Origin of the sequence: Aminobacterium sp. EBM-42, from assembly GCF_001896635.1 — a bacterium.
Taxonomy (GTDB): Bacteria; Synergistota; Synergistia; order Synergistales; family Aminobacteriaceae; genus Aminobacterium; species Aminobacterium colombiense.
The window spans coordinates 1-57671 of the sequence record NZ_MPPC01000006.1; the positions used below are offsets into that span (position 1 = coordinate 1).

Here is a 57671-nt window from a genome sequence, read left to right on the forward strand (position 1 = left end):
ATGCCGAACCCGGACGTTAAGCCCTCCAGCGCCCATGGTACTGCAGAGGCTATCTGTGGGAGAGTAGGTCGCCGCCAGGGATCTTTTTTTATGCCTTCATCTGTTTTCCTTTCTTTGAAGAACCCCTTTAAACTAATACAAACCCTCCTTTCCCCTTCTTTTCTTAGCAAATGCAAGCTTACATGACGTTAGAAGATAAAAAATAGCACTAAATGTTAACTTTTCTATCCTATTCTTTGAGATCGCTTTTTTTGCATCTGAAAGACACAAATATCTATGGTATGGTCATTGTGACATTTTTGACTATAAAACATATTTGTGGTGATGCTTATTGGTTGTTCTAAATTCAGAGAATATATGGCAAAAGTTTTATGCTCTTCTTTTGCAACATAAGGAATTTAAATTTTTTATTGAGAAAAGAAGTACTTTTGAGATTAATATAAAAAAGCCTTTTCCACTTGCTCGCCTACTATTGCAACACTTTCCTGATAAAGAAGATGAAATCTTGTCTTGCATAAAAGCAGCGACGCAGATTCCGCAAGCTTATCTTCCCTTGTTTCCTATATTTATAAAAGGTACACAGTTTTTTTCTTTAAAAGAAATGAGTGCCTTAGGAATCATTCCCATTGCCTTTTCTGAGAAGGAGAAACTTTTGGCTATCGCTCTTTTTGACCCTTTCTTCTCCAGTGACTTGAAAAAAGGATTCAAAAAAACAGGAGTAAGGATAGTTCCCTTTTTGTCACCACTTACGAGTATTCGCTCTTGCATTGACATGCTTCATCTTACCAATGCAGATGCTTATGACGCAGCCTTTCCCGCAAAGGATATTGTAGATTTTGTAGATCGTATAATTAATGAGGCCGCAAAAAATGGCGCTTCTGACATTCATATAGAGGGGTTGTCGGCATGGAGCAGGGTAAGGTTTCGCATCGATGGATATTGTCGTGCTGTTTACTCCTTTTCATTGGATTTTCATCCTGCTATAATTTCGCGAATTAAGATAATGGCATCTATGGATATTTCTGATAAAAGGCGTCCTCAAGATGGCCAATTTAACATAAAGACTGGTTCACAAGATTTTTTAGACGTACGTGTATCATCACTTCCTACCGTAGATGGCGAAAAAATTGCTTTGCGCCTCCTCGATTCTTCCAAAATTCCCGATAACATTTACCAATTAGGATTTGAGCAAAGAGACTTGGAACTTCTTGAAAAGCTTCTTTCTCAAAAGGAAGGGCTTATATTGGTGACTGGCCCCACAGGGAGTGGAAAGTCTACCACACTGCATGCGCTGATAAAGAAAGTAAACGCCCTTACTCTTAATGTGACGACCATTGAAGATCCGGTAGAGAGATTCCACGAAGGTATAAATCAGGTTGAGGTCGATGAAAGGGCAGGTCGAACTTTTGAAGTGGTCTTGCGCTCGTTACTTCGCCAGGATCCAGATATTATCCTTGTTGGAGAAATTCGAGATTCTGAAACTGCCCATCTTGTAATGCGGGCAGCACTTACTGGTCACCTGGTCCTTTCAACTTTGCACACTGACGATGCGGCTAATGCTCCTTTAAGGCTCATAGAGATGGGAGTTCCGCCTTTCTTAATTGTCTCTTCACTTAAAGCAGTTGTTTCCCAGCGACTTATTCGATTATTATGTCCTCTCTGTAAAAAACCGGATTCAAACAGTCCTGTGGGGTGCTCTTATTGTGGGGGGAGGGGATTTCACGGAAGGGTGGGGGTGTTTGAATATCTCCCTATAACTGAGAGAGTGCAAGAGCTTTTGCTTCACAAAGCCCCAGTTCAAAAGATACGTACTCAAGCACGCAAAGAAGGGATGAGAACTCTCGTAGAAAATGGCATGCTTAAAGTTGAAAGGGGACTTACTACCTATGAAGAGATTTTAAGCATTTCTTCTGGAAGGACGGGGATTTAACGAGGTGGTTAAATAAATGCTTTATTCCTATTCTGCTCGTACAGCTAGGGGGGAAAAGATAAAAGGGAGTTTAGAGGCTGGTTCTCAATATGAGGCCCTTTCTATGCTTTTTGAAAGGGGACTTATTGTTGTATCTCTACAAGGAAAGAAAAAAAATGAAAACATGAGGTTCTTCCCATCGGGAAGAAAAAATCTTTCGCTAGAAGAGCTATGTTTATTCTTCACCCATTTATCGGCGATGATTTCCATGGGAGGAACTTTGTCTGACTCCCTTTACATAATGGAAAGTGAATTGCCCCAGGCAACTTTGCGTTCCATTTTGCAAAAAATCCAAGATGAATTGAGAGGAGGAAAATCCTTTAGCGAAAGTCTTGGGCTGAGCGGAGACTGGCCTCCGGGAGTTTTAGCTATGGTGAGCGCAGGAGAAGAAAGCGGAGAGCTCTTAAAGATGTTGCGTTATCTTTCTTCTTACTTCATGCAAAGGAGGGTTTTTAGAAAGAAACTTATTGGCGCGTTGGTTTATCCTGCTTTTGTTGCGATTGTTAGTGTGGTTGTGCTGAACATTCTGTTCTTTAAGGTTTTTCCACAAATAGAAGCGGTTTTAGCCGATTTGGGCATAGCTCTTCCTGCCTCGACTCGTTTGTTTCTTTCTTTCTCGAAGTTCTTTCTTACCGTTGGGATAGGGATCATATGCGGCGTTTTGGGAATGCTTTCTTTTACAAATTGTTTTTTAAAAAAGTCTCTGTGGGATAAGATAATTTCTAAAAATAAGCTTTGGAAAGAAGTCTTTCTCTCAAGGAGTTTTCAAACACTCGCTGCTCTCCTGAATTCTGGCGTGCCTCTTCTTGAAGCTATAAAGCTTTCGGGATCTGTGACAGGGAATAAAAAAGTAGAAAGAAGCTTTTTTACTGTAGCAGAGAATGTTGAAAAAGGCCTGTCCTTAGGGGAATCTTTGCGTTTCCAGGAAGATTTTTTTAGTCCTCTTATAGTGCGTATTTTGTCTCTTTCTGAAAAATCAGGAACACTAAGACAAACTTTGCCACTTGTCAGTGATCGCCTTAAAGAGGAGGCGCAAGACAGAATGAAGAGAATTGAGGTACTCGCCGAGCCCATAATGATTTTTTCCCTTGGCGGTATTGTTCTTATCTTCGTGGGTATGTTGTTTTTCCCGTTATTAAATGCTTTTCAAAGAATCTCATTATTTTAGAAAGGAGCTGTAAGAGTGAAATTGAGCACTCGAAAAGAAAAAGGATTTTCTTTGATTGAACTGCTTGTTGTGCTTATGGTTATCGGCCTTCTTTCTGGAGGAGTGGTTATCGCAGCCACTAGAACCATTGCTTCGGCAAAAGCTGTCCGTGTCCTTTCCGATCTAAACTCAATAAGGTTTGCTTATATTATGTATTCCGTTGATGAAGAAGACCTAGACGGAGTCCTTTCAGATATAACTCTTCTCGATCCTTTTCTTGATTCTAGTCTCTTGAATGGGAAATATTCAATTTGTGAAGAAGAAGATTCAATTTATGTGGGGACAGGCCCCCTTGATAAAAAGGTACTCCTTCGACTTGCTAAACATTCATCAGAGAGCGGACTTTACAGTTCTCTAACAGCTGCTCCGCCAATAACCTCTTATGACAGCGAAACTGGGAAATGGGTATGGTTAAAGGTTCAATGATAAAAAAGTCAAAAGGTGTATCTTTGCCAGAAATCCTTACAAGCGTAATGATCGCCTTATTTTTATTGACAGGAGTATGGCGATTTTTATATGTATTGGGAGTAACCCTCACAACAGGCAATAGATATTTCATGGCAAGTCTCGCAGCTCACTATCGAGCGGAGAGCAATTTGCCAATAGAGCTTTGTAACGGCCTAAAATTAAAAGAAGAAAGCACACTGGAAGAGAACATAAAAACAGTTCATGTCATGGCATTGGATCCGTGTCTTCCCAATGGGGATAAGCCTATCTATGAGATTACTCTTTGGCGTGAGTAACCAGAAGGGCAAGATCGTCTTCTCGCCTGGCCGAACTCTTATAGAAGTAATAATAGCCCTTTGTGTTTCGCTTATCCTTGGAGGGATTTTTTTTCAGGGGGTACAAAGGGTAGTATTGTTAAGGTCTTACATATCCCGTGGCCATAATATGGAAGTAAAAGTTTCTCATGTCTTTTCTATAATGATGCCTCAAATTCTCAATGCAGGGCAAGGCATTCCAGCTTCTCTCGACTTCGAAAAGCTCTTTGAGGAAGTCACCTCTATTGCTCATTGGGGGAGGGCGTTGAATGTGGTTCCGAATTTTGATGCAGAGATCATGAATAAAGATTGGGGAAATGAATTGAGATGTGTTTATACCCTTCCATCTCTTTTAAAAGTGATATCAATTGCTCCCTCTCTACAGGAAGTAACCCTCTCAGGTGTGCCAAAGTCAAGCAAAGTGGAGCCTACGTATGGTGGTAAAGCGAGGAAGACTCTCAATTGGGTTGTTTTTCCAGGAGCAACGCGACCCTTTAGGGTGGCGTATATTTCAGGGACAAAGGTAAAACTTGCAGAGTCCGCACAAGACGTTGAATCAATTCCTATTGGCTCCTTTCTGCACTTTTTACGTGCATCGAGGTTCTATGTGAAAAGAGGTCCCCGGGAAGGAATGGATGCCCTTTATTTTCATGATGTTACTAAGCAGAGTGCACAGCCGGTGGTTAACGGAATTTCTCGTATGGAATTCACTTATCATAAGCAGGAAGGAGTTTTAGAAGTGTGCATAGAGATAGAAAGCAGAGGTAAAAGATCAAAGGTGGTAACGGCATTTCACGCTCGAAACATATAAGGACAAGAAGGGGTTTTGTGTTAATTTTTGTGCTTATTTTCATGTCTGTTCTACTTGCGTGTCTTCCATGTTTTTATACTTTAATGACAGAGAAAATATCAGTAATCCAAAACCTCGAAAGAACAATCAGACTTCATCACGCAGCAGTTTCTGGAATAACGGCAGTTTCCAGCTGGCTAGAAAAAAATTTTCCGGAATTAGAAGGTGTAAATGAAGCAGTTGTCAATGAGCAAATGCCATCTTATATCAAAGCATTCCAGATAAATGATGTTGATGTCATAACTAATATTTCTTTCTTAATATCCTCGCAAAAAGACAGAATAATATACCTTATCAGTTCAAAAGCTTCTCTAAAAAACATCAGTTACTCGGTGGGATGCGTTATTGATTGTTTTTCAAATGCTGATAAAGAGTGGTCATTTTATTTGATCAACGAATAATAAAGGTGGGAAAGAAAAGCAATGCATAAAATTTTTTCTCAGCATTCAAAAAAGAAAATTCCCTTAGCAGGTCTGTCTGTTGAAAAATCGTGGGTCCGGTGTGTGGTTCTAGGTTGGGAGAAAGGGCATTTGAGTGTTAAAAAAAAGATAGAGTATCCGGTCCCTGAAGAAACGAGTCTATTTGAATCTTTTTTTGATTGGGTGAAGCTTTTAAAAAACCTAGTGGAAGAAGCTTCCTTTCCCAAAAATGTATTGATTAACTGTACTCTTCCCATTACCCATATATTTCTTGAAACGCTACACTTTCCAGAATTGCCACAAAGAGAGCTGGAGAAAGCATTAGAATGGGAGGTTAAACGACGTTTTAAAGTGGCATGGGACAAAATATGTTGTGATAGTTTCCGTTACGAAAGCAACGAGAGATCTTCTGCCCCAAAAGTAAGCCTTCTCGTTTCAGCGGCCCTAAACCTGGTTATTAAGCGCTTTTTAAGGATATTGCATCATTCTCGCATAGGTGCTGCATGTATAGAGCCTCCCCAAGTTAGTCTTTTAAGAGGTGTAGGGGGGGCCTATGGATCAGATTACAGGCCGGTTACTCTTTTTTACGCAGACGGTACAATTCTCCACAGGCTAATGGTTTCTGAGGAAGAGTATATTTTTACAGACACAGTTTCGTCAGTTCTGAGTATGGACGATGAGAGTATTGGAATAGATAGTCTTTTACTCAAAGACAACCATTGGTTTTGGGCAGGAGGGGAGAGCGGAACTGCATTGGAAATAAGAAAAAGAATGGCTCCGGAAATGAAAGAACTGCCCCCTCTCAATCATATGTGGAATATAAAAGGCCATGCCTTGTCGCTTAAAGGGTGGGAAATCCCCTTTGGCCTGGCATTGAGAGAGTTGCAATGGACATTAAATTAGATTTGCTACGCTCTTATTATAAAGGTGGTCATGCTTCATTACTCTTCCGTATAAATAAATGGGGTTTTACAGCTTTATTGGCATGTTTCTTGCTGACAGGAGGGGGGGCTATTTATTGTTGCCATCAGAAGGCAATAGAACTTGACAGTCAAATAGCGGCGAAAAGGCAAAATATAAATAAGGTTTTGTCTGTTAAAAAGAACTTGGCAATGAAACAGAAAGATCTCATTAAAACATGTTCTTTACGTCTTGAGGCATCAAGTTGCCACAAAAATAACCATTCAGAAGTGTTGCGGTTTTTGATAAATTCCATTCCAGATAGTGTTGTGTTAGACCAAATACAATTTAAAAGAGAAGAAATGCTCCTCAGTGGGGAAGGCGAGGGTAGGGAGATTTTTATTTGGGGAGAAGAGTTGTATAAAAATCTTTACCTTCAGGACATAAACTATCCGCATTTTTCTAAAAATGGAGAACGATCCAATTTTAAATTAAGATTGCTTTTCGTTAAATTGGAGGAATAGTTATGAAAAGACAGAGAATTATTTTTCTGTCCTTCTATAGTGCAGGTATCCTAGCCGTACTTTGTATAGTTATAGGGCTATGTTTTTTGTGTAACGATCTGCGTTTCATGAAAAATAAAATTACCAGGCTTTTAGAAAAAGAACAGCATATACAAAATGACGCTTCCCTTTTGCTTAAAGACAACAACCTTTTTAAGGAAGTTCTGGCCCGCCATGAAAAAGAAATAACACAGTCTTGTTTAGGAGAGAGAAAATCCTCTCTAGAGTGGCTATCTGATATCACCGATAAATGTAGCCTGATTCTTTTAGATCTGCGACAAGATTCTTCTGCAGGTGAAGTTGTTATTTTAAGTGCAGAAGGCCCTTATCGCGAGTGTGTTTCCTTTATAGAGGAACTTGAGGCTTCCAGTTCACCATTCCTCATTCATTCAGGAGAGCTCTCCAAAGGTGAAAACGGAGATCGTCTAAAACTTTATTTAGAGTGCAAAAAGAAGGACGAGAAGAATGTCTAAAAAACATTTTTTTATAAAAATTGCCATTTCAGCTTTTTTTCTAGCAGGAATTTGTTGTTTTATTTGCTGCATAAGTGTATGGTTGCCCTCTTTATCTCTTGCTCCTTACAGCGAAACACATACTTTATCTATGGACGAGACCACTTTAGCGCAGCATGAATATAATATAAAACTTGCCAGAAACCTGCAGGCAGCTCTTGAGGGAACCCAGGTGCCTAAAAAAGATGAGGATTCTTCTTTGCTCTTTGCTGTCCCCCGCAGGAGTACTCCATTTTTTCATGATGCAAAAGAAACAGACGCCATAGAAGAAGACTTAGAGACACCTTTGATTCTTAAAGGGGTTATAGTAGGTCAAACGGGTAGATTTTCCCTTCTTGACGAGGAAGGCGGAGAAAAAGGACTTCTCGTGAAAGAAGGGGATGTTCTATATGACGGAAAAGTAAAAGTGATACATATTTCACTAGATGTTATGAATTTAGAAATAGAACAAAAATGTACCCAGAAATTGAAAATAGGAGGAACGTCTAATGAATAGAAATCGCCTCCTTCTTCGTATTTGGGGAACGTTCATATTGATAGTGCTTTTGTGCGTTGTAAAGAACAGTCAGCTTTATGGAACGGAGAAGGGAACTATGACAGGTGTATCTGTAGAGCAAGCTCAGCATGATAAGGTCACCGTTTATGTTGGGGGACAAAATTTGCCTAAACCAGAAATAGTGGAGATAAATAAACAAAAAACAATTTTGAAGTGGAGAAATGTTGTTCTTCCCTCTACCACATGGAATCGTGATTATGAAGGGCCACTTCTGTTAAGCATCAATGTCATGCAGAAAGAAGGATACATAGAAATGAGCGTCTTGCACAAAACAGGATTAAAACTTAATCTCCATAAAGCCGATGGGGAAAAGCGGTCCTCCAGTTGGTGTTTTACATTGCAAAGAGAGGGGGCAGAGGAGCAAGGCTCTTATAGGGGGAAAAGACAATATCATGAGTTGCAATCAGGGGAAGGAGCATTTTTGCCTATATCCGAAAAAATGGCCTCTGAGTCTGTCTCTCTTTCTCTTCGCGATGTTTTGCTGCCTGACGCTTTTCGCCTCTTTGCCGAATATTGGGATATGAACCTTATCTTGGATGATTCCGTCCCCGAGAGAAAAACCACAATAATTTTAAAAGAAATTTCAGCCAGCCAGGCTTTTTTTTATCTCCTCCGTTCGAATGACCTCCGATTTGTTGCTTTGGGCGACAAAACTCTTTGGGTTGGAAAAAAAGAAAATTTAGGGGAAATATTAGGTTTGACAGAAACAAAATCTTTCAGGCTGGCCTACAGCGATATCGCTAGCACCGCAAAAATGGTCAAACAGGCTACTGGGGTTCAAAAAATTGTGGAAGATGAAAGATTAAACACTCTTTATGTAACTGCTGATAGAGAGCAACTTCTGAAAGTGGAGCGATACGTTGAACTTATAGACCGTCCAGGGAAGCAGGTTATGATCGAGGCCAGGATTGTTGAGATAGCAGACCGCGCCTCACATGAGGTTGCGTCGTGCCTGGAATCAATTTATAAACACTGGATGCTGGAATATAAAGGCAGAGGGACTCCTGGTCGAATAGGGTACAGTGATTCTTACAGCGAAGGGATGTTTGGTGAAGACATAACTTCCCTTTCTGGTACAGTAAAAAAATTGGACGCCTTAATATCAACCCTTGAAAAGGAAGAAAAGGGGCACATTCTTGCAGAGCCGTCAGTTATAACTATCGAGGGAACGAAGGCAAGAATACAGCTTGTTCAAAAGTATCCATACGTATCGACACGTGATGAGGCGGGCAATCCTACATATGTTTCAGAGGAAGTAGGGCCTCAACTTGAAATAACTCCTTTTGTAGGAAGGGATGAGATCATAACTATTAAGCTTGTTATAAAAACGGGTGAGGTTGTTTCATGGAGGGAGGGAGCCAGAGGCGAAACATATCCGGAGACAAGTACAAGGCAAGTGGAAACCCAGGTGCGAGTTCGAGATGGGGAGCCTTTCGTCATAGGAGGATTATTTAAAGAACTAAAAAGGGAAAACCAATATAAGTTTCCCATTCTTGGGGATATTCCCATTTTAGGTTCGTTGTTTTCGACTCAGTATACAGAAAAAGAAAAGAACGAAGTGATTATAATTGTTATACCCCATATACTGTCTATACAGACATGATTACATGGGCCGCTTACAACGACATGTAGTCAATCCCTTGACAGAACTTAAAGAGCTCCTTATAATGTCTGAGTGCTGGCCGGGCTGGCGGAATAGGTAGACGCACGGGACTTAAAATCCTGGGGACAGAAAAGTCCGTGCGGGTTCGAGTCCCGCGTCCGGCACCACAATGTACTTAATTTGGGTTTTAGTTATGTCTATATAGATCGCGGGGTGGAGCAGTCAGGAAGCTCGTCGGGCTCATAACCCGAAGGTCGCAGGTTCAAATCCTGCCCCCGCAACCAATTTGGCGGTGTAGCTCAGATGGCTAGAGCATGCGGTTCATACCCGCAGTGTCACTGGTTCGATTCCAGTCACCGCCACCAAATATGAATTCATAGGCGGGGGACCCATCTCCCGCCATTTTTGTTTCACCTCTTTTCTGGGAGGTGGCTGAATGGTTGAAATGAAAGGTTTAGAAAAACAACTTCCATATGAATTATCACTTCCATATTTGAGGGATCAATTCTGGGCTGTAGCCAGAAAACAGGGCTGGGCAGAAAAGATAGGACCAGCTGTAGTTGCCGTTTCTGGTGGCAGTGACTCTGTTGCTCTGCTCTGGTTCTTTGTGCAATTCTGGCCTGGAAAGGTTATCGTGGCTCATTTGGAGCATGGCATTAGAGAAAGAAGTTCAATAGAAGACGCGGCTTTCGTAAAAAAGCTTGCAGAGGCATGGGGTTGCGAATTCGAGATAGAGCATGTTGTTGTCCCACGCCTTTTACGCAAGGGTGAGAGTCTAGAAGAAGGAGCGCGAAGGGTTCGCTACGATTTTTTTGAGCAGATAGCGGCTTCAGAAGGAGCAACAGTTGTTGCGCTTGGCCATACAGCTGATGATATAGCAGAAACACTGTTATTCAATCTTTGCCGTGGGTCAGGTCCCTTCGGACTTGTAGGCATACCCGAGGTCCGGGGACAATTTATACGCCCCCTCTCTGGATGGTGGCGAGAAGACTTAAGGCGTCTTTTGCAGGCTCGCGGAATTTGTTGGAGAGAAGACCCTACAAACCTTGACACAACCTACGTCAGGAACCGCATCCGTCATGAAATTATTCCATTGCTTGAAAGAACAATAAATTCCTCTACGCGTCAACATTTTGTCGATTTCGCTCAGGATATGCAGGAATTCCGCCGACGTGAAGAGGAGCAGGGAGAGTTGCTTGTTCAATGGGGCAAAGAAAATGTTCCTTTCTCTATGTATGGGACCACACTTTCATTTGTTCGTTCCCTCTCAGAGCAGGAACAGGCTTGGTTTATTCGGGCTATTGGAAGAAATTTGAGTCTTAAAACATTGACAAGGAATCGCCTTACATCCCTGATTGCAACTTTAAAAACTTCTGGTCGGTGGTTATTTCAATGGGAAAATAAAGCTTTTATTTGTTGTGGTTCAGGTTTTATGGTATGGATAAACCCAAAACTCTTGTATAATACTCACGCTATATCTAAAGAGATTGTTTTTAAAGGAGACAGGGGTGTGTTTTTATGGGGCTACTGGAAGGTGCATTGGGAAAAGAAACAGCACTTTTCAGGATCCTTGACGTCTTCTACAGGAAGGTTTCAAGAGGCTTTCCCTTTGGAGTTGGGGAGCAGCCTCATTGTTTCACCTGCAGATAGTGAGTCTTCTAGCCTGAAAAATAGGAAAATGAAAAAAATACCCTGGTGGTTACAGAAAATATGGCCGGTTTTTTCAAAAAGTGAAAAATGGCAGTGGATACCTTTTGAAGGCACTTTTTCTGACAAAGCATATCATGGAGGAGCACAGATAATTTTGAGGCTTGAGCCTGTGGCATCGGCGCTGGAGGGAGTACAATAGAATGGAATATGTTGTTTCAGACATACTTCTGTCAGATGAAGTTATACATCGTAGGGTAAAGGAACTTGCTAAACAGATAAGCAAAGATTATGCTGGGAAAGAGCTTGTTACAATAGGCATATTGAAAGGTGCGGTTATTTTCCTTTCAGATCTTATCCGTTACATAGATCAAGATGTAGACGTAGTCATGGACTTTATGGCAGTTTCTTCCTATGGTGATTCCACCAAAACGAGTGGTATTGTTAAAATAACGAAGGATATTGATATAAACATAAGGGGAAAAAACGTGTTGATCGTAGAGGATATTGTGGATAGTGGTTTAACCTTGTCTTATCTCATTCGTATGATGGGAGAGCGAGAACCGGAAAGTATACGGGTGTGTGTATTGCTTGACAAAGAGGAACGGCGCAAGGTACCGGTCAATGTAGATTATAAAGGATTTGATATCCCTGATAAGTTCGTAGTGGGGTATGGTCTGGACTATGCAGGGAAATGGCGGAACTTGCCATCGATCCATATGGTTGATATATATATGAATAGCCCCGAAGAGGGAAAATCAATGAGAGGCGGCGATATTTAGTGGGCCGATTGATCAAGAATCTCGGGTTGTACCTGATTCTCGTAGTACTTGTAGTAAGCCTTGTAAACGTTTTCTTATCACCAGCTCAACGTCCACAGCAGGCGGAAGTAATCACGTACTCCGAGTTCCTGACTGCAGTAGATACAGGACAAATTAAAAGCGTTACGATAAAAGAAAACACCGTATCCGGCCGCTTTATTGACGGCAGAAGTTTTCAGGCTGAGGTTGTAGGGACAGGAGATCTTGCTAAAGAAATAGCAGGGAAAAATGTTAATGTCCAGGTAGAACCACCACAGAAAACCCCATGGTGGGCGACAATGATTTCTTCTTTCTTCCCTACGTTGCTGTTAATAGGAGTGTGGATATTCTTCCTCTACAACATGCAGGGTGGCGGGGGGAAGGTCATGAATTTCGCAAAAAGCAAGGCGAAGCTTTTCCTTGATAACCGTCCTAAAGTCACCTTTGACGACGTGGCTGGATGCGATGAGTCTAAAGAAGAACTGAGTGAGGTCATCCAGTTTCTTCGAGATCCGGGAAAATTCAGGGCCTTAGGGGCGAAAGTGCCTAAGGGAGTGCTTCTTCTCGGACCTCCTGGTACGGGGAAAACATTGTTGGCTCGCGCTGCCGCAGGAGAGGCCGATGTTCCTTTCTTCAGTGTGAGCGGCTCGGACTTTGTAGAAATGTTCGTAGGTGTTGGCGCAGCCCGAGTTCGGGATCTTTTCGAGCAGGCACGGAAATATCAGCCATGTATTATTTTTATAGACGAAATGGATGCTGTGGGCCGTCATCGTGGGGCTGGTCTTGGTGGCGGTCACGATGAAAGGGAGCAGACGCTGAACCAGCTTTTGGTTGAACTGGATGGATTTGATGAGTCTACGGGGATTATTCTCATCGCAGCCACAAACAGGCCGGATATCCTTGATCCTGCGCTTTTACGGCCGGGACGTTTCGATCGTCACATTGTCGTGGATCGCCCAGATGTAAAAGGAAGAGAAGAAATATTGGCTGTCCATGTGAGGAACAAGAAGATAGCCGATGATGTGGATCTGGGGGTAGTGGCTCGTAGAACCCCTGGTTTTGTGGGAGCGGATCTTGCGAACCTCGTCAATGAAGCGGCCCTTTTGGCAGCTAGAGCTGGCAAAAGCCTCATTACCATGGCTGAGTTTGAAGAAGGGATAGATCGTGTAATCGCTGGACCTGAGCGTAAGAGTCGCCTTGTTAGCGACAAAGAGCGAAGGATCATCGCGTTTCATGAAACAGGGCACGCTTTGGTGGCGAAGTATTTGCCCAATTGTGATCCCGTACATAAGATATCGATTATACCGCGAGGTCATATGGCTTTAGGGTATACGCTTCAGCTGCCTGATGAGGATCGTTTCCTAATGTCCAAGACGGAACTGACAAATCAGATTACAGTACTTCTGGGAGGCCGTGTGGCAGAAGAGCTCACTTTTGGTGACGTGACTACTGGTGCTGGGAACGATCTTGACAGAGCTACTCAAATTGCAAGAAGGATGGTAACGGAATTTGGTATGAGCGATGCTCTTGGTCTCGTGAAGTTAGGACATAAACATCAGGAAGTCTTTTTGGGGCGGGACATCGCGGACGATAAAAACTATAGTGATAATGTTGCATACATGATAGACCAAGAAGTAAAGGCCATTATTGACGGCTGCTACGAAAAGGCCAAGCAGATTCTGACAGAAAAGAAAGAGCAGGTCGAAATGGTCGCTGAGACCCTTCTAGAAAAAGAAGTCATTGAAGGGAAAGAACTTGATGAACTTCTGGGTTTCGTTACAGAGGAAGAGACCGAAGAGCAGGAAGAAAGATTGCTCCATGGCGACGTTAAAGAGAGCAAAAAAGAAGAGTTGAGACGAAAGGGAAGTACGAAGCCTGAAGTGGCAAGTAATCTTGCATAACAGTACCATCTGATAATCTCTAAGCGTGCCCGCTTTTGTGGGCACGCTTTTTTACTTTTCTAACGAATGATAGACTAGAGGGGTAACAAGAGGAGTTGAAACGTCATGTCTGGAATTTTTAATTTGAAAGCAGATTGGGGACCTTCTGGAGATCAGCCTGAAGCTATAGAAAAACTTGTTGAATCCCTTAAAAATGGAACACGTTTCCAAACTCTCTTAGGAGTTACGGGGAGTGGAAAAACCTTTACTGTGGCAAATGTACTGGCCCAGTTTGATCGTCCCGTTCTTGTTCTGGCTCATAATAAAACATTGGCAGCACAACTTTATACTGAGTTTAAAACATTTTTCCCCCACAATGCTGTCCATTATTTTGTAAGTTATTATGATTATTACCAGCCGGAAGCCTATATTCCCTCGAGTGACACTTATATAGAAAAAGATGCCTCTATCAATGACCGTATAGAGAAATTGCGTCTTGCAGCAACGAAAGCTCTTGTTGAACGAAGGGATGTTATTGTTGTAGCTAGCGTATCTTGTATCTATGGCCTTGGAAAAAAGGAAATGTACGAAGAAGTTATATTTCCCTTTGCTGTGGGGGAAAAATGGGATCGTAGAGGTTTTATGGAGCGGCTAATAGATAATTATTACGCTCGGAATGACATGCTTCTTGAAGCAGGAAAGTTCAGGGCACGAGGAGATGTTCTTGAAATCTATCCATCCTATAGTGAAACGGCACTCAGAGTCGCTTTTTTTGACGATGAAATTGAACGCATTGATGAAATTGATCCCGTGAGTGGCCATACACTGAAACAGCTTCCTAAAGCTTCTATTTTCCCTGCCCAGCATTATGTTACAAGTCGAGATGCCATAGATAAAGCTATGGGGCAAATACAGCAGGAACTTGATGAGCAGCTTCACCTATTGAAAAAACAGGGGAAACTTCTCGAGGCACAACGTTTAGAGATGAGGACCCGATATGATATGGAGATGCTTGCAGAAGTGGGCTACTGCTCAGGCATAGAGAATTACTCGCGATATCTTGATGGCCGCAATCCTGGAGAACCCCCTGGAACTCTTCTTGATTTCTTCCCCGATGATTTTATTATGGTAATAGATGAGTCTCACATTACCCTTCCTCAGGTGAGGGGCATGTATAACGGAGATAGGGCCAGGAAGACTACCCTCGTGGAAAATGGTTTTCGCCTCCCTTCATGTCTTGACAATAGACCTCTCAACTGGAGGGAGTTTAAAAAATATCTTCGTCAAGTTATTTTTATCTCAGCTACTCCTGGGGATTGGGAACGAGAAGTTTCCACCTGTGTAGCGGAACAGATAATTCGGCCCACTGGAGTGGTGGATCCTGAGGTAGTGGTGAGCCCTGCAACTGGACAGGTTGATGATCTCGTTGATAGACTGCGAGGTATCACAGCAAGGGGAGAACGGGCACTTGTAACGACATTAACAAAAAAATCATCAGAAGATCTAGCTGAGTACTTGGCAGATCTGCAGTTCAAAGTAAAATATATCCATTCGGAATTAAATGCTTTTGAGCGAGCAGAACTCATACGTGATCTTCGAAGCGGAGAAGTTTCTATTCTTGTTGGTATTAACCTGCTGAGAGAGGGGATGGATCTTCCTGAGGTGTCGCTGGTGGCTATCCTTGATGCTGACAGAGAAGGCTTTCTCCGTTCTCATCGGTCGCTTATACAGATCATGGGGCGAGCGGCGAGAAACACGCGGGGGCAAGTTGTACTTTATGCCGATGTGGAAACAGAGAGTATTAGGACTTCTGTACAAGAGACTCGCAGGCGAAGAGAAATACAGATGCTTTTCAATGAAAAGCATGGCATTATACCTCAAACTATTAGTAAAACAGTACAAAACCTTCTTCCAGAAGAACTTACTTCCGATGCTGTAAAATTAGAGAGCCGCAGGGGGAAAAGAACAAAAGAAGTTCAGGAATACACCCATAGTGATCTAGAACGCCTCATGTGGGAAGCAGTAGAAAAACTTGATTTTGAAAAAGCCGCGCAAATTCGTGATATATTGACAGACTCAAAAGGGAAGGAGTGGCAGCGTGTTGCATCTTATCAGCATAAGAGGAGCAAGAGAGCACAATCTCAAAAATATAAACGTAACACTTCCAAAAAATAAACTTGTGGTTATTACAGGGCCATCAGGTTCCGGGAAGTCATCCCTGGCTTTTGATACACTATATGCAGAGGGTCAGCGCCGGTATGTAGAATCCCTTTCTGCCTATGCACGACAATTTTTAGGTATACAAAAAAAACCTGATGTGGATGACATTTCAGGATTATCTCCAGCTATTTCAATAGAACAGAAAGGTACATCCCATAACCCTCGCTCAACAGTGGGTACCGTAACGGAGATTTATGACTATCTGAGACTTTTGTATGGTAGGCTAGGAGTTCCATACTGCCCATCGTGCGGGAAGGCCGTCATTCGTTATTCCCTTGATGAAATTGTAGACGTTATATTCAGGAACTACCCGGACCAGCGGCTTGAAATTCTTTCCCCCCAGGTTCGAGGGAAAAAAGGGGAGTTTAAAAATCTTTTTGCCCAAAATAGGGAGAAGGGATTCATGCGCGTAAGGGTGGATGGAACTATTTACTGGTTAGAAGAAGAGATTGCCCTTGATAAGAATAAAAGACACACTATTGAAGTGGTAATTGATCGACTGAAAGTCCTGGACGACCGGAAAGGGCGTATTAGCGAAGCTGTAGAGGCAGCCTTGAGCCTCTCTGGAGGGTATGTGCTCCTTGTCACAGAGGGGGGAAAGGAGCAGCTTCTCACAGAAAACTATGCCTGTCCTGACTGTGGCATCTCCCTTCCGGAAATAGAGCCACGGTTATTTTCCTTTAATAACCCTTACGGAGCCTGTCCTGATTGTTCTGGTCTTGGCAGCCACGAACACTTTTCTGAAGAGCATGCCATAGACCCCGTCCGCTCAGTGGAAGAGGGCGCTCTTCTTCCCTGGAAAAAAAAGCACTACATGCTGAGAAAGCTGTACACTTTCTCTCAGTCGAAAGAATGGGATTTGACTCAGCCATATGGAACGCTGCCAAAGAATGTGCAGAACTTTATCCTTTATGGGAGCGATGAAAGACTTCCCATGTTCTTCTCTGACCGCGGAGAACGGCATCAGTATATGGGGCGATATGAGGGGCTCCTTCCATGGCTGGAAGGGAGATGGAATGAAACGGAATCTGAGAACGTCCTAGAAGAGTTAGCCGGATATCGTGTGGAAGATATATGTCAAACATGTCATGGTTACCGTCTACGTCCTGAAGCTCTTATGGTTCAATTAAACCACCACACTATTGATGAGCTGGTGGAAATGCCTGTGGATAGACTGTTACCCGTGCTTAAAGAAATGGAATTCACTGAAAATGAACAAAAAATTATGGGTCAAGTGATGATAGAGCTTGAAAAGAGACTCTCTTTTCTTGTCGATGTGGGCGTTGGATATCTGTCCCTTATGCGTCGCGCAGATACTTTAAGTGGCGGTGAGAGTCAGCGTATTCGTTTGGCTACTCAGATAGGTTCAAAGCTCAGCGGGGTTCTCTACGTTCTTGATGAACCGACCATTGGCCTTCATTCCAGAGATACCGATCGTCTTTTGCGTACCCTTCGCTCCATTCGAGATCTTGGCAACACTGTAGTAGTCGTGGAACATGATCGTGAAACAATGCTTGCAGCTGACGCTATTGTAGAAATGGGGCCTGGTGCAGGAGAGCAGGGAGGAGAAATTGTTAATGCAGGAACAGCTGAAGAGGTGCTCAATACCAATGCTTTAACTGGTCCCTATTTGCGAGGGGAAGTTTCAGGATGTGTTAGAAGAAGAGATGTGCGTAATACTTCTCATTGGCTCACATTACGGAAGGTTGCCCATCACAACCTTAAGGAAATTGATGTAGCAATACCTTCACGTGTTTTCTCCTGCATCAGCGGAGTCTCGGGATCTGGAAAGAGCAGCCTCTTGTATGATGTGCTATATAAGGGTATGAAACGTATTCTGGACAAAGATTTCAGAGAGAGAGCCGGGAAACATCTAAGCATTGATGGGGCAGAGCAATTTAGAAATGTGGTGCTTGTGGATCAAAGTCCAATTGGTAGAACTCCAAGGTCAAATCCAGCAACATACACAGGTCTCTTTACTCTCATCCGCGAACTTTTTGCAGAGCTTCCAGAATCAAAAATACGTGGATATGCACCTGGCAGGTTTAGTTTCAACGTAAGGGGTGGACGATGTGAAGCTTGCAGCGGAGCTGGATCTGTTAAAGTTTCCATGCTTTTTTTGCCCGATGTTTACGTGGACTGTGAGGTTTGCGGAGGAACAAGGTATAACAGAGAAACTCTTGAAGTTCGTTATAAAGGGAGAAACATTGCTGATGTTTTGAATATGACAGTAGATGATGCTTTTGAGTTTTTTAAGGAAATTCCCCGCATTGCATCAAAACTGGCCTTAATTCAAGAAGCAGGTCTCGGATATATTCGTCTTGGTCAATCGGCCCTCACCTTGAGCGGGGGAGAAGCACAACGGGTTAAACTTGCAAAAGAGCTGAGTAAACGCTTCACCGGTCCTACTCTGTATCTTCTCGACGAACCAACAACAGGTTTATTTTATACAGATGTGAAGAAGTTGCTTCACATTCTCCATCGCATCGTGGATCAGGGAAATACTGTGGTGACCATCGAGCATAATCTGGATGTACTTCTATCGTCAGATTATATTATCGATCTAGGCCCCGAGGGAGGAATGGAGGGCGGTTCTATAGTAACCCAGGGAACGCCAGAAGAAATAATCAAAAGCAGACAAGGGTATACTTCTGCCTATCTTCAGGAATATGCCAGGCAGCTTGAAAGGGAGGACCACTATGAGCGCAAAACAGCGTCGTGATAATAGTAAGCCAGATAGCAAAAAACCATATAGTAGAAAAATGGAGAATAAAAAGAGAGAGAATCAGAAACCATATGGCAAGAAACCTTATATCAAAATGCCAGATGTGAGGAAACAAATTGATGAAGATCTTATATGGGGACGCCAGCCAGTTTTAGATCTTCTCCAATACTCACCACAGAAATGTTTAAAAGTCTGGATCTCAGAAAGGGCCCATCCTTCCTTTTCAGGAGAAGTAATGACCCTTGCCCGTTCTACTAAGGTCCCTTTTCAAAAAGTGGCGTCAACTTTGGTTGATGAAATGTGCCCCGGAGAGAACCACCAGGGGGCAGTGGCAAAAATAACAATGGTGGAACAACTGGATATGGAAGATTTTCTACCCACCTTAAAAACAAAGGAAGGGCCGATTCTTCTTGTAGTTCTTGATCACATACTTGACCCTCACAACTTGGGAGCTATTATACGTACGGCAGAGGCTGCTGGAGCTACGGCTGTTGTTTATTCAAAACGCCGCTCGGCCTTACCTGGCGGAACGGTAGTGAAAGTGAGTGCTGGGGCAGCGTTGCGAGTGCCCATGATATCCGTAACGAATATTGCACAGACGATAACCCGGCTTCAGGAGGAAGGCTTCTGGGTGGTGGGACTTGACCATAATGCGCCCCAATCCCTTTGGGGGGCAACATACCCAGACAAGTCCTCACTTGTTGTTGGAGCAGAAGGTGAGGGTTTGTCCCGTCTCGTTGCCCAGCGGTGCGACATGTTGCTTCGCATCCCTATAACAGGGAAAACAGGTTCGCTCAATGCAGGTGTCGCTGCTGCCTTAGGAATGTTTGAGTGGGCCAGGGCAAAAGGAGTAGATGTTCATGGTGAATAAAAAAAGATGTACCATTGCTGTTATCGGAGCGGGAATGCTTGGCAGTTCTGTGGCCAGGGGATGGGTGAAGGAAAATTGCACAGTCATAGCCTACGACAAAGATAGACAAAAGGTGGAATCCCTCGAAGAACTGGGTATTTGTTATGAGGAAAGCAACGAAGCTATAGCAAGGGCAGACGTGGTGGTTTTTGCGCTGAAGCCTCATATTCAACTTCCCGTGGTGGCTTCTCTGGCGCAAAATCTGACAAACAAGCTATGTTTTTCTATGGCAGCGGGTATTCGGTTAGAGCAGCTTGCAGAAGCAGCCCCCCATGCAAGATGGATTCGGGGAATGACAAATATATGTGCCGCTGTTAATGCTGCTTTTACGGCCTATACGCCTTCTGAAAATGTGACAGAAGAAGATATGAAAAAAACCAAACTTCTTTTCGGCCTTCTTGGAGAAAGAGAAGAAACAGCAGAGCCAAATCTTGACGCCATAACGGGCATTTCAGGATCAGGGCCCGCCTATATGTTTACAGTGCTTGAGGCATTGACCTACGGGGGCCTCCGAGTTGGAATTCCGAAAGATTTGGCACTAAAGGCCTCTGCCGCGACGATGATCGGGGCAGCAAAACTTGTTTTGGAAACAGGAAAACATCCAGCGGAACTGAAAGATGGTGTGGTTACCCCTGGTGGTACCACTATCGAAGGGCTTTATGAATTGGAGGAAGGAGCGGTCCGTGCGTCCTTTATCCGGGCTATTGCAGAGGCAACCCGACGCGGTAAGGAATTAGGGGAGCAAAAGACCAACAAAAAGAAGTAGGGGTTTTGATTGTCTTGCAGTTATTGACATTTCGCACTTAGACCTGTAGAATACCGAGTCGTTGGGTGGTTAGTTCAGGGGGAGAACGCTTCCTTGACGCGGAAGAGGTCAGAGGTTCAATTCCTCTACCACCCACCATTGAGAATACAAGGGTCCCGGCATAATGCCGGGACCCTTTTTTGTCCAGACTCCACATGTACTCATATCGGTTTGCCGTGGCAACACTTAGAAAGTATTAAAGAAGCTATAGACTTTGTACATTACCTTGTATTTTTCCCCAGAGGACACCTGACCCTATCTTTAAGTGTCTCTACATCGTAAGAATAGATCCATCCAGTAATTACAGCGGTAATAGGTGCAATCAAAACTAAGCCTATACTCCCAGCCACAGTTCTCAATATTTCTGCCGCAATCATTCTATAATTTATAATCCGTACAAAATCTGTATTCTGTCTTGCAAACAACATAAGCAACGTTAAATATCCACCAGAGTAGGCCAGCAAAAAAGTAGTCGTCATAGTTCTGATAACAGCACGCGAGAGAGATCTTTCAGAAGCCGTCTACTCCTTCCTTCTGGCAGGTGCCATTACGTACTTCCAAAGAAATACTATAAAAGATTCAGGAGCACCAACATGATACAGAGGCTCAACGAGGAGATCCGTCTAAGAGAAAAAGCTGTTCGACGATGTATCCGTTATGAGACTTATAGGCTTGTTATTCCTTGAAAAGGACGAAGAAGAACGTTCCGGAAGAACGTATCCGGACATAAAGGAATGCAGGAAGACCATTCGCTCCTGTAGAAAACTCAACGAAACAGCAGTAAAACCAGAGGCGAAGATACCCTGACGATTCAAGTTGAATAAAATTATATTTATCGAAAATGAAATTACAGTAGCCTTGAGACTTGTGTCGCTGATCAATTCTGTGAAATTTGACAAAAAAATAAATTATAGTAGTCTTACTTTAGAATCTTGATTTACTCGCAATATTAAATATTTCGACTCGAATGATGTGTTTCTATCCCTGCCTCTCATCATGATGGAGTTGTTGGCGAAAATTGTATAGAGCCGTTGATGCGACTCCGTAATAATACAAGTAAAGAGACCCCCTTGCGAAAAGAGTGATTTCCAATTGCTCAAATAGAGAGTAGGTTATACTTAACGATTTGCTAACTATCACATAAACGTGGCGTGTCACGCTGACGATGATTAATTTCGTCACCGTTATGCTTGTTGATGCGCCAATAAAGGAAGGTATTGGCATGATAAGATATATTTTAAAAAGATTCATATTTGTTATCCCCGTTTTACTCGGAGCTACATTCCTTGTGTTTGCTATTATGAATTTCACACCTGGTGATCCGGCAAGAATAATTGCGGGAAATGACGCTACGGAAATTGATCTTCAAAATATTAGAGAAAAAATGGGCCTTAATGACCCTTTTTTGGTTAGGTATGGCAGATTCATTGTTAATGCGATTCGAGGGGATCTCGGCACATCATATAGAAATAATTTGGAAATCTCCTCTCAAATAATTATAAGGTTGAAAAACACCATGATACTAGCAGCCTCAGCAGTTTTTATAGCTATAATAATAGGAATACCGGTGGGGATCATCTCAGCAATAAAACAATATTCCACCTTTGATAATATCGTGATGGTAGTAACGTTATTTTTGGCCGCCTCCCCGGTTTTTTGGATGGGGTTAATCTTAGTTCTTGTTTTTTCGTTAATGCTCGGAATTCTTCCAGCCGCTGGGATGCAGACTGGTTTTCCTGGCATGTTGAAAAGCCTTATACTTCCGGCATTTACCCTTTCTACCAATACCTTAGCGGTAATAGCACGAACAACCCGAGCGTCAATGTTAGAAGTTGTGCGTCAAGATTATATTGATACTGCAAGAGCAAAGGGATTAAAAGAAACGGCCATAACTATCAAACACATGCTTCCGAATGCGTTAATCCCCATACTCACAATCATCGGAATTAATTTCGGTAGTTTACTCGGGGGATCGGTCGTTACGGAGTCAATTTTTGCGTGGCCTGGAGTTGGCAGATTTATTGTTGAGTCGATTAGTTTTCTGGATACACCTTCTATATTAGCTTCAGTCGTTATGTTGTCGGTTTTTTCCACGTTCATTAATTTATTTGTAGATTTACTTTATGCGTATGTCGATCCACGGATCAAATCACAATACAAAGCCAAGAGGTAATAGTAATGAATGCTAATATCACATTAACTAAACCACATCAATCCGAACGAGACAGAACTTTGCTTCAGCAGGCCTGGCGCCAGTTTAAGTACAATAAAAGGGCCATGGTTGGTTTATTTATTATCGCCACACTACTTTTGATAGTCGCCGCAGTCGTTGCAATAGATTTCTTTACTGACAACTCTATTTATAATGAGTACATTATTAAGCAAAATTTGAGAAATAAATTAGCGAAACCAAGCTTGCATCATATATTTGGATGTGATGAGTTTGGTAGGGATGTGTTTTTAAGGATCCTATGGGGCACAAAGTATTCGTTAATGCTTGGATTCAGTGCTGTAACATTATCATTTTTGATGGGTGGTCCGCTGGGGATAGTGGCTGGATTCTATGGCGGGAAAATAGATAACATTATCATGCGCATAATGGATATTTTTATGGCATGTCCGTTCATTTTACTTGCTATGGCAATTGTGGCAGCACTTGGCGCAAACACAGTTAACTTGTTAATAGCACTTGGCGTTTCGCGTATGGCCGCTTTTTCGCGTATTTCCAGAGCAGCTATTATGTCTGTTAAAGAAAAAGAATTTATTGAGGCAGCGCGGGCTGTAGGGGCTAACGATTTTACTATAATTCTGCAGTACATACTTCCTAATGCCATGGCTCCTATTCTTGTTCAGTTTACACTTCAGATTGGTACGTCCATATTACTTGTGGCGGGGTTGTCATATATAGGGTTAGGAATTCAACCGCCAACTCCCGAGTGGGGAGCCATTCTTACATCAGCTAAGGTTTATATGCGTCATGCATGGCACATCTCTGTTTTCCCTGGGCTTTTTTTAGTAATTACGGTAGTTGCTTTCAATTTATTTGGTGATGGACTACGCGATGCTTTAGACCCCAAAATGAAAAAATAAACTATCATAAGGTAAGGAATGAGCATTATGGGAAAAATACTTGAAATAAGGAACCTAAGAGTGAGTTATGAAACTGAAGATGGTACTGTTGAAGCTCTTAATGGGATTGATCTTGATTTAGATGAAGGTGTGACTTTAGGGATTGTTGGGGAAACAGGAGCAGGCAAAACAACGTTAGCTAAAAGCATTATGAGAATTATACCTACCCCTCCCGGTCATATTGAGTCAGGAACGATACTTTATAAAAATAAAGATATTTTAGGTATGACGAGTTCTGAAATCAGAAAAGTTCGTGGTGAACAAGTCTCTATGATTTTTCAAGACCCGATGACATCCTTAAACCCCATTATGATAGTGGGAGATCAAATAGCGGAAGCCATCAAAACGCACATGCATGTTTCATCAGCAAAGGCAACAAAGAAAGCATCAGAAATGATGGAGTTAGTCGGTATTGATCCAGTTCGAATGAGCGATTACCCACACCAATTTTCTGGAGGAATGAAACAGCGCGTTGTTATTGCTATGGCACTGGCATGTAATCCCAAGGTGCTTATTGCAGATGAACCTACTACCGCTTTAGACGTCACTATACAGGCTCAAGTTCTGGAAATGATGAATGAGTTAAAAAAGAAATTTAATATGGCTACGATACTCATAACTCATGATTTAGGGATAGTTGCGCAGACTTGCGAAAAAGCAGCCGTGATTTATGCTGGTGAAATAGTAGAGTACGGAACAGTTCATGAAATATTCAAAAACATGAGACATCCATATACCATAGGGTTAATGAATTCAATACCTAAGATTGGTATTGAAGAGAATCGTCTAAATCCAATTGATGGATTGATGCCTGATCCCATGAACTTACCTAAGGGATGCAACTTTTGGCCTAGATGTAAGTTGGCGACAGAAAAATGCAAGCATGAATCCCCTGCTGTGACTCATATTGACGGTGAGCATTTTGTTAGATGTTGGTATAGTTAGCGCATAGAATACTAAGGTTTCAAAGGTCCCAAGATAGACAATCACGGTTAATGAGATCGATGAAATAAAGGCTAGGATGTGGTTTTATGAGTAATGACACTCTTTTAAAAGTAGATCATCTAAAAAAACATTTTTACACTCCTTACGGAACATTGTTTGCTGTTGACGATGTCTCGTTTTCTATTAAAGAAGGCGAGACGCTTGGAGTAGTAGGAGAGTCAGGATGTGGAAAATCAACACTTGGTCGCGCGGTTTTAAGGCTTTGCGAGCCGACATCTGGAACAGTCTTCTTTGACGGAGAAGATGTATTAAAATTCAACAAAGCTAAGATGAAAAAAATGAGATCCCAAATGCAAATAATTTTTCAGGACCCCTATGCATCGTTAAATCCAAGGATGACGGTTAGTCAATCTATTGCGGCGCCATTAATTATACAAGGTGTCTATAAATCCAGTGAAAAGGATAAGATACAGAAAAAAGTTGACCAAACGATGGATTTAGTCGGTCTTGCCAAAAGATTTGCGAATTCTTACCCTCATGAATTAGATGGTGGAAGACGTCAACGGATTGGTATTGCACGTGCTTTGACTTTGAATCCTAAATTTATTGTTTGTGATGAGCCAGTGTCTGCTTTAGACGTTTCTATACAAGCTCAGATTTTAAATCTGATACAGGATCTCCAAGTCCAGTTTGGATTAACATATTTATTTATAACTCATGATCTCAGTGTTGTTAAGCATTTGTCCACAAATATCATGGTGATGTATTTGGGACAGGTAGTAGAGTTAGCTGATTCTAAGAAATTATTTAAAAATCCTGTTCATCCTTATACTAAAACTCTTTTGTCTGCTATCCCTATTCCCGATCCAGATATAAAAATGAATCGAATTGTTTGCAGGGGAGAGATTACTTCTCCTATCAATGTCCCTGACGGATGTAGATTTGCTAAACGTTGTGTTTTTGCAAAAGATGATTGTGAAGCAAAAAAGTTAAGTCTAAGAGAAGTTGAACCAGGGCATTTTGTGTCATGCCATGTGTTTGGTTAGGAGTGTTTTTGGGGACCATTAATTATGAGATGGGGGGAAAAGTTTTCTACCGTTTTTTATTACGAAATATTAGGAGGGACACCTATGAAGAAATTTGTATTTATCATTTTGGCCGTTTGTATTTTGTTTGCTCCAGCCGCTTCTGTTGATGCTAGTAGTCGTAAAATCAAAGAAGAGATTGTTTTTGCTCAGAGTGCTGATCTAACTACTATGAACCCTTGCTATGGAACTCAGGAAAGAGCGTTCTCTCTTACAAACCATATGTATGACACACTCTTAACTTATGATAGTGATATGAAAGTGCAATTTGCTTTGGCGGAAAGTTATGAGTGGTTGGACGACCTTAGACTTCAGTTTAACCTTAGAAAGAACGTAAAATTTCATAATGGGGACGTGCTTACTGCGAAAGATGTTGTGTTTACCTTTGAGCAGAGAGCTATTCGCGGGGGCGGCTTTACCACCTATATAGATGTGAACAAATTGGAAATCGTGGACGATAACACCCTTATTGTCCATTTTAGCACGCCACACCCCTCGTTTATCTATCAATTAACTGATCCTGGATGGGGTATTATGCCAAAGGATTACTTTGAGGCTCATGGAGCTGAATATTTTGCGTCACATCCAATTGGTTGTGGTCCATACAAGATGAAGGAATACGTTACGGGCGATCATTATACACTTGAGCGGTTTGATGATTATTGGGGTGGACCTGCAAAAACTAAGTATCTTACAATGAAGATAGTTCCTGAAGCAGGACAGCGGACCATTTTGCTTGAAACTGGCGGGATAGATGTGGCATATGAGATTCCCTATATCGATATTGATAAGATCAAAGATAACCCTGATTTGCAATTTTTAAGTACCCCCTCCATGAAAATAGTGATGTTTTACGTTAACACTCAATCTTCTACGCCTTTAAAAAACAAGCTTGTTCGACAGGCAATGGAGTATGCGATAGATAAACAGCTTATAGTTGACAGTCTTTTGTATGGCTATGGAAAAGTGGCATACGCTGTTGTTCCAGATGTTGCCATTGAATATAAGGAAGTAAAGGTACCCCATGTTTATAATCTTGAAAAGGCTAAAGCTTTGATGGCAGAGGCTGGTTATCCTGACGGCTTTGAAACAGAAATTTGGACAAGTGCAATTCAGGATTACTCTGAACTAAGCCAGATTGTTCAGGATCAGTTGGCAGATATTAATATAAAGGCTAAAGTGCTTGTTCAAGATGCAAATACTATTGATTCACGCCTTAATGCTGGGGACGAATACGGAATGTCATTGCATTTCTACTCCTGTAATAGTGGGCATGTTGAATTTACATTATCCAACATCCTTCCCACAGGAATGCTTCGCAACAGCTCTAGGTTTAGCAATGCAGATTATGATGAAGCTTATTATAAATGGCTTGTAACCACGGATGAGGCAGAGCGTGATGTTCTGCTCACGAGAATGTTTGAAATTCAAAACGAAGAAACTCCTGTTATTCCTATATATAATGAAATAAAAGTACTTGGCGCAACAAAAAATATTGAGGGGATACAGTTAAGCAGAATTGGCGCTCATGAATACCAGAATGCTGTTGTTTATGTAGAGTAGTAAATAATAACTATAAGCCATATTGTTTTTTAGTTTAATACAGCGGGAGCCCGTGTACAATACACGGGCTCCCGCTGTTCGAGTGGTGCCTTACCTTAATGCTTGTATGATTTTTATCATGGTTTGAAATGCCACATTCGGTTTTGCTTGTTGGTTTATCGTTCCCGTTATGTAAAGCTTCTTATCGGGGACATAAAACGCTACAGAACCAGTAGAACCGCAGTGCCCAACCATATAAGGTACAGGGTGAAATGGTGAGAGGAGACGAGACAAAGAAAACTTTTGTATTCCGATGCCATATTGAAAGGGGGAAAATATATTATTCCACTTCTCCAGTTCATTTAACCTTTCTTTTTGAAAAAAATATCCGCTAAAGAATGCTTTTAAAAACGTCATTTGGTCCTTTGCAGTGGAAATAATATCATTTTGAGTAGAGTTGAGAAAATTTGGGATGTGCATTGTTGTCGATCTATGCCGAATGGGGACAAATTTTTCTGTTTTACCATTTTCATATACATACGTTTGTGTGAGTCTTAGTTCTTGAAAGAGACGGTTTAGGACTATATTGACAGGATCTCCAGTAACGGCTTCTACAATGAGACCCAAAATTTGATGGTTTGTATCGATATATTTTGCTTTGCCTTTTTCTCCTGGAGGAAAGTGTGTTTTCATCCTTTTTATTTCTTGAATGACTTTATCTATTGGCCAGGGTTGGTCGAAACCTGCTTCTAGCTCGGTCATTGCCTTTTTCCCATTGGCTTGTCTATCGAGCAGATAACAGGGGAGCCATGAGGTTTGGGACATGAGATGGATGATGGAAAGGTCATAAGAATAGTCCTTGCCTTTGTGAATATGTAATCTCTGAATGATCTCATCTGGAAGGTGTTTTGAAATTTTATCATGCAAGCTTAATTTGCTTCTCGTTACCAATCTTAGAATAATTGAGGATACAAAAAGCTTATTTATGCTGGCGATAAAATATCGGCTGTCTTCTTGTATATCTCCAGCAGCACTAATTGCGTCGATGCTGTTGTCATCAGATGATACATAAAAAACAGCTCCGTAAATGTATTTTTGGGTAACAACAGAACTTACAACTTGATGGAGCATTGATTTGATCTGTGTATCATCCATTTCTGTTCCCCTCTCATTTCGCAAGCCACCCCTTGTGCTCCCCAAATATTTGCTATTGTAGTGATAAGATGTGGAATAATTGTCCCCTTTGTCACCACAGCCTTGGAGAGAAAAATTACATGGTTGAGTTCGTTATATGATTCACTTATACGCAAAAAACATACTACTCCAATTATTCACAAAAGAAAAGATCTGTCTCATGAGGCTTATAAAAATAATAGGGTTATTCATTTGGCTGCTTTTTTGTTTTATTAAAGCGAATTCTTCTGTGGCGTGGTATAAATGAATCGAAAGAGGAGGAGATCTTATATGATTAGAGGCGTAGGAGTGGATCTTTGTCGAATCTCCCGCATAGAGAGGCTCCTTCAGGATGAACACTTTTTGAAACGGGTTTTTCATGAAGAAGAGCGTGATTATGCCATGAAAAAGGCTAATCCTGCCCGCCACCTTGCGGCATCTTTCGCAGCCCGTGAAGCTTTTGCGAAAGCAGCAGGCCTTGATTTTTTTAAAGTTGTATTGCAGGGGATGTGGCTTCATAGAACCCCTGAGGGGCCCGTTCCCTGCTTTTCTGCCAACATAGAGCAGTGGATGGATGAACAGAAGTTGAAAGTCCACATCAGTCTTTCCCATGATGGCGATTATGCCATTGCCTTTATAATTGTGGAGGTGTCAAGTCATGATAGATCTCTATGATCCCACAACGATTAGAGAAGCAGATTCCATGGCCATAGGAAAGTTCAAGGTTCCAGGTATTGTACTTATGGAAAATGCGGGACTTGAAGCCTCTTTGTGTGTTCAACGTCTTTTCCCGCAAGCAGAGAGGTTCCTTATCCTTGCTGGCCCCGGTAATAATGGGGGTGATGGTTATGTTATGGCGCGACACTTTGCAATAAGAGGGCTTCTACCAATAGTCCTTTTAGCAGGGGCTCCTGAGAAAATAAAGGGCGACGCTTTGCAGAACCTTGAAATATTAAAAGAAATGAGCACCCCCATCCGTATCACGGAGGAAATGACAGTAGAAGAGATCACATCCCTAATGTCAGAAAGCCACGTTGTTATAGATTGCCTGCTAGGAACAGGCAGCAAGGGTTCTCCACAAGGAGAAATTCGACGGATCATAGAGCTCCTTGAAGGGCGAAATAATATAGTTTCTATTGATATTCCTAGCGGCATAAATGCTGAAACAGGGGAAGTCTATTCTCCCTGTGTGGCATCGGTTGCGACTATTACCATGCTTGCTATGAAGACGGGACTTGCTGCAATGCCGGCTGCTGCTAAAGCTGGTAAGATCGAAATCGTTTCCATAGGAGTTCCCCCTCACGAAGTACTGCCTTCTCTTCCTTGCGCAACTCTTTGGGAGGAAGAGGACGCAATAGCTACTCTTCCTGAAAGAAAGTTGGACCTTCATAAAGGGGGGAGAGGAACACTCCTCGTAGTGGGAGGCAGCGAGCACTATAGAGGCGCTCCGCTTTTATCTGCTCTGGGAGCTCTTAAAAGCGGCTGTGGAGTAGTCATCGTGGCCAGTACTGATGATGTTTGCCGGGAAGGGATCTCCTTTTTGCCGGAAGCTGTTTTTCACCCAATGAAACGAGAGAATCCCCAGGATCTGCTTTGCTGGTCGGAACGCGGTACGGCTGCTGTTGTCGGACCTGGTCTTGGAAGGGACAGTCATGGTGCCTCCCTGTTTGAATGTATATGGAATGAATGGCGCCATCCTCTATTGGTTGATGGCGATGGCATCTTTTGGCTTAATGAATTAAAAAGCTATTTAAAAAAACGCAATGATGTTATCATAACCCCTCACGAAGGAGAGGCAGCCAGATTGCTTGGCTTAACGGCGAAGGATGTGGCATCCTCGCGCCTTTACGCAGCAAAGGAGCTGGCTCGGCAATGGGGTTGCGTTGTTTTGAAAGGGCATGGAACTGTAATTGATACTATAAGCAGAACAGTAATAATTCGTGAGGGTGGACCAGAGCTGTCTGTCCCAGGGTCAGGAGATATCCTTTCTGGTGTGATAGGGACATTTTTAGCTCAACAAATTTCTTTATTAGACAGTGCGTCTCTTGGTGTATGGATCCATGGCAAGGCAGGACAATTTCTTGCTGAGAGAAAAGGGATAGATGGTATACTAGCGCGGGAAATAGCCATGGGAATTCCTTCAGTGCTTTGTTCTTTAAGAGAGAAGGAGAAGACGAAACATTGATTAATAAAAAGGAAGAAAAAGCGGACAGTATGGAAATTACCTCATTTTCGCCAGAACAGACGAGGCTCATCGGTGAATGTATGGCTCGTCATGTTTATTCAGGGTTGACTATTTTGCTCTATGGTGACCTAGGAGCAGGAAAAACAGTTCTTGTTAAAGGGCTTGGAGATGGTTTGGGGGCTCGGGGAGTTCGAAGTCCTTCCTTCACACTTATCAATGAATATGAAGGGCGTTTGCCCCTTGCCCATGTAGATTTGTACCGCCTCGAGAGGGGAGATGAATACGAGCTTGGTCTCTGTGAATACGCAGATGACGGCTTTGTATTGGTTATTGAATGGCCTGATCGCCTTGCGGAACAGCCAACTAAAGACCTATGGAAACTTTACTTTTGTAGAGACAGCGAAACGGTACGTCGCATTTCTTTTAAAGCTGAAGGCGAAAAAGCTGTAAAAACGATGGAACTTTTACTTAAAGATATTGGGGAGATAGGCCAATGAATTATGTTGTTTTAGGTGTTGACTGCTGTACTCGATGGACAAACATAGGTGTTTCTATCAATGGCAAAGTAGCAGCAGAGATGAATATGAACATAGGAAGAAATCAAGGGAGCAAGTTGCCCATTCTTGTTGAAACGCTCATTTCTTCTTTGGGGATAGAGATTTCAGATATTTCCGCAGTCGCTATGACCATTGGGCCAGGCTACTTTACAGGAATTAGAGTAGGGTTGGCTTATGGCTGTGGTCTCGCAAAAGGATTGGGAGTGCCAGTTATTCCTATTTCAACACTTGAAGCCATGGGATATCCTGCTTCGAAGCTTGGACTTACTACAATTCCTTTGATTTGGGCAGGACGTGGGGGAGTGTATGGCGGTGCCTACAGAATGGAAGATAATGTTTTTGAAGAAGTCTGGAGCCCCGCTTTTTTTACGGCAGAAGAAATCATAGTAAAATCTCGTGGATTGCAAAACAAAAAAACCTTATGCAGCATTTGTGATGATTTGGAGAGAGTGTCCGCTCTTTTTTCTGAAGGAGGAAGAACAAGCCCATTTCCTTTAGTGCAAGGAACAGTTTCGGGGGGAACTTTGGCATTGTTAGGGCATAAGTGGAAAGAGAGGGCTAAGAAACCAGACAAAATACGTCCCCTTTACCTTCGGGAGCCAGATTTTGGAACGTTTAAATTAAAAAATAGAGCGGTTTTTAATATACAAACCGCTCTATAATGCTAATAATATTTATCTTTTTTATTTCTTATAAAAACAAAAAGAAAAAAGATAAATATCAATAAGAGCTTGAATAAAAAAACCGAAAACTATATGCTTGATCTGTTCGATTTTTTAAAATCAAAAAATCTATTATTATGAATCCTTATCTCTTTGGGAGGTGTAGGTTTTGCCCAAAAAACATGAAGTAATTATTAATAGGGCTTGGTGCAAAGGTTGTGGATTATGCATCGAAATATGTCCTAAAAAAGTCTTAGGTTTTGACGATCAGCGTAAAGCTCAAGTCGAAAGAATCGAAGATTGTATTGGTTGCAGACAGTGTGAAAATATTTGTCCGGATTTTGCAGTGACGGTAAAGGAGGGAAAAGAGGATGCCTGAGGTTCGTTTTTGGCAGGGGAATGAAGCGTTAGCTTATGGCGCGCTAGCGGCCGGTTGTCGCTTTTTTGCTGGGTATCCAATTACACCTTCATCAGAAATAGCGGAAATTATGGCGAGTGAGCTACCACGTCTTAATGGTCGTTTTATTCAGATGGAAGATGAAATTGCAGGTGTAGCGGCTGTTATTGGAGCCTCTATCGCAGGCAAGAAAACGTTGACGGCAACATCAGGGCCAGGTTTTTCTTTAAAACAAGAGAATTTGGGGCTTGCATATATGGCAGAAATTCCCATTGTGGTAGTTGATGTAATGCGAGGTGGCCCTTCTACTGGCGTTCCTACGAAGATAAGCCAGCAAGATGTTATGCAAGCACGTTGGGGAACTCATGGAGACCACGCTACCATTTGTTATTCTCCATCTTCTGTGCAAGAGTGTTTTGAGCTGGCTATCAGAGCCTTTAACGCTGCTGAACGCTTTAGACAGCCTGTCCTTATTATGAGCGATGAAGTCTTAGGGCATATGCGGGAGAAAATAGTTCTCCCGGAGCCAGGGTCTTATCCTGTGGTAAACAGAAAGCGCCCTGTGGATGTTCCTGAGAAGTTTGTACCCTATCGCCCAGACCCTCAAGACGATTTGCCCTGCATGGCTTCCTTTGGGGATGGCTATACCTGGCATGTGACAGGTTTAACCCATAACGACTGGGGGTTCCCTACAAATAATTCAGAAGAAATAGAAAGAAAAATGCTTCGTCTTATGAGAAAAGTGGATCGTTTCAGAGATGACATCGTAGAGTATGAGACCGAAAATGTGGATGACGCCGATGTTATAGTGCTTTCCTTCGGAAGCGTTGCACGATCGAGTTTGCGCGCGGTAAGAGAGGCCCGCAGCAGAGGGCTCCGTGCTGGCTACTTTAGACCTATTACCCTTTGGCCTTTCCCTGATAAGGAGATAGAGCGCCTTGCCCGTAAAACAAGAACCATCATTGTTCCTGAGCTTAACTGCGGACAAATGGTTCTGGAAGTGGAGCGGGCAGTGCACGGGAAAGCCAAGGTGGTTCCTCTAAATCTAGTGAACGGAGAACTTTTCCACCCTGAAGACATCCTTTCCGCTATTGAGGAGGTGGCGTAGATGCCGAGTCAAGACGTTATGAGCTGGCTGAGGACGCGTTTCTTCCCCCACATCTGGTGTCCAGGATGCGGACACGGGATTATTATGCATGCCTTGCTTCGTGCTCTCGTAGAGTTAGATAAGAAAAAAAGCCAGACAGTGATTGCGTCAGGAATAGGTTGTTCAAGTCGTATGCCAGGCTATATAGATGCTTGTACAGTGCATACTACCCATGGCCGTTCTCTTGCTTTTGCCACAGGAATTAAATTAGCGAATCCTTCCCTTACTGTTGTTGACGTTATGGGAGATGGTGATTGCTCGGCCATAGGAGGGAACCACTTTATTCATGCGTGTAGACGCAACATCGATATTACAGCCATTGTAATGAATAACAATATCTATGGAATGACAGGAGGACAAGCTTCTCCTACCACTCCCCAGGGGGCTTTGGCAACTACAACTCCATACGGGGCAATAGACCCGGCCTTTGATATTTGTCGGCTGGCAGAAGGCGCCGGTGCCTCTTATGTAGCAAGGGCAACTATTGCCAACCCGAAAATGGCTGAACAATATATTGCAAATGGCATAAAGAAAAAAGGGTTTGCTGTTATTGAGATCGTTTCGAGCTGCCATACTCAATTTGGACGAAGAAACAAACGGCGTACCCCAATCGATAACATTAATTATTTCAAGGAAAACACCGTAACTTTGGCGAGATCCAAAAACATGTCTTCTGAGGAACTCGCAGGGAAAATAGTAGTGGGAGAATTTGTTAATAAAGACATTCCCGAATATACAGAGCAGTATCTCTCTCTCATAGAAAGAGTAAGGGGGAAGGATCATGAGTAGGTATGAGATCCGTTTTGCCGGTTCAGGCGGGCAGGGGATAATTCTTGCTGCTGTTATTGCAGGAGAAGCTGCGGCCCTGTATGAGGAGAACCTCTATGTAGTGCAGACACAGTCTTATGGTCCTGAAGCTAGAGGCGGCAAATCCAAGGCCGAGGTTGTTATTTCTACAGTACCTATAGATTATCCAAAAGTAACAAGACCAAATCTGCAGGTGATCTTGACCCAGCAGGCTTGTGAAGAGTTTTCAGCCGATACACTTCCTGGCGGAAGAATAATTTTTGATGACAGCTTTGTCACAGATTTTCCACAGGTAGATGCCTATATATATCAGTTGCCAATTTCTAGAATTGCCCGGGAACAGCTTGGGCGTGAGCTTGTAACGAATATGGTGGCCCTGGGGGCAGTAGCTCGAGTTCTCGAGCTTGAAAATATTGTCCGGCCTGAGTCTGTAAAGAAAGCTATATTGGAAAAAGTACCAGCAGGAACAAAAGAACTGAACGCAAAAGCTTTCGATGAAGGCTACCAGGTGTTCAAAAAAAGCTTACATTTGTAATCAACACACCCCTCGATAGAAGCAGGACTGCGCGGGTTTTCCGGGCAGAATGACCAGCTGGTGAAATAATATCAGCTGGTCTTTTTCATTTTTGATGTATTATATATAGAATTACGACCAATGTTAGGAGTGTATGCGATGCAGATGCTTGTTATAGTACTTAATAAGGTAGACAAGGTTGAAAGTCTTTTTAAGGAGTTTATTAACATAGGTGTTCGAGGGGCTACCATTATTGACAGTAAGGGGATGGCACGTGTTCTTCATGAGGATATCGATAAAATTCCTCTTTTTGGTTCCATTAAGATGCTGATTAACGATCAGTATCCCTACAATAAAACCATTTTTGTTGTTTTAGAGGATGAACAAGTCCAACCGGCCATAGATGCCGTTAAAAGAGTAGTAGAAGATCTTTCTAAGCCTGATGTTGGAATACTATTTACCATACCTGTTAATTGCGTTGAGGGCCTTGCTTCCAACCATCGTAACTAATCATCCACTCTGTTTTTCTTTTCTTTACGAGGTCACAAAATATAATTTAAGGAGAGTCTTTTTCTGTGCATGTTTTGTATTATTTCGCCCTTGTTCTTCTTGCTGGAATTTTTATGGCTAAAGTTACAAGGAAGCTGAGACTTCCAAATGTGACAGGGTATATTTTGGCAGGAATTGTTATAGGACCTTCTCTTGGAAAGTTGATTCCCAAAGAAGTGGTGTCATCTTTTTTTATTGTTTCAGAAGTAGCTTTAGGTTTTATTGCCTATAGTATAGGCAGTGAGTTTAACTTGAAGCATATTCGAAAAATCGGGTTGTCAGTTGTATGGATTACTCTCATGGAATCCTTATGTGCGGTTTTTGCTGTGACGTTAGCCATGATATTTGTTTTCCACCAGCCCCTTCATTTCAGTCTTGTTCTTGGATCCATAGCGGCAGCTACGGCTCCTGCTGCCACCATTCTTGTCATAAGGCAATACAAGGCCAAAGGGGTATTAGTAGATACTCTTCTGCCCGTAGTTGCTATGGATGATGCAGTTGCCATTCTTGCTTTTGGTGTTGCGGTGGCTTTCGCAGAATCCCTTGTTTCCAATAATTCTGCTATTCCCATGGCATCTGTTGTTTTGAGAGTCTTCAACGAAGTTTTTTTCTCATTGCTTCTTGGTCTGGTTCTGGGACTCTTCCTTTCGTTTATGTCGGGGCGCGTTAAGGGGGAGGATGCACTTCTTTCTCTGACGATAGGCTGTATTTTTTTAGGCATAGGTCTTGCGTCGAAATTCGGACTTTCGTCTCTCTTCGTAGCGATGATGATTGGGGCTGTAGTTTCAAATCTGGTTTATTCTTGTGACAGAGTCCTCTCTGTAGTAGATCGTTTCACGCCTCCAATTTTTCTTGCTTTTTTTACTATCTCAGGTGCGGATTTGCAGCTGGGAATGTTGCCTAAAGTGGGTCTCATAGGGGTTGGATATGTTGTTTTTCGTGTAATAGGGAAAATTTTAGGAGCATATGCTGGAGCTCGAATGACCAATTCGCCTCCAACTGTACAAAAATATCTTGGGCTGACCCTTGTGCCTCAGGCTGGTGTTGCTATAGGCCTCTCTCTTTTAGCAGAACAAACCCTCCCTGGTATGGGGGTTGCATTGCGTAATATTATACTTGGGTCAACTGTAATATATGAGCTTTTCGGTCCTGTAATCGCTAAGCAGGCCTTAGTAATGGCAGGGGAGATAAAAGAGTCCTAATAAATACGTAGGGGAATTTAATAATGAGGCAGAGCCAGTGCCCATGTTAAGAAAAAGGAGTTTGGGAAGGATGCAAAAGTGTTGAATCAGTTTCATCCCTGCGGGCATGATGAAATAATTAACCTTAAAATTGAAACCATTAGCAGTGACGGGAGCGGCATCGCTCGACGCCCCAAAGATGGTCTTGTTTACTTTGTTCCAGGAGCCCTGCCGGAAGAAGAGATCAGGGTCAGAGTAACAAAAAAGAAGAGGGATTACGCTATTGGTGAGATACAGGAAATAATAGCGCCCCATCCTCAGCGGGTTACGCCGTTATGTTCCTGGTATGGACAATGTGGCGGTTGTCAGCTTCAGCACTGTTCTTATGATAAACAACTTGAAATCAAAAGAACAATTGTAGAAGAAGCTTTTTCTCGCGTGGCTCATATTCCCGTCAGAAATATTTTGGCACCTTGCATTGCAAGTCCAAAAGAATGGGGATACCGAAACAAGGCATCCTTCCCCGTGCGAAACAACGCAGGCAAGACTGATATAGGTTTTTTTAGAAGGCGCAGCCATTCTATTATTCCTATAGACACGTGCCCCGTTCTGGAACCAGCTCTTAATCATATGTTGAGTTACTTTATAGATTCTTTAGAGTGCATAAATCTGCCCCCATACGATGAAAAAAAACATTCGGGTCTGTTGCGTCACGTTATTTTCAGGTGTGGCAGTTTTTCCAAAGAATTATTAGCATGCCTTGTCGTACGCAAAAGCCTTTCTTCTTCAGAAATGAAAAGAGTAGAGCAACAGTGGCAAAGCTTTCAGTTTCCAGAGTTTTCCTTTGTAGGAATTTTAGAAAACAAGAATATCTCTCCTGGAAACACAATACTGGGGCAGAATTCGAGGAGCGTTCAGGGACGCGAGTGGCTGAGAGAGTTTCTTAATTCTAAAGAGTTTCATTTTGATGGTACGGCATTTTTTCAGGTTAACAGTTATCAGGCAGCGCGGCTTTTTACATATAGTGCCAACTGCTTTTCGGATAAAGGGCAGGGAAGGGCTCTTGAATTGTATTCTGGAGTAGGGGCATTATCTCTTTTTCTGGCCTCAAAATTTGATAATTTAGTGACAGTTGAGGATTGGCCGAGTGCTGTAGAAGCTATGAGGAAAAATCTGGAGCTTAACGATTTTCATAACGTATCTCCTCATACTGGCAGGGCTGAAGATGTTATTTTTCATTTAGACGGGCCATTTAATTCTGTGATTCTGGACCCTCCACGCAGTGGCTGCAACCGACAGGTCATTCAACGCATTTTAGAGTGGAAACCGCAACAAATACTTTACGTTGCATGTAATCCAGCTACTTTAGCCAGGGATATTGCGTTGCTTTATGAAGGGGGATACCGTTTGGAGAAACTCCAGCCTTTCGACATGTTTCCCCAGACTGTCCACGTTGAGACAGTAGTATTGATGTCAAGGGTGAATGAGTAGGTGTGCGAAAAACCCTTATATATCAGGGCTTTCAGCACATATGGGTGTAAAACCCATTGAGTAAAAATCGTCAAAATAACGCTTCGAGGGAATAAGTCCATAAGAGCGGTTTTTGATAGTCAAGTGGTTAGGTTAGATGTCATAGCCCTACGAGTGGTTGGGTTAGATGTCAGGGATTGCGAGTGGTCAGGATAGATGTTTTTTCAGAAGTTTTTGAGGTTGTGTGGTCGGGTTGGATGTTTTTTGAATTTGACGAGGTTGTGTATTCAGTTTATATATCGGAAAGAAAATTAGAATTTCTGATTGGATTTCGTAATTTATTATTTTAGTTAAGTGAGGTGGAATCAAATGAATAAAGTTACCATTGAGTTTTTTCATGACGTAATATGCAGTTTTTGTTTTCCGATGTCCTATCGGATGCGTCAGATCCAAAAACTAATGCCGGAAGTGCAAATCGTGCATCGCTCCTATGCATTGGTCAAATCGGCTGGTGATTTTGATTTGATGTTTGGTTCGAGAACTGCTGCGAAAGATGAGATAATGAGCCATTGGGAGCATGCGAATCATAACGATGATATGCACCGATTCAACATCTCGGGAATGCGCCAGAAAGACTTTCAATTTCCGTCTTCTATGAAAGGTCTTGTTGCATGTAAGGCAGCATACTTCGTTGCAGGAGACGCTGGGTATTGGGATCTTTTTGACGCTCTGCAAAATGCCTTATTTGTAGAAAATCGTAATATTGAAGAAAAAGAGATCATCACTGACTGTGTCCGGAAAAGCGGAATCGACTTTGCGGCATGGGAGCAGTACTATAATAACCAAGAGACAAAGGATGCAGTAGAGAGGGACTTTCTTCTTGTAAAAAAATATAACATCCAAGGGGTTCCGGCACTCGTCATTAATGGGAACCAGCAGATTAGTGGCGCACAGCCCCTCTCTAAAATTATTCAAGTCATAGAGGGAATTACAAAAGAAAAAGAACAGCCAACATCTGAAGGAGCATTCTGCCGATTGGTGGACGGTAAATTCGTATGTGAATAAATAGCATGGAGGATATGAAAATGAATATCAGAATGCCTGTTTTATTTGTAGGACATGGGTCACCAATGAATGCCATTGAAGATAATAATTATACAAAAACCTGGCGAAGCATTGCTGAAAGGATACCAAAACACGAAGCGATATTGTCAGTTTCAGCTCATTGGTATACTAGAGGAACTAAAATTATGAACGAGAAAAGTCCAAAAACCATATACGACATGTATGGCTTTCCTAAGGAATTATATGAAGTTAAATACAACACGATGGGTTCACCTGGCATTGCTAAAATTTCTAAGGAGTTGATTTCAAGAGAAACGGAATATGATAACTCCTGGGGAATTGACCATGGGACATGGTCAGTATTGGTTCATTTGTATCCGGATTCGTTATATCCTTGAGTCCTACGACGAAATGGCAAAGCAGCTCGACACCGAGAAGAAACAAGCCCAGAAACGCTGGGCAGCACAGGAAAAAATCTTGCAAAAGGTCACAAATAGCCTCTATGGTATGAGCGGCGATCTCCAAGGTATAGCCGGCCGGGAGATAATTGCGTTGCCCTCTCTCGGAGATGACGAAGAAGAAATTCCGGCTATAAAGCCGCGTATATCCGAGCCGAGAAAACGAACGGAGGATATAGATGATGAATACTAAAATAACTTCCGCAATCGAAAAACTTATGCTAAACGCTGCGACTTTTCACGGCATTCCGGTTGAGCCCACGCTTATCAACTTCTTTTATGGAAACAACGGCACGGGAAAATCTACCATAGCGAGGGCTGTCCATGCCAATGAGGGTTTGTCTTGGCAAGCGGGAAAATCCGCAGATGACTACTCCGTGCTTGTCTATAATCAGGAGTTTGTAGAAGCGAACTTCCGTGACTACGGCAAACTCAAGGGCGTATTCACCGTAGGCGAGCAGAACATCAAGATTCAAGCTGACATTGCTGAAAAAAACACTCAGCGGGCTGAGCAGGAAAAGCTAAATGGCGAAAATACCATAACAAAGGACCGCAAGGAATCGGCACGAAACACCTTGCTCGACGACTTTCAAGGAACCTGTTGGGATAAAACGAAAGCCATCCGAGACGGATTTGACGCTACGCAGAGCGGCTTTAAGCGGAAGGCTCAGTTTGCCGAGAAAGTATTGCAAATAGGAAACCCTACTCAGCATGATATAGGAGAATTAAGAACTCTGTACGAAACGGCATTTGACCCAAAAGCTGCTACATATAAGAAGTTTCAGCCTACTGGAGGCACGGAAAGATTAAAAGGGTCACCCGGCAACGAACTACTTAATAAATCCATTACGAGCAGTAGTGACACACCCTTTGCTGGTTTCATCAAAGCGATTAAAGCTACGGACTGGGTGCGCCAAGGGCATGAACATTTCGCCGAAACATCAGAAGGAAAATGCCCTTATTGCCAACAGGAATTACCCGACGATTTTGAGAAACAAATCTCTGCCTGTTTTGATGGCCAGTATCAAGAGGATATTAGTGCCCTTCGGCAATTTCAAGAGGACTACGTAAGCGATATGCAAGGCTTCCTTGATGTACTTAACGGCAATCTCCAGGATGCTTTCCCGAAACTTGATCTTACTGAATATAAGACGAAACTTGCGCTCTTAGAGAAAATGATTGAAATCAATATCCAACGGATAACTGACAAGTTGAAAGAGCCGTCTTCAGTTATCACACTTGAAAACGTTAAAACGCTGCGTGATGAAATAAACGTCCTAATCGAGGGTTTTAATAAACAGATTCAAGCAAACAACGACATTGTCGGTGCGAAGCGTCAGAAGCAAACCGAGTGTACCAGGAAAGTCTGGGAACTTATTGCATTTACACTTCAAAGTGATGTTTCGACCTATAGATTACGGCGCAAGACCTTTGATGACGAGATTACTGCATTGATTAAGCTGGTCGATGACGGTGCTAAGGCATCACGAGCTTTAGAAAATGAAATTGCAGAACTTAACAAACGAGTGGTTAGTACCGCCCCAACCATCAAAAGCATAAACGATTTACTTCGAGATTCAGGTTTCCAGGGCTTCACCCTGCGGGAAAAGCGAGGTCAGCAAAATGTCTACGAGGTTGTGCGCCAAGACGGGACAGTTGCGGATAAGCTAAGTGAGGGCGAGAGAAATTTCATTGCGTTCCTGTACTTCTATCACCTCGTTCGCGGAAGTCATACCGATGCTGATGTTAGCAAGGATAAAATTGTCGTAATAGACGACCCCGTTTCCAGTATGGATAGCTGCGTCCTATTCATCGTCAGCACCTTGGTGCGGGAGATGGTAGGTGTCTGCTTTAACAACGCTGAATATCGTGAACAGGAACGTGAGGTTCAGGGCGACTATATAAAGCAGATTTTTATCTTGACCCACAACGTCTATTTCCATAGGGAGATAACCTATAACCAAGCATCCCGCTATCATTGCGTATCGTTCTATGTGATAAACAAAGCGAGTAACAATTCCACAATCAAGCATTGTGTCCGACAATGTATATCTAAGCCAACCGAGCAAGAAAACTTCAACCCTGTCCAAAACTCCTACGCTGCCCTCTGGGGTGAGTACAGAGAAGTGGATACAGTTATTCCGCTAATGAACGTAATACGCCGCATTTTGGAATATTACTTCATGCAACTTTGTGGTTACGACGGTGTGAATATCCGCAAGAGGGTTCTTGATGAACATAGAGATAAGTTCGTGGAAACGCCAGCCGAAGGGTTACCCGACTACACGAAGTACCACCTCGCCACGGCTATGTTGTCTTATATCAATGCCAACTCCGTAGGGTTTAGCGATGGTTTGAATTATGTTGACGATTGCACCGACATCACGCTGTACAAAGATGTGTTCAAATTAATTTTTGAAGCCTTGGAGCAGGAACAGCATTACAAAATGATGATGGGCGAAGAGCAATAAGGACATCTTTCCCGTTAAACAGTTACCTGCCTTGATAAACTTTCGGACACTACCTTATGAGAATAGGTTGAAAACTTTATTTGAGAAATAATTCTGAGTCGGTGGATTTGCTACATATACAGACTAATGCAACATCGGATTAATGATTATGGGGGGTATAAACACTATGGCCGGTAAAAATATGAATTATTTTCTTATGGACAGCACCCCAAATGGGCGCATCAAGTGTACACTTGCCAATTGGACAGGGGTTGCCTATAAGATACCACGGGTAAAGCTTGTGGACTGCAAAAATATTGATTACCTAAAACAGAGTGGAGTTTACTTCCTTTTCAGTAAAGGTGATGGCGACAAACCCTTAGTTTATGTCGGTCAATCTGGGACTCGAAAAAATGGAGAAGGTATTTTGAACCGTTTAAAAGAACATCACGCCTCCCCGAAACAGGGCCTTGAAGATTGGTATGAAGCTGTAGCTTTCACGACTTCAAATAACATTTTTGGGGCAACCGAGATTAGTTGGCTTGAAAATCGATTCTTTGTCCTTGCCGTAAATGTTAATCGTTACGAAGCTAAGAACGGAAATGAACCTAATGCCGGAAATGTTACAGAAGAAAAAGAGAGCGAACTTGAAGAGTATGTGGAGTATGCAAAAATTGTGATGGGTGTACTTGGACATTTGGTATTCGAGCCATTAGTTCAAAATCGAGCAATCCATAATACAGATCATGAAGAGGACGACGACAACCTTGAGTTTTTTATGGAGCAAAAAATGCAGAACACCGGCATGACAGTAAAAGCGAAATGCAAACGTTCAAGTGAAGGATATATCGTTTTACGTGGCAGTGTTATCAATTCTAAAACCAATGAAAAGACTTGCTCAGGGGTAGCAAAAAAGGCTCGTGAAAAGGCCAAGGTAGATGAAAATTATACGCTTTTAGAAGACGTGCTCTTTTCGTCACCATCGGCTGCTTCTATGTTTGTAACGGGTGCAAGTTCAAATGGATATACTGCTTGGAAAACGGCTGATGGCAAAACCTTAAAGGATGTTGAGACAAGTGAGGCGGATGAATTATAAAAAACCACATGTAAGTAGGAGGTTTTAGACTTGAGCAACGCAGAAACCATTATGCAATACTGCCGTATGGTCAATATGCCGGTAACGGCAAAACAAATCCTTGATGCCCGTTTCCCTGGGAAGCTGCAGCCTTATATAAACTCCACAATCAATGATCTTGTTCAAAATAAAAAACTCGTTCGCAATGATGAAGTCAGACCATACACAGTTCGGCTCCCTATGGACGGCGAAGTTATTCCCGAACCGAAGGATTATTCAAGGAGTAACCGAAGTGTGCCGACCAAAACGTGGAGTGGTATCGAGGTGCCTTGTACACGATTCACAAAGGAAGAACTGGACGAGACCGCCAAACGTGTAAACAGAGATCCGCGGTATGGTGAAGAAGGTGCAATTATAAATAGCTGTCTTAATAAGTTTCCTCAAAATGTGGACAGTGACATTATTGCAATGAAAATTGCCTTGATTGATATGACGAACTCCACTAACCTAAATAAACACTTGAGCAAGATTTATTTGACAAGATTGATTGAAAAAATAAAAAGCTGCAATTTTGACGAACGGGTGGCTAAGGGCGATATTTCTTTAGTTGGCGAATTGGCGAAGAATGAAATTAACCTTTTTTCGTTCTTCAGCAAGTATTGCCTGTACCATAATTATTATGTTTACCAAAATGACGACTATGTAATATTCGATGGTGTCATGCAAAACAATGTCGGTCAGTTTCTTTCTCATTACGAGTATAAAGGCAAAATATACAAAGCATCACAAATCAAAAACTGTATTGAAAAAATGCGCCAAACTTATGACTATGAGGGATATTTAGCGCTGATAGATTCAATCCTTGAGCGAAACAATATACACAACAAAGGTCGCCACAGAAAATTTGACTGGTTTGTGTGGTATAACAACCGATAGTCCAATGGGGCAACTATTAGGGGTGTGCAAAAGCGGTGCAAATTTTAACGATTTGATTTGAGCGGTGCATTTTATCAATAGTTAGTGCCTTTGCCACCGGAGATGACAGGAATTAAACCCCATGTATCGACTTGTTCCCCCGAACGGATAAAAACCATTGACCTGTTCCCTTGAACAGAGAGTACCCATAAAAACCACTATTGACCTGTTCCCGAGAACGGACAAAACGAAGAATACATACCAGACATCAACCTGATGCTCTCGTTCCACGTCGAGTGCGTAGCGTTGCTGGAACATGTTGATAAGAAGTAAAACAAAAAAGCCTTGGAAAATAGGGATTTCAGAGTAATAGCCACCCGCGGGAGCGATGCTTTAGGGTGGCTTTTTGCTGTTCGCCGGCCGTCATAAAATCTAAGCAACTTGCCCTGGTGGCTGTTATGTTATTGATGAAGTGTTTTCCCATTTTGGGGGATAGATGAAGATAAAAGTTATGGAATTACGGCATATTCTTAATTATTCGAGAAAGGGTCAGTTTCGTCTTTCTTTTAAGGTTAATACGACACGAATCATTTTAATTGGTATCATATCATAGTGGACTCATTAGCATAACGAGGTATTGCAAAAAGGGGATTACGCGTTTATAATGTCTCATCGATGGTGCGGACATAGCTCAGCTGGTAGAGCATTAGCTTCCCAAGCTAAGGGTCGCGGGTTCGAATCCCGTTGTCCGCTCCAGCTTATTTCAAAGAGAATCCCCCCAACAAACAATCCAGATAAATATAGAACGTAACCATCAGTGCTATTATTTGATGCTATTATGCCTTAAATAAATTTGATAATTTGCTAAGTTTGACACAAATTTTTATGAGTATTACAATAACTCCGGCTTTGTACCCGATTATAGCCTACGCTGATGAATACTTTCTTGTAGTGGGGAAGGGGGGTGGATGGCATGGCAACTAACTTGGCCGATGAAATCAAAAAGGCAGAATCAGATGCGAAACAGATAGTCAAAGATGCAAAGAATGAAGCGGCACGTTTGATAAGTGAAGCCAAAAATGAAGCAGAAGTTCGAATCAAAGAAACTAGACAACAGGCCTTCCGAAAATATCGTGACAATTTGCAGAAAGTCGAAGAGGAGGCTGAAGCTAGGGCGGGGGAAATAGTCCGAAAGGGAAAAGAAGGTGCTAAAGCATTTACAAATAGCCATCAGGGGCGTGTTAATAAGACCGCTGCCTGGATTGCGGAAGAGGTGATGGCTAGATATGGCCGTGGCTAGAATTAACAAACTCGAATTTTATATTCACAACTCAGTAATAGAGGATGTGCTGGCCATCCTTCAGAAAGCAGGTTCCTGCGAAATTATTTCTCGGCAGGATATGGATGATTCAGAGGATCATTCACCGTCTCGTCTACAACATATCGATAGTTTACTCAGCGAAATACGATTTCTTCTGCGTTTTTTAGAACCATATTTCAATGATAGCGTTAGCCCTATGGCACGAGCCTTGGGTGAACGGCCGAACTATTCTGTACAAGATTTGGAAGACCTTTCAGAGCAGACAGAAATAAAGAATTTTGCGGAAGAAATGCGTACACGTGAACGTAGGCTTGTAGAAATTCACTCAGAGATTACACAAATTGAGGGGGCAAAATCTATTCTTTCCCACCTTACCGAGTTGCCCTATGATTTGGATCTTTTATCTAACGGGACACAGACGGTTAAGGGTGTTGTTGGGACTATGCCTGTTGACAATGTGGCCAGCTGCAAACAGGCAATTGCAGATGTTCTTCGTGAAAATGGGGAGTGTTTTACCGCTTCTTTTGGGGAAAAAGACAAAGAGGCGTGGGTGGCAATTTTCTATCGAAGGGATCTGGAGCAGAAAGCTCTGGATATGTGTTCAAAGTTTAGTCTTTCACGCGTCGATATCCCAGGCCATCTAACTCTTAGTGTTGGGGAAGAACTTGTGAATTTTGATGCCCGGCGCGAAGCTTTAGAGCAGGAAGAAGACAAAATCCTGGGAGAAGTTTCAAAAGTTGCGGAAGAATGGGTTCCTACAGTAAGAGCTTTAAGCGATTACTGGAACATTCTAAAATCTCGTTATGAAGCACTAGGAAGCAGCAAGTTCACAGAAAAGACAGTAATCCTTAAGGCATGGGCACCTGCAGATTCTGTTAAAAAATTAAAAGCAGAGCTTGCCCCGTACGAATCTGTCCTCGAGATGGTAGTTTCAGATCCTGCCCCAGAGGATGAACCCCCAACGCTTTTAGTCAATAAGGGATGGAATCTTCCTTTTGAGACCCTTACCAAACTTTATGGAGTTCCTCAATATGGCGAACTTGACCCTACAGCATTTCTTGCCCCCTTCTTTTTTGTTTTCTTTGGCATGTGCCTGGGGGATGGAGGCTATGGGCTGGTTATGCTTGGCTTTTTCGTTTTCTTTTTGAAGAAGTTCAAGCGGATGCCTCAAGGTACTAAGCAATTTTTTAATTTATTTGTTCTATCAGGAGTTGCGACAGTCATAGTGGGAGCTTTGACAGGGAGCTGGTTTGGTGATCTGATCGATGTCTTTGGGGTATTTAAGTTTTTGCGTCCTCTCAAAAATATCCCAGTGTTGATCAATCCCATGGACGACCCGATGTCTATTTTGTTCGTTTCTCTTGCATTGGGCGTAGTTCAGCTATTCTTCGGTCTTTTCATATCCTTTTTTGACTGTCTTCGCAAAAAGGATTACATGGGAGCATTTGCTGACCAGGGCGGTTGGATTGTTTTCCTTGTTGGTCTCTTGCTTGTAGGCGGGGGCGTGAGCGGGAATTTATCCAGCAGTGTGGGCAGTATGGGTAAAACGCTAGCTCTATTTGGAGCGGCAGTGCTTGTGCTTACTCAAGGAAGGGCAAAAACGGGCATAGCGCAAAAGGCCATTTCTGGTGTACTCAGCCTATACAATGTGACATCGTATCTTGGGGATGTGCTGAGCTATAGCCGACTGCTTGCTCTTGGCCTTGCCTCCGCAGCTATAGCTTCCATAATCAATATGTTGGCAGGTCTCGCTGGAGGGATTCCTTTTGTAGGGTGGATTATAGCCCTTGTCCTTATTTTAGGGGGGCACTTGTTTAGCGTTGCAGTTAATGTGCTAGGCGCGTTTGTTCACTCTTTACGTCTCCAGTACGTTGAGTTTTTCAGTAAATTCTACTCTGGTGGCGGGAGAAGTTTTATGCCGCTAACGTATAAAACTCATTTTGTTTCTATTTCAGAAACAAAAAAATCTTAATAGCATATAAAGCTCATAGAATGAGGGGAGTGTTTGTAAGTATGAATCTTCTCGGAATTATGTTGTCAGTTTTTGGTGCGGCTCTAGCCGCAGGTTTTGCAGGGGCAGGATCAGCAATAGGCGTTGGCATTGCAGGTGAGGCAGGTGCTGGTGTAATGACTGAGGATCCAGGTAAGTTTGGTCTGGTTTTGTTACTTCAGGCATTGCCAGGAACCCAGGGCATCTATGGTCTTCTTATTGCTTTTTTTGCAATCTTGAAAATAGGCCTTCTTGGCGGAGCAACTGTTGATTTAAACGTGTGGCAGGGACTTGGCATCATGTTTGCGTGTCTTCCAGTTGCGATAGGTGGATATTTTTCTGCCATTGCTCAGGGGAAGACCTCTGCGGCATGTATTCAGATGATTGCTAAAAGACCTGAAGAAACCGGTAAGGCTGTTATTCTGCCTGCCATGGTTGAAACGTATGCTGTGCTTTCTCTTCTTATGAGCATTATTCTGCTCAACGGAATTCAGATTTAACCGTTGAGTCAGAGGTGAATGGTAATGTCTTTGGCTGATATAAAGATAAAAATCGAGGCAGACGCAAAGAAAGAAGCCGAAAAAATTTTTGAGAACGCAAGACTGGAAGCAGATAAAATTCAAAAAGACGCTGATGCTGAAATCCAGAAAATCGATGCATCTTATATTGAGCGGTTTAACACAGAAAAGCCGGAAATACTCAAGCGGCGCGAAATAGTTGCTAACCTCGATGTTAAGAAAATCATGTTGGGAGCTCAGCAGGATCTTATAGCCCTTGCTTTTAACGAAGCATTGAAAACTTTAGCTTCTCTTCCTGCTGATAAGTATTTGGCCTTCTGTGAGGCTCTTCTCGAGAAAGCAGTCGAGACTGGTGATGAATTCCTTCTTGTTTCACCAAAAGAGAAAAACCTCAACGAAGAGTGGCTTAAGAGGTATAACGAAAAACATAAGACATCTCTCTCTTTAGAAAAATCAGCATCCCCTTTTTCTGGTGGTTTTATTCTCAGGAAAGGGGATATAGACACAGTCTGTGTTTTTGACATGCTGATTACGTGGAGTAGAGAAGATATCGAGGCAGACGTTGCAAAACGGCTGTTCTCAGAGTAGACGGGAGGTGAGGCAGCATGGCTACAGCAGTGCGGTATGGATATACAGTTGCACGCCTGCGGGCTATGGAAAGCCGCCTTCTCGATGATAGCGTGCTGCAGAGACTCATCGATTGTGAAGACCTTGATAGCGCCATGAAGGTTCTCGGAGAAACAGTCTATGCGTCCTGGCTTGTTGAACTTAAGACAAACGCGGAATTTGATAAGGCTATAGAGTCTGAGCTGAATTATGTTTATAAAGAGGTTTCTAAATTTGCACCAGACTCTGCGTTGGTTGAGATGTGCAGGTTGCCTTATGATTTTCATAATGTGAAAGTTCTTTTAAAAAGCCAGATTCTTCAGCGCGAAAGTGGGGAACGTCGCTTTGAACTTTTAACATCTTTGGGAAACATTCCTACAGATGATCTCATTATGGCTGTGGAGTCAGAAGATTTCAGATTGCTGCCTTATAGCCTTCATAGTGTTTTCCCAAGAGCCCTCGCTCTCTGGGAACAGACTCGCAACATTCTTGAGGTAGAGTGTTACCTAGACGAGATTCTGTTCCAGGAGATGTTGAAGATGGCCCGTAAACTGGAATTCGATACTCCTCTTTTGTGGGTGCGGGGCAAAATAGACGCAGAAAATTTGCGAAATATGCTTCGCCTGAAAAGAATGGACAAAGACACTGCAACAGTTGAACCCTATCTTCACAATGGTGGCTTTGTGTCGATCGAAAGACTGTTAGCAATACTTTCTGAACCAGTGGAAGGCTGGATCAGGGTTCTTTCTTACGCTGACATTGGAAAAGTACTGTCCAATGTACAGGACGGATCAGACATGAACGCTCTTCTGGTAGAAATGGAGAAGGTTCTGGATGATTACATAACAAGAATCCTGGAGACAGCAAAGTATGGTGCTTTTGCTCCCGAAAATGTCTTAAGCTATTTATGGAGAAAAGAGATAGAAGCAAAAAATCTGAGAATTGCTCTTGTTTCTGTGGCAAATGGCATGGACATGGACCTGACGAGGAGGTTGATGCGTCGTGGCTAGAGATATGAACCAACCTATGGCAGCCATAGGCGAATACGAAACCGTTCTTCCTTTTCAGGCAGTGGGAGTCAGGCCTTTCGTTATTTCTGAAGAAGAAAGCAACACCTTTGAATCTCTTCTTCTGCGGCTGGCCAAAGAGAAGTATGCGGTTGTTTTTATACAGGAGTTTCTCTTCGTAAAATACATGTCTATGGTAGAAGAGATCAACGAGGAATACCCTGTAAGCGTGTTACCTATCCCAGGGCTTAAAGGCAGTTCTGGAGCAGGATTAGAATCTATCCGCAATAGTGTGGAACGGGCTGTTGGGATGGATATCTTTGCTGTGAAATAGACTTTTTATGCTGGAGGCGATTGATTGTGGCCACGGAAAAGGTCATTAGAGGGACCATAGAAAAAATATCCGGACCGCTCGTCGTCGCGAAGGGTATGTATGGCGCCAGTATGTACGACGTGGTACGAGTGGGCAATATAGGGCTTGTCGGTGAAATTATCGAATTAAAAGGTGATTTAGCTTCGATTCAGGCCTATGAAGAAACATCTGGCCTTATGCCTGGTGAACCTGTCGTAAGTACTGGAGAACCCCTTAGCGTCGAGTTGGGACCCGGAATTATAGAGCAATTTTATGACGGAGTACAGCGTCCTTTGAACCTCATTGAAGATGCTGCGAAGAGCCACTTTATTTCTCGTGGTATAGATGTTCCAGCCATTGATAGAAATAAGAAGTGGAAATTTGAACCTCGAGTCAAGGCCGGAGATAGAGTTCATGCGGGGGATATTCTAGGAACTGTAAAAGAAACGGTCCTTGTCGAACATCACATTCTGGTTCCCTATGGCGTAGAAGGAACAGTTTCTGAAATTAAGGAAGGCGAATTTACAGTTATAGAAACAATCGCTGTTATTAAGAATGAAAGCGGTGAAGAGAAGAACGTAGTTATGTTACAGCGCTGGCCTGTCCGTAAACCAAGACCAGTGGCTCGACGCTTGCCACCTATTATTCCTCTAACAACAGGACAGAGGGTAGTTGACGCTTTCTTCCCTATAGCTAAAGGTGGGACAGCTTGTGTTCCAGGCCCCTTTGGTTCAGGAAAGACCGTCATCCAGCACCAGCTGGCAAAATGGGCTGAGTCGGATATCGTTGTTTATGTAGGGTGTGGCGAACGTGGAAACGAGATGACAGACGTTCTCCTTGAATTTCCTGAGCTGGAAGACCCACGATCAGGGGAGCCATTGATGAAACGTACTGTTCTTATCGCGAACACTTCTAATATGCCTGTTGCAGCACGGGAAGCAAGCATTTACACAGCTATAACAATGGCCGAATATTATCGTGATATGGGGTACTCTGTGGCCTTGATGGCAGACTCAACAAGCCGCTGGGCAGAAGCTCTCAGAGAAATGTCAGGACGACTTGAAGAGATGCCTGGCGAGGAAGGTTATCCTGCCTATCTGGGGACACGTCTTGCCTCTTTCTATGAGAGAGCCGGCCGGGCTATTTGCCTTGGTTCCGACGGAAGAGAAGGATCGGTTACAGCCATTGGAGCAGTTTCACCTCCTGGCGGTGACCTTTCTGAGCCTGTTAGCCAGAATACTCTTCGCGTTACAAAGGTTTTCTGGGGTCTTGACGCAAGTCTGGCTTACCAGCGTCACTTCCCGGCAATTAACTGGCTTCTCAGCTACTCTCTGTACACTGACACTCTCGATAAATATTGGGATTCTCAGTTTGACGATGAATGGAGCGCACTGCGCGTAGAGGGCATGTCCCTTCTGGAAGAGGAAGATCAACTTCGCGAAATAGTGCGCCTCGTTGGAGTTGACGCTCTTTCCAAGGAAGAACGTATGGTTCTTGAGACTTCGAAGTCATTGAGAGAAGACTTTCTTCACCAGAACGCCTTCCATGAAGTGGACACATACGCTTCTATGGAAAAGCAGTTCAAGATGTTGAAGAATATTCTTATTTTCCATCACCTTGGCATGGATGCTCTGAAACGGGGAGCTTCAATGAGTGAAGTGTTCAATTTGCCAGTACGGGAAAAAATAGCACGAATGCGCTATATTGACGAAAAAGAGATCTCTCAGCTTGATAATCTTGATGGAGATATGAAAGCGGAGATCAACGCACTAATACCAGTGGGGGGCGATAGTGATGCTGCCTAAAGAGTATAGTACCATCACAGAATTGTCTGGCCCGCTCCTGGTTGTAGAAAAAACCAAGGATGTGCGCTATGACGAGCTTGTAGAGATAGAACTGGCAAGTGGCGAGATGCGCCGAGGCCGAGTTCTTGAAATAACGTCTGACAGAGCTCTTGTTCAGGTGTTTGAAGGAACGGACGGCATTGATATTAAGAATACGAAATTGCGCTTTCTTGGCAAGGTTCTTACCCTTCCTGTGAGCCGAGATATGTTGGGGCGTATTTTTAATGGACGCGGCGAGCCCATCGATGGGGGAGCTCCGATCCTTCCTGATGCAAAGCTGGATATTAACGGTATGCCTATGAATCCCTTTTCTAGGGACTATCCTTCTGAGTTTATTCAGACCGGAATTTCTACAATTGACGGAATGAATCCCATGGTTCGTGGACAGAAGCTTCCTATCTTTTCGGGAAGCGGGTTGCCCCATAACCGAATGGCAGCCCAGATAGCTCGTCAAGCAACAGTTATCAGTGGTCACGAAGATTTCGCAGTAGTCTTCGCAGCCATGGGTATCACCTTCGAAGAAGCGTCTTTTTTCATGGAGGACTTTAGAAGAACAGGTGCTATCCAGAGAACTGTAATGTTTGTTAACTTGGCGGATGACCCTGCAATAGAGCGTATTACCACTCCTCGTCTTGCTTTGACAGCCGCAGAATACCTTGCTTTCGAACAGGACATGCATGTTGTTGTCATCCTGACAGACTTGACGAACTATTGCGAAGCTCTGCGTGAAATATCCGCCGCACGAAAAGAAGTTCCGGGTCGGCGGGGCTATCCTGGATATCTTTACACTGACCTTGCTACCATGTATGAGAGAGCTGGCCGTCTGAAGGGCAAAAAAGGCTCTATTACACAGATCCCTATCCTGACTATGCCTGAAGACGACAAGACTCACCCTATTCCTGACCTTACAGGGTATATAACAGAGGGGCAGATCATATTAAGCCGCGGTCTTCACAGAAAAGGCATTTACCCGCCAGTGGACGTAATGCCGTCTCTTTCTCGTCTGAAAGATAAGGGTATCGGTAGAGAAAAGACAAGAGAAGACCATGCAGACCTTATGAACCAGCTTTTTGCGGCCTATGCTCGTGGAAAAGAGGCAAAAGAACTTGCTGTCATTCTTGGTGAAGGTGCTTTGACAGAAGAAGATAAAGCCTTTGCGAGTTTTGCAGATAAGTTTGAGGATACGTATGTGCGACAGGGAGAGTATGAAAACCGTACAGTAAAAGAAACTCTTGAATTAGGCTGGGACCTGTTGACCATGATACCAGTCAAGGAACTAAAACGTGTCCGAGATGCGTATATCGAGAAATATCTCAACCCGAGGCTGCACGTAGAGGAGACAAACAAAGAAGCAGTTTCTGCTACAGAGTAAAGGGGGGGACGAAATATGGCTCGGTTGAACGTCAACCCCAACCGGATGGAGCTGTCACGTCTCAAAAAACGTCTTGTTGTTGCAAAACGCGGGCATAAGCTTCTTAAAGACAAACAAGATGCTTTAATAAAAGCATTCCTTGAACGAGCTCGAGAAGCAAAGGCACTTCGCGAGGAGTTAGAGTCAGAATTGATGGCATGTTATCGTAGTTTTCTTCTGGCTCGTGCCCAGACGTTGCCAGTGATGCTGGAACAGGCGCTTATGATCTCAGGTACGCACTGTAATATCAGCGTTGCAAGAAAAAATGTTATGAGCGTTGTTGTGCCGGAATACACAGTGGAACAAGAAGGGGAATCCTTTAGCTATGGTCTTGCCACCACTCAGGGGAGTCTTGATGTAGCCCTTGAAAGGTTCTCAATATTGCTCCCGAGGCTCATCGCACTCGCAGCCAAAGAAAAGGCTATTCGCCTTATGGCATCTGAGATTGAAAAAACAAGACGCCGTGTCAATGCTCTTGAGCACGTAATGATTCCAAACTTTAACGAAACAATTCGTTATATAACTATGAAGCTCGATGAGCAAGAACGCTCCACTCTTAGCCGGTTGATGAAGATCAAAGATATTGTACGATCGCACTAAACTTTAGAGAGCAGAGGGTTAACCCTCTGCTCTCTAAGCTTTTAAAGAACAACTATCTTTAAATCGTGCTAAAATAAAAAAGGAGTATTTTAGATAATCGCTGTGCCTTTAATGGTATGGAGGAAAGTCCGGGCTCCGCAGGGCAAAGCGCTGGATAACGTCCAGTTGGTGCGAACCAAAGGAAAGTGCCACAGAGATATACCGCTTCTTTCGAGAAGTAAGGGTGAAAGGGTGGGGTAAGAGCCCACCAGGTGACAGGTGACTGGTACGCTTGGCAAACCCCGCTTGGAGCAAGACCGAATAGAGGGGGATGAGGCTGCCCGCTGACCCCTGGGTACGGTCGCTTGAGAAGTACTGTAAAGTCCTTCCCAGATAAATGATTATCTTTTACACAGAACCCGGCTTATAAAATGCTCCTTTTATTTTAAATTAATGAAGATAAGCCCTAAGACCCATATTTAAGTATTAAACAGGGGTCTTAGGGCTTATTTATTTTTTTAAAAGGGTGTTAATGTGGGAGAAAGTGGAGGGAAATGTCATAAAGTGGGAGGAGTCCCCATGCTAATGGGAACCTATGAACACAAGGTCGATTCAAAAGGGAGAACAGTCCTTCCTGCAAAGTTTCGGCAGGAGTTAGGCCAGTGTGTGGTTGCCACTATAGGCATTGACCAATGTGTATCAATCTACCCGATGAACCATTGGAGCCGAGTCCTGGAGAAACTTCAAGAACTTCCTTTCTCTAAAAGTAAATCGAGAGGTCTCATGCGCGTCATGTTAGCAAGTGCCCACGAACTTCCAATAGATAATGCCGGTCGAATATTGATTCCCCAACTTCTGCGGGATCATGCAAATCTTCAGTCAGATGCTCTTTTTGTTGGAGTCAGCGATCACATAGAGCTTTGGGATAAACAGCTATGGGATGAGTATAGCCTGCAGGTCATGGAAGCGCTACCTGCTATTGCGGAAGAGATAGAGGGATTCTAATGGTAGAACATATTCCTGTTATGTTAAAGGAAGTCATTGAAAGTTTAAAAAATGTAGAATCTCCTCAAATGATAGTGGATGCCACCTTGGGGTTAGGGGGTTACGCAGAAGAAATACTGAATGTTTTTCCGGCAACGCTGTTAGTAGGCATTGATAGAGACGAACAAGCTATTTCTTTAGCTCAAAAACGGCTCGTCTCCTTTGCAGAGCGGGTGCATATCTACAATAGTCCCTTTAGTGCTATTGCAATGGTGTTATCAAAGGAAAATGCAGAACCAGATGGAATAGTTTTCGATTTAGGGGTTTCTAATCTCCAGCTTAGTTCGCCAGAACGGGGTTTTTCTTTTCAGAATGACGGTCCATTGGATATGAGAATGGAAGGAACTTCTGGAGAAAGCGGATATTCAGCTGCACAAATAGTAAATACCTTTTCAGAAAAAGAGCTTGCCGATATTTTCTGGAAATATGGAGAAGAGCGATATTCAAGGCGCATTGCCACCGGCATAGTAAGATTTCGCGAAAAAAATGGGCCAATACAGCGGACATTTCAGCTGGTAGAAGCTATCAGGTCATCGCTACCGGCTCCTGTGCAGCGAAAAATGGGAGGGCATCCTGCTCGAAAAGTTTTTCAGGCATTACGCATTTTTGTAAATGATGAACTCCAGGAGCTTGAAAAGGGGCTTCAAGGGGCACTCGAGAGCCTTGCTCCCGGAGGGGTTATTGTAGTTGTTAGCTACCATTCACTTGAGGACCGTATAGTTAAGTATGCAATGAAGGACTGGAAAACATCAGATCATGGTGATCTTTTAACAAGGCGGCCTTTAAAACCATCTGAAGAAGAAGTAGAAAAGAATTACAAGGCAAGAAGCGCAAAACTTCGTGCTTTTAGGAAAAAGTATTAGAGAGAAAGTTCTAAAGGGGAGGTGGATTGACCGTGTATAACACTCAGGCATGGGACCTAAGATGTGATTCAAAGGTAAAAGTAAGTCCGTATTTTGTGGTGTTTGTTTTTATTATGGTAGTTTCATTTGTAGGATTAGGAGTTTTGAGACTTTACGCTAACAGGCTTGAGGCCCGTCTTAATGAAATTAATTTGCAAATAGAAAGCTACGAAATGCAAGAGGTAGATATGCGGCGTGCACTTTCCACTCTTACATCTCCGGAAGCGATTTACGGATATTCACAGAAAAAATTAGGTATGATAGCAAATGTCCGTAGCGAGAAAGTTCACGTAGCGATGTCTCCCCCTTTACACCAATCTCAGAAAACTATGGCTTCTTCTGTCCGGAGAGAGCATCGGCTGGGATTTCTCTTTTCTTTGTTCTCGTCCCAAGCTACTGCTAAAGAATAGTAGTATTCTTGTCCTTTGTAGTTAATAAAGTAATATGGAAACGATAAGATGAAAAAAACCTTTTTTTTTAACCCTTGGTTCGCAGTATTTATCGCTTTTACGACGGTTCTGGTTCGTCTTTTTTTTGTTCATTGTCTGCCCGACAGCAGAGTAGTCCGCCAGGCACAAAGGCAGTACTGGAGTGAAGTTCCTGTTAGTACAACCAGAGGATCTATTGTTGATATTTATGGTAACCCTTTATCTATGTCGGTGCCAGCCTATAGTTTTTTTATTGACCCGGCTTTTTGGGACCCTTCAAATGCACAGGCACTAAACAAACATCTTCCTTCTGCAACAATTAAAAAATTTTCGTCTCCTTTATCTGGGCGCTTTCATTGGGTGGCACGGAAACTCAATCAGGAAGATGCTAATGCTATTGCAGCATTGAGATTACCTGGTCTTTACAGACTGCAAGAAAAAAAACGCATTTACCCCCAAAACAATCTCTCTTCACATGTTTTAGGCTTTTGTGATATTGACGATAGGGGACTTTCTGGAATTGAATTCGTTTGGGATCAGGCCCTATATTCTCCCCCGGGAATAAGGCTTTTTATTAAAGATATTTCAGGCCGTGCCATTGATGTTTCTACTAGGTTGTCGGACCTTGAAAAAATAGAGCACAAAGGAAAAGTTCGACTTACCATGGACATGCGAATTCAGTACATCGTTGAGCGACGTCTTCAGGAAGCAGTAGATCAGCATAATGCGCACTGGGGAACTGCTATTTGCATGAACCCGCATACAGGGGAAATTCTAGCCCTATCCAGCATGCCAACTTTTGATCCTAACAATAGGACAGAGCTGCTTGACACAAAAAAAATATTTAATAATGCCGTGAGCCGGGTATATGAGCCAGGATCAACCTTTAAACCCATTGTCGTTGCGATTGCTCTTGAGAGGAAGGCAACGTATCCCTCAGAAATCATAAAAACTCCTCATAAGATCAAGGTTGCTGATGGGTCTATTTCCGAGTCAGGAAATCATAGCTGGGGAAAACTCTCTTTAGGGGATATCGTGGTAAAATCTTCCAATGTTGGAATGGCTCAAATAGGATTACGTATTCGCCCTTTTAATATGTACAACTGCCTTAAAGAATGGGGGTTTGGCCAGACTCCGGGCATAGAGCTCAATGGAGCAGAAGCAGGACTTTTACCTTCCCCTGACCAGTGGAGAGGAGTTGTACCAGCAAATATTGCTATAGGACAAGGAATAGGGGTAACACCTCTTCACCTTCTCACCGCTATAAATGCCATAGTAAATGGGGGGGAGCTTTTGCGTCCTTACATTGTGGCAGAAGTAACAGATACGAAAGGAAAAACTGTGTATAAAGGACAGAGAGAAAATGTTCGAACAGTGGTGACTCCAGCTATAGCAGCCTGGCTGAGAAAGATAATGAGAGAAGCCGTGATTAATGGCACTGGCAGGTCGGCGAATACTGCTGTAACTTCTGTCGCAGGAAAAACGGGAACAGCACAGGTAGCAGAAAAAGGGGTCTATGCGAAAAAAAAGTGGGTCGCCTCGTTTGTGGGGTTTTGGCCTTACGATTCTCCACAGTATGTCATGCTCATAGTTATAGGAGAGCCATCTAAAGGCAGATATTATGGCGGCGATGTGGCAGGGCCGGTTTTCAAAGCAATAGTAGAAGATATGGCTTTGCTTAACCTGTAGAAAGACAAGTGATAGAGAGGGGCATATATAATTTATGTCGACTTTACAGTTGGTTCTCAAGGCCTTAAAAGAAAAAAACTTGTTAAAAGAGGCACGAAACATTTCAAATCCATCTCTTGTTCTCTGGGACGTGTTTAATAAGAGCCACCAATGTGAAGAGAACAGCCTTTTTTGTTGCATCCCAGGTGAAAAACATGATGGGCATAGTTTCGCTTCAGATGCAGTGCAAAGAGGAGCAGCGGTTTTGCTTTGCCAGCATGCCCTACCTCTCCAAGTGCCGCAGATTATAGTTGAAAACTCCCGTTGGGCTATGGGGTTTGCCGCGGCAGCTGTGTATGGTTTTCCAT

At 42.9% G+C, this 57671-nt stretch carries 56 protein-coding genes, 5 tRNA genes, 1 rRNA gene, 1 other RNA gene and 2 pseudogenes (1 of these 65 running past the window's edge); 63 read left to right on the forward strand and 2 right to left on the reverse strand.

What is annotated here, in order from left to right; all coding sequences use genetic code 11:
* From rrf to BUC50_RS00925, 23 genes are all read left to right on the forward strand, one after another.
* A 5S ribosomal RNA gene (gene rrf / locus BUC50_RS09690) occupies positions 1–80 on the forward strand; the annotation flags it as partial.
* A 521-nt stretch (positions 81–601) separates the two neighbouring features.
* A complete protein-coding gene (locus tag BUC50_RS00820; protein WP_273312609.1) occupies positions 602–1930 on the forward strand; it encodes a GspE/PulE family protein in 1329 nt (442 codons plus the stop codon).
* A 16-nt stretch (positions 1931–1946) separates the two neighbouring features.
* Complete coding sequence (locus tag BUC50_RS00825; RefSeq protein WP_013048166.1) at positions 1947–3137, forward strand: type II secretion system F family protein; 1191 nt, start codon at positions 1947–1949, stop codon at positions 3135–3137.
* 15 nt (positions 3138–3152) lie between these two features.
* Positions 3153–3602 carry a type II secretion system protein gene (locus tag BUC50_RS00830; RefSeq protein WP_013048167.1) on the forward strand — a complete coding sequence of 150 codons (450 nt, stop codon included), beginning with the start codon at positions 3153–3155 and terminating at the stop codon, positions 3600–3602.
* Between the two features lie 47 nt (positions 3603–3649).
* The gene (locus BUC50_RS00835; protein ID WP_286677040.1) at positions 3650–3919 is read left to right on the forward strand and encodes a hypothetical protein; all 270 of its coding nucleotides are present in this window, start codon (positions 3650–3652) and stop codon (positions 3917–3919) included.
* Complete coding sequence (locus BUC50_RS00840) at positions 3912–4748, forward strand: hypothetical protein (RefSeq protein WP_148211321.1); 837 nt, start codon at positions 3912–3914, stop codon at positions 4746–4748. Before BUC50_RS00835 ends, BUC50_RS00840 begins: the two co-directional genes overlap by 8 nt.
* Positions 4749–4789: 41 nt before the next feature.
* Positions 4790–5188, forward strand: coding sequence for a hypothetical protein (locus BUC50_RS00845; protein ID WP_286677041.1), 399 nt, complete (start codon positions 4790–4792; stop codon positions 5186–5188).
* 129 nt (positions 5189–5317) lie between these two features.
* Positions 5318–6109 carry a hypothetical protein gene (locus BUC50_RS00850; RefSeq protein WP_286677042.1) on the forward strand — a complete coding sequence of 264 codons (792 nt, stop codon included), beginning with the start codon at positions 5318–5320 and terminating at the stop codon, positions 6107–6109.
* A complete protein-coding gene (locus BUC50_RS00855) occupies positions 6094–6630 on the forward strand; it encodes a hypothetical protein (protein ID WP_013048172.1) in 537 nt (178 codons plus the stop codon). Before BUC50_RS00850 ends, BUC50_RS00855 begins: the two co-directional genes overlap by 16 nt.
* Positions 6631–6632: 2 nt before the next feature.
* Positions 6633–7142, forward strand: a complete 510-nt coding sequence (locus BUC50_RS00860; protein WP_013048173.1) for a hypothetical protein — start codon at positions 6633–6635, stop codon at positions 7140–7142.
* The gene (locus BUC50_RS00865) at positions 7135–7677 is read left to right on the forward strand and encodes a hypothetical protein (protein WP_013048174.1); all 543 of its coding nucleotides are present in this window, start codon (positions 7135–7137) and stop codon (positions 7675–7677) included. Before BUC50_RS00860 ends, BUC50_RS00865 begins: the two co-directional genes overlap by 8 nt.
* On the forward strand, positions 7670–9340 hold the full coding sequence (locus tag BUC50_RS00870; RefSeq protein ID WP_273015052.1) for a type II secretion system protein GspD: 1671 nt from the start codon (positions 7670–7672) through the stop codon (positions 9338–9340). Before BUC50_RS00865 ends, BUC50_RS00870 begins: the two co-directional genes overlap by 8 nt.
* 78 nt (positions 9341–9418) lie before the next feature.
* Positions 9419–9507: transfer RNA gene (locus tag BUC50_RS00875), tRNA-Leu, on the forward strand.
* Positions 9508–9547: 40 nt separating this feature from the next.
* Positions 9548–9624 (forward strand) — tRNA-Met (locus BUC50_RS00880).
* Between the two features lie 4 nt (positions 9625–9628).
* Positions 9629–9705: transfer RNA gene (locus tag BUC50_RS00885), tRNA-Met, on the forward strand.
* A 71-nt stretch (positions 9706–9776) separates the two neighbouring features.
* Positions 9777–11189 carry a tRNA lysidine(34) synthetase TilS gene (gene tilS / locus BUC50_RS00890; protein ID WP_273015053.1) on the forward strand — a complete coding sequence of 471 codons (1413 nt, stop codon included), beginning with the start codon at positions 9777–9779 and terminating at the stop codon, positions 11187–11189.
* Position 11190: 1 nt separating this feature from the next.
* Positions 11191–11769, forward strand: a complete 579-nt coding sequence (gene hpt, locus BUC50_RS00895) for a hypoxanthine phosphoribosyltransferase (RefSeq protein ID WP_013048177.1) — start codon at positions 11191–11193, stop codon at positions 11767–11769.
* Positions 11769–13688 (forward strand): ATP-dependent zinc metalloprotease FtsH, encoded by a 1920-nt coding sequence (gene ftsH / locus BUC50_RS00900; protein WP_286677043.1) that lies wholly within the window; start codon positions 11769–11771, stop codon positions 13686–13688. The genes hpt and ftsH overlap by 1 nt, the downstream gene beginning before the upstream one ends.
* Before the next feature lie 105 nt (positions 13689–13793).
* Positions 13794–15842, forward strand: coding sequence for an excinuclease ABC subunit UvrB (gene uvrB / locus BUC50_RS00905; RefSeq protein WP_273015055.1), 2049 nt, complete (start codon positions 13794–13796; stop codon positions 15840–15842).
* Positions 15766–18609 (forward strand): excinuclease ABC subunit UvrA, encoded by a 2844-nt coding sequence (gene uvrA / locus BUC50_RS00910; protein WP_273015056.1) that lies wholly within the window; start codon positions 15766–15768, stop codon positions 18607–18609. Before uvrB ends, uvrA begins: the two co-directional genes overlap by 77 nt.
* Positions 18587–19483 carry a 23S rRNA (guanosine(2251)-2'-O)-methyltransferase RlmB gene (gene rlmB / locus BUC50_RS00915; protein ID WP_273312620.1) on the forward strand — a complete coding sequence of 299 codons (897 nt, stop codon included), beginning with the start codon at positions 18587–18589 and terminating at the stop codon, positions 19481–19483. The genes uvrA and rlmB overlap by 23 nt, the downstream gene beginning before the upstream one ends.
* The gene (gene proC, locus BUC50_RS00920) at positions 19473–20288 is read left to right on the forward strand and encodes a pyrroline-5-carboxylate reductase (RefSeq protein ID WP_273015058.1); all 816 of its coding nucleotides are present in this window, start codon (positions 19473–19475) and stop codon (positions 20286–20288) included. The genes rlmB and proC overlap by 11 nt, the downstream gene beginning before the upstream one ends.
* A 63-nt stretch (positions 20289–20351) precedes the next feature.
* Positions 20352–20426: transfer RNA gene (locus tag BUC50_RS00925), tRNA-Val, on the forward strand.
* Positions 20427–20548: 122 nt separating this feature from the next.
* On the opposite strand, the pseudogene BUC50_RS00930 reads toward BUC50_RS00925, so the two are convergent.
* Positions 20549–20824 (reverse strand): annotated as a pseudogene (locus BUC50_RS00930) (YibE/F family protein); the annotation flags it as partial.
* A 160-nt stretch (positions 20825–20984) separates the two neighbouring features.
* Here BUC50_RS00930 and BUC50_RS00940 point away from each other — a divergent pair.
* From BUC50_RS00940 to BUC50_RS00965, 6 genes are all read left to right on the forward strand, one after another.
* Positions 20985–21134 carry a hypothetical protein gene (locus BUC50_RS00940; protein WP_286677044.1) on the forward strand — a complete coding sequence of 50 codons (150 nt, stop codon included), beginning with the start codon at positions 20985–20987 and terminating at the stop codon, positions 21132–21134.
* Between the two features lie 358 nt (positions 21135–21492).
* Positions 21493–22500 carry an ABC transporter permease gene (locus tag BUC50_RS00945; protein WP_286677045.1) on the forward strand — a complete coding sequence of 336 codons (1008 nt, stop codon included), beginning with the start codon at positions 21493–21495 and terminating at the stop codon, positions 22498–22500.
* Between the two features lie 5 nt (positions 22501–22505).
* The gene (locus tag BUC50_RS00950) at positions 22506–23417 is read left to right on the forward strand and encodes an ABC transporter permease (protein WP_013048184.1); all 912 of its coding nucleotides are present in this window, start codon (positions 22506–22508) and stop codon (positions 23415–23417) included.
* Positions 23418–23444: 27 nt separating this feature from the next.
* On the forward strand, positions 23445–24401 hold the full coding sequence (locus BUC50_RS00955; protein WP_013048185.1) for an ABC transporter ATP-binding protein: 957 nt from the start codon (positions 23445–23447) through the stop codon (positions 24399–24401).
* An 86-nt stretch (positions 24402–24487) separates the two neighbouring features.
* The gene (locus BUC50_RS00960) at positions 24488–25447 is read left to right on the forward strand and encodes an ABC transporter ATP-binding protein (protein ID WP_013048186.1); all 960 of its coding nucleotides are present in this window, start codon (positions 24488–24490) and stop codon (positions 25445–25447) included.
* 84 nt (positions 25448–25531) lie between these two features.
* Positions 25532–27049: an ABC transporter substrate-binding protein gene (locus tag BUC50_RS00965; protein ID WP_013048187.1), complete on the forward strand. Its 1518-nt coding sequence runs from the start codon at positions 25532–25534 to the stop codon at positions 27047–27049.
* A 90-nt stretch (positions 27050–27139) separates the two neighbouring features.
* Here the strand turns inward: BUC50_RS00965 and BUC50_RS00970 are convergent, their stop codons facing one another.
* Positions 27140–28183, reverse strand: coding sequence for a serine hydrolase domain-containing protein (locus BUC50_RS00970; RefSeq protein ID WP_286677046.1), 1044 nt, complete (start codon positions 28181–28183; stop codon positions 27140–27142).
* Between the two features lie 309 nt (positions 28184–28492).
* Here BUC50_RS00970 and BUC50_RS00975 point away from each other — a divergent pair, with 309 nt between their 5' ends.
* The 34 genes and pseudogenes from BUC50_RS00975 to BUC50_RS01135 all read left to right on the forward strand — a co-directional run.
* Positions 28493–28876, forward strand: coding sequence for a holo-ACP synthase (locus BUC50_RS00975; protein ID WP_013048189.1), 384 nt, complete (start codon positions 28493–28495; stop codon positions 28874–28876).
* Positions 28860–30386 (forward strand): NAD(P)H-hydrate dehydratase, encoded by a 1527-nt coding sequence (locus BUC50_RS00980; protein WP_013048190.1) that lies wholly within the window; start codon positions 28860–28862, stop codon positions 30384–30386. Before BUC50_RS00975 ends, BUC50_RS00980 begins: the two co-directional genes overlap by 17 nt.
* Entirely contained in the window at positions 30383–30883 is a 501-nt protein-coding gene (gene tsaE / locus BUC50_RS00985; RefSeq protein WP_013048191.1) for a tRNA (adenosine(37)-N6)-threonylcarbamoyltransferase complex ATPase subunit type 1 TsaE, read from the forward strand. The genes BUC50_RS00980 and tsaE overlap by 4 nt, the downstream gene beginning before the upstream one ends.
* Positions 30880–31605, forward strand: a complete 726-nt coding sequence (gene tsaB / locus BUC50_RS00990) for a tRNA (adenosine(37)-N6)-threonylcarbamoyltransferase complex dimerization subunit type 1 TsaB (RefSeq protein WP_013048192.1) — start codon at positions 30880–30882, stop codon at positions 31603–31605. Before tsaE ends, tsaB begins: the two co-directional genes overlap by 4 nt.
* Before the next feature lie 169 nt (positions 31606–31774).
* Positions 31775–31984 (forward strand): 4Fe-4S dicluster domain-containing protein, encoded by a 210-nt coding sequence (locus BUC50_RS00995; protein ID WP_013048193.1) that lies wholly within the window; start codon positions 31775–31777, stop codon positions 31982–31984.
* Positions 31977–33110: a 2-oxoacid:acceptor oxidoreductase subunit alpha gene (locus BUC50_RS01000; protein WP_013048194.1), complete on the forward strand. Its 1134-nt coding sequence runs from the start codon at positions 31977–31979 to the stop codon at positions 33108–33110. The genes BUC50_RS00995 and BUC50_RS01000 overlap by 8 nt, the downstream gene beginning before the upstream one ends.
* Positions 33111–33938: a 2-oxoacid:ferredoxin oxidoreductase subunit beta gene (locus BUC50_RS01005; protein ID WP_013048195.1), complete on the forward strand. Its 828-nt coding sequence runs from the start codon at positions 33111–33113 to the stop codon at positions 33936–33938.
* Positions 33931–34491: a 2-oxoacid:acceptor oxidoreductase family protein gene (locus tag BUC50_RS01010; RefSeq protein ID WP_013048196.1), complete on the forward strand. Its 561-nt coding sequence runs from the start codon at positions 33931–33933 to the stop codon at positions 34489–34491. The genes BUC50_RS01005 and BUC50_RS01010 overlap by 8 nt, the downstream gene beginning before the upstream one ends.
* A gap of 138 nt (positions 34492–34629) precedes the next feature.
* Positions 34630–34980: a P-II family nitrogen regulator gene (locus tag BUC50_RS01015; RefSeq protein WP_013048197.1), complete on the forward strand. Its 351-nt coding sequence runs from the start codon at positions 34630–34632 to the stop codon at positions 34978–34980.
* A 65-nt stretch (positions 34981–35045) separates the two neighbouring features.
* Positions 35046–36221: a cation:proton antiporter gene (locus BUC50_RS01020; RefSeq protein WP_013048198.1), complete on the forward strand. Its 1176-nt coding sequence runs from the start codon at positions 35046–35048 to the stop codon at positions 36219–36221.
* Positions 36222–36299: 78 nt separating this feature from the next.
* A complete protein-coding gene (gene rlmD / locus BUC50_RS01025; RefSeq protein WP_286677047.1) occupies positions 36300–37691 on the forward strand; it encodes a 23S rRNA (uracil(1939)-C(5))-methyltransferase RlmD in 1392 nt (463 codons plus the stop codon).
* A 348-nt stretch (positions 37692–38039) separates the two neighbouring features.
* Complete coding sequence (locus BUC50_RS01030; RefSeq protein WP_286677048.1) at positions 38040–38735, forward strand: DsbA family oxidoreductase; 696 nt, start codon at positions 38040–38042, stop codon at positions 38733–38735.
* A gap of 20 nt (positions 38736–38755) precedes the next feature.
* Complete coding sequence (locus BUC50_RS01035; RefSeq protein WP_286677049.1) at positions 38756–39133, forward strand: dioxygenase family protein; 378 nt, start codon at positions 38756–38758, stop codon at positions 39131–39133.
* 13 nt (positions 39134–39146) lie between these two features.
* Positions 39147–39230, forward strand: a pseudogene (locus tag BUC50_RS09695) (hypothetical protein); the annotation flags it as partial.
* A gap of 12 nt (positions 39231–39242) precedes the next feature.
* Complete coding sequence (locus tag BUC50_RS01040; protein ID WP_286677050.1) at positions 39243–39386, forward strand: hypothetical protein; 144 nt, start codon at positions 39243–39245, stop codon at positions 39384–39386.
* Complete coding sequence (locus BUC50_RS01045) at positions 39373–41664, forward strand: AAA family ATPase (RefSeq protein WP_286677051.1); 2292 nt, start codon at positions 39373–39375, stop codon at positions 41662–41664. The genes BUC50_RS01040 and BUC50_RS01045 overlap by 14 nt, the downstream gene beginning before the upstream one ends.
* A 166-nt stretch (positions 41665–41830) precedes the next feature.
* Positions 41831–42739, forward strand: coding sequence for a GIY-YIG nuclease family protein (locus tag BUC50_RS01050; protein WP_286677052.1), 909 nt, complete (start codon positions 41831–41833; stop codon positions 42737–42739).
* 30 nt (positions 42740–42769) lie between these two features.
* Positions 42770–43654 carry an HI_0787 family protein gene (locus tag BUC50_RS01055; RefSeq protein ID WP_286677053.1) on the forward strand — a complete coding sequence of 295 codons (885 nt, stop codon included), beginning with the start codon at positions 42770–42772 and terminating at the stop codon, positions 43652–43654.
* A 659-nt stretch (positions 43655–44313) separates the two neighbouring features.
* A tRNA-Gly gene (locus BUC50_RS01060) sits at positions 44314–44389 on the forward strand.
* Between the two features lie 217 nt (positions 44390–44606).
* A complete protein-coding gene (locus BUC50_RS01065) occupies positions 44607–44933 on the forward strand; it encodes a cell envelope integrity/translocation protein TolA (RefSeq protein WP_013048200.1) in 327 nt (108 codons plus the stop codon).
* The gene (locus BUC50_RS01070) at positions 44920–46926 is read left to right on the forward strand and encodes a V-type ATP synthase subunit I (protein ID WP_013048201.1); all 2007 of its coding nucleotides are present in this window, start codon (positions 44920–44922) and stop codon (positions 46924–46926) included. Before BUC50_RS01065 ends, BUC50_RS01070 begins: the two co-directional genes overlap by 14 nt.
* Before the next feature lie 41 nt (positions 46927–46967).
* Complete coding sequence (locus BUC50_RS01075) at positions 46968–47444, forward strand: V-type ATP synthase subunit K (RefSeq protein ID WP_013048202.1); 477 nt, start codon at positions 46968–46970, stop codon at positions 47442–47444.
* Positions 47445–47468: 24 nt separating this feature from the next.
* Complete coding sequence (locus tag BUC50_RS01080) at positions 47469–48050, forward strand: V-type ATP synthase subunit E (RefSeq protein WP_286677054.1); 582 nt, start codon at positions 47469–47471, stop codon at positions 48048–48050.
* 17 nt (positions 48051–48067) lie between these two features.
* On the forward strand, positions 48068–49078 hold the full coding sequence (locus tag BUC50_RS01085) for a V-type ATPase subunit (RefSeq protein ID WP_013048204.1): 1011 nt from the start codon (positions 48068–48070) through the stop codon (positions 49076–49078).
* Positions 49071–49409, forward strand: coding sequence for a V-type ATP synthase subunit F (locus BUC50_RS01090; RefSeq protein WP_013048205.1), 339 nt, complete (start codon positions 49071–49073; stop codon positions 49407–49409). Before BUC50_RS01085 ends, BUC50_RS01090 begins: the two co-directional genes overlap by 8 nt.
* 26 nt (positions 49410–49435) lie before the next feature.
* Positions 49436–51232, forward strand: coding sequence for a V-type ATP synthase subunit A (locus tag BUC50_RS01095; protein WP_013048206.1), 1797 nt, complete (start codon positions 49436–49438; stop codon positions 51230–51232).
* A complete protein-coding gene (locus BUC50_RS01100; RefSeq protein WP_013048207.1) occupies positions 51222–52643 on the forward strand; it encodes a V-type ATP synthase subunit B in 1422 nt (473 codons plus the stop codon). The genes BUC50_RS01095 and BUC50_RS01100 overlap by 11 nt, the downstream gene beginning before the upstream one ends.
* 15 nt (positions 52644–52658) lie before the next feature.
* Positions 52659–53282, forward strand: coding sequence for a V-type ATP synthase subunit D (locus BUC50_RS01105; protein ID WP_013048208.1), 624 nt, complete (start codon positions 52659–52661; stop codon positions 53280–53282).
* A gap of 81 nt (positions 53283–53363) precedes the next feature.
* An RNA gene (rnpB, locus tag BUC50_RS01110) (RNase P RNA component class A) lies at positions 53364–53703 on the forward strand.
* A 137-nt stretch (positions 53704–53840) separates the two neighbouring features.
* Complete coding sequence (mraZ, locus tag BUC50_RS01115; protein WP_013048209.1) at positions 53841–54266, forward strand: division/cell wall cluster transcriptional repressor MraZ; 426 nt, start codon at positions 53841–53843, stop codon at positions 54264–54266.
* Entirely contained in the window at positions 54266–55168 is a 903-nt protein-coding gene (gene rsmH, locus BUC50_RS01120; RefSeq protein WP_013048210.1) for a 16S rRNA (cytosine(1402)-N(4))-methyltransferase RsmH, read from the forward strand. The genes mraZ and rsmH overlap by 1 nt, the downstream gene beginning before the upstream one ends.
* 32 nt (positions 55169–55200) lie before the next feature.
* Positions 55201–55617 carry a hypothetical protein gene (locus BUC50_RS01125; protein WP_013048211.1) on the forward strand — a complete coding sequence of 139 codons (417 nt, stop codon included), beginning with the start codon at positions 55201–55203 and terminating at the stop codon, positions 55615–55617.
* Between the two features lie 48 nt (positions 55618–55665).
* Positions 55666–57324 (forward strand): peptidoglycan D,D-transpeptidase FtsI family protein, encoded by a 1659-nt coding sequence (locus tag BUC50_RS01130; RefSeq protein WP_013048212.1) that lies wholly within the window; start codon positions 55666–55668, stop codon positions 57322–57324.
* Positions 57325–57358: 34 nt separating this feature from the next.
* A protein-coding gene (locus BUC50_RS01135) for a UDP-N-acetylmuramoyl-L-alanyl-D-glutamate--2,6-diaminopimelate ligase (protein ID WP_013048213.1) crosses the window boundary here: on the forward strand, positions 57359–57671 show its 5' portion. The gene runs 1190 nt beyond the window's last position; only the first 313 of its 1503 coding nucleotides appear in the window; its start codon is at positions 57359–57361; its stop codon lies beyond the right edge, outside the window.

What these genes read in the sequence shown, in the direction of transcription:
- BUC50_RS00820 (WP_273312609.1), top strand. Translation starts at nt 602, where the DNA reads ATGAGTGCCTTAGGAATCATTCCCATTGCCTTTTCTGAGAAGGAGAAA.
- BUC50_RS00825 (WP_013048166.1), top strand. Translation starts at nt 1,947, where the DNA reads ATGCTTTATTCCTATTCTGCTCGTACAGCTAGGGGGGAAAAGATAAAA.
- BUC50_RS00835 (WP_286677040.1), top strand. Translation starts at nt 3,650, where the DNA reads ATGATCGCCTTATTTTTATTGACAGGAGTATGGCGATTTTTATATGTA.
- BUC50_RS00845 (WP_286677041.1), top strand. Translation starts at nt 4,790, where the DNA reads ATGTCTGTTCTACTTGCGTGTCTTCCATGTTTTTATACTTTAATGACA.
- BUC50_RS00855 (WP_013048172.1), top strand. Translation starts at nt 6,094, where the DNA reads ATGGACATTAAATTAGATTTGCTACGCTCTTATTATAAAGGTGGTCAT.
- BUC50_RS00860 (WP_013048173.1), top strand. Translation starts at nt 6,633, where the DNA reads ATGAAAAGACAGAGAATTATTTTTCTGTCCTTCTATAGTGCAGGTATC.
- BUC50_RS00865 (WP_013048174.1), top strand. Translation starts at nt 7,135, where the DNA reads ATGTCTAAAAAACATTTTTTTATAAAAATTGCCATTTCAGCTTTTTTT.
- BUC50_RS00870 (WP_273015052.1), top strand. Translation starts at nt 7,670, where the DNA reads ATGAATAGAAATCGCCTCCTTCTTCGTATTTGGGGAACGTTCATATTG.
- tilS (WP_273015053.1), top strand. Translation starts at nt 9,777, where the DNA reads ATGGTTGAAATGAAAGGTTTAGAAAAACAACTTCCATATGAATTATCA.
- hpt (WP_013048177.1), top strand. Translation starts at nt 11,191, where the DNA reads ATGGAATATGTTGTTTCAGACATACTTCTGTCAGATGAAGTTATACAT.
- uvrB (WP_273015055.1), top strand. Translation starts at nt 13,794, where the DNA reads ATGTCTGGAATTTTTAATTTGAAAGCAGATTGGGGACCTTCTGGAGAT.
- rlmB (WP_273312620.1), top strand. Translation starts at nt 18,587, where the DNA reads ATGAGCGCAAAACAGCGTCGTGATAATAGTAAGCCAGATAGCAAAAAA.
- proC (WP_273015058.1), top strand. Translation starts at nt 19,473, where the DNA reads ATGGTGAATAAAAAAAGATGTACCATTGCTGTTATCGGAGCGGGAATG.
- BUC50_RS00940 (WP_286677044.1), top strand. Translation starts at nt 20,985, where the DNA reads ATGAGACTTATAGGCTTGTTATTCCTTGAAAAGGACGAAGAAGAACGT.
- BUC50_RS00945 (WP_286677045.1), top strand. Translation starts at nt 21,493, where the DNA reads ATGATTAATTTCGTCACCGTTATGCTTGTTGATGCGCCAATAAAGGAA.
- BUC50_RS00950 (WP_013048184.1), top strand. Translation starts at nt 22,506, where the DNA reads ATGAATGCTAATATCACATTAACTAAACCACATCAATCCGAACGAGAC.
- BUC50_RS00955 (WP_013048185.1), top strand. Translation starts at nt 23,445, where the DNA reads ATGGGAAAAATACTTGAAATAAGGAACCTAAGAGTGAGTTATGAAACT.
- BUC50_RS00960 (WP_013048186.1), top strand. Translation starts at nt 24,488, where the DNA reads ATGAGTAATGACACTCTTTTAAAAGTAGATCATCTAAAAAAACATTTT.
- BUC50_RS00965 (WP_013048187.1), top strand. Translation starts at nt 25,532, where the DNA reads ATGAAGAAATTTGTATTTATCATTTTGGCCGTTTGTATTTTGTTTGCT.
- BUC50_RS00970 (WP_286677046.1), bottom strand. Translation starts at nt 28,183, where the DNA reads ATGGATGATACACAGATCAAATCAATGCTCCATCAAGTTGTAAGTTCT.
- BUC50_RS00975 (WP_013048189.1), top strand. Translation starts at nt 28,493, where the DNA reads ATGATTAGAGGCGTAGGAGTGGATCTTTGTCGAATCTCCCGCATAGAG.
- BUC50_RS00980 (WP_013048190.1), top strand. Translation starts at nt 28,860, where the DNA reads ATGATAGATCTCTATGATCCCACAACGATTAGAGAAGCAGATTCCATG.
- tsaB (WP_013048192.1), top strand. Translation starts at nt 30,880, where the DNA reads ATGAATTATGTTGTTTTAGGTGTTGACTGCTGTACTCGATGGACAAAC.
- BUC50_RS01000 (WP_013048194.1), top strand. Translation starts at nt 31,977, where the DNA reads ATGCCTGAGGTTCGTTTTTGGCAGGGGAATGAAGCGTTAGCTTATGGC.
- BUC50_RS01005 (WP_013048195.1), top strand. Translation starts at nt 33,111, where the DNA reads ATGCCGAGTCAAGACGTTATGAGCTGGCTGAGGACGCGTTTCTTCCCC.
- BUC50_RS01010 (WP_013048196.1), top strand. Translation starts at nt 33,931, where the DNA reads ATGAGTAGGTATGAGATCCGTTTTGCCGGTTCAGGCGGGCAGGGGATA.
- BUC50_RS01015 (WP_013048197.1), top strand. Translation starts at nt 34,630, where the DNA reads ATGCAGATGCTTGTTATAGTACTTAATAAGGTAGACAAGGTTGAAAGT.
- BUC50_RS01030 (WP_286677048.1), top strand. Translation starts at nt 38,040, where the DNA reads ATGAATAAAGTTACCATTGAGTTTTTTCATGACGTAATATGCAGTTTT.
- BUC50_RS01035 (WP_286677049.1), top strand. Translation starts at nt 38,756, where the DNA reads ATGAATATCAGAATGCCTGTTTTATTTGTAGGACATGGGTCACCAATG.
- BUC50_RS01040 (WP_286677050.1), top strand. Translation starts at nt 39,243, where the DNA reads ATGAGCGGCGATCTCCAAGGTATAGCCGGCCGGGAGATAATTGCGTTG.
- BUC50_RS01045 (WP_286677051.1), top strand. Translation starts at nt 39,373, where the DNA reads ATGATGAATACTAAAATAACTTCCGCAATCGAAAAACTTATGCTAAAC.
- BUC50_RS01050 (WP_286677052.1), top strand. Translation starts at nt 41,831, where the DNA reads ATGGCCGGTAAAAATATGAATTATTTTCTTATGGACAGCACCCCAAAT.
- BUC50_RS01065 (WP_013048200.1), top strand. Translation starts at nt 44,607, where the DNA reads ATGGCAACTAACTTGGCCGATGAAATCAAAAAGGCAGAATCAGATGCG.
- BUC50_RS01070 (WP_013048201.1), top strand. Translation starts at nt 44,920, where the DNA reads ATGGCCGTGGCTAGAATTAACAAACTCGAATTTTATATTCACAACTCA.
- BUC50_RS01075 (WP_013048202.1), top strand. Translation starts at nt 46,968, where the DNA reads ATGAATCTTCTCGGAATTATGTTGTCAGTTTTTGGTGCGGCTCTAGCC.
- BUC50_RS01080 (WP_286677054.1), top strand. Translation starts at nt 47,469, where the DNA reads ATGTCTTTGGCTGATATAAAGATAAAAATCGAGGCAGACGCAAAGAAA.
- BUC50_RS01085 (WP_013048204.1), top strand. Translation starts at nt 48,068, where the DNA reads ATGGCTACAGCAGTGCGGTATGGATATACAGTTGCACGCCTGCGGGCT.
- BUC50_RS01100 (WP_013048207.1), top strand. Translation starts at nt 51,222, where the DNA reads ATGCTGCCTAAAGAGTATAGTACCATCACAGAATTGTCTGGCCCGCTC.
- BUC50_RS01105 (WP_013048208.1), top strand. Translation starts at nt 52,659, where the DNA reads ATGGCTCGGTTGAACGTCAACCCCAACCGGATGGAGCTGTCACGTCTC.
- mraZ (WP_013048209.1), top strand. Translation starts at nt 53,841, where the DNA reads ATGCTAATGGGAACCTATGAACACAAGGTCGATTCAAAAGGGAGAACA.
- rsmH (WP_013048210.1), top strand. Translation starts at nt 54,266, where the DNA reads ATGGTAGAACATATTCCTGTTATGTTAAAGGAAGTCATTGAAAGTTTA.
- BUC50_RS01130 (WP_013048212.1), top strand. Translation starts at nt 55,666, where the DNA reads ATGAAAAAAACCTTTTTTTTTAACCCTTGGTTCGCAGTATTTATCGCT.